The sequence below is a fragment of the Myxococcales bacterium genome (genome assembly GCA_012513515.1).
Lineage (GTDB): Bacteria > UBA10199 > UBA10199 > 2-02-FULL-44-16 > JAAZCA01 > JAAZCA01.
Map to the genome: position 1 here is coordinate 115,343 of JAAZCA010000019.1, position 57,671 is coordinate 173,013.

At 48.8% G+C, this 57,671-nt stretch carries 49 protein-coding genes (2 of these 49 running past the window's edge); 30 read left to right on the forward strand and 19 right to left on the reverse strand.

What is annotated here, in order from left to right:
* The 4 genes from GX659_04275 to GX659_04290 form a co-directional block, all read right to left on the reverse strand.
* On the reverse strand, positions 1 to 247 hold the 5' portion of the coding sequence (locus GX659_04275) for a deoxyhypusine synthase (GenBank protein ID NLD28005.1). It extends 938 nt beyond the left edge of the window; only the first 247 of its 1,185 coding nucleotides appear in the window; the start codon lies at positions 245 to 247; the stop codon falls past the left edge of the window.
* A 189-nt stretch (positions 248 to 436) separates the two neighbouring features.
* Positions 437 to 3,151: a hypothetical protein gene (locus GX659_04280; protein NLD28006.1), complete on the reverse strand. Its 2,715-nt coding sequence runs from the start codon at positions 3,149 to 3,151 to the stop codon at positions 437 to 439.
* 424 nt (positions 3,152 to 3,575) lie between these two features.
* Positions 3,576 to 5,828, reverse strand: a complete 2,253-nt coding sequence (locus tag GX659_04285; GenBank protein ID NLD28007.1) for a hypothetical protein — start codon at positions 5,826 to 5,828, stop codon at positions 3,576 to 3,578.
* A gap of 2 nt (positions 5,829 to 5,830) precedes the next feature.
* Positions 5,831 to 7,810, reverse strand: coding sequence for a hypothetical protein (locus tag GX659_04290; GenBank protein NLD28008.1), 1,980 nt, complete (start codon positions 7,808 to 7,810; stop codon positions 5,831 to 5,833).
* Between the two features lie 134 nt (positions 7,811 to 7,944).
* On the opposite strand from GX659_04290, the gene GX659_04295 reads away from it, so the two are divergent.
* On the forward strand, positions 7,945 to 8,517 hold the full coding sequence (locus tag GX659_04295; GenBank protein ID NLD28009.1) for a hypothetical protein: 573 nt from the start codon (positions 7,945 to 7,947) through the stop codon (positions 8,515 to 8,517).
* 89 nt (positions 8,518 to 8,606) lie between these two features.
* Positions 8,607 to 9,752 carry a HAMP domain-containing protein gene (locus tag GX659_04300; GenBank protein ID NLD28010.1) on the forward strand — a complete coding sequence of 382 codons (1,146 nt, stop codon included), beginning with the start codon at positions 8,607 to 8,609 and terminating at the stop codon, positions 9,750 to 9,752.
* A gap of 20 nt (positions 9,753 to 9,772) precedes the next feature.
* Here the strand turns inward: GX659_04300 and GX659_04305 are convergent, their stop codons facing one another.
* Complete coding sequence (locus tag GX659_04305) at positions 9,773 to 12,196, reverse strand: hypothetical protein (GenBank protein NLD28011.1); 2,424 nt, start codon at positions 12,194 to 12,196, stop codon at positions 9,773 to 9,775.
* 301 nt (positions 12,197 to 12,497) lie between these two features.
* Between GX659_04305 and GX659_04310 the strand changes: the two genes are divergently transcribed.
* The 3 genes from GX659_04310 to GX659_04320 all read left to right on the forward strand — a co-directional run bounded on the left by GX659_04310 (position 12,498) and on the right by GX659_04320 (position 18,797).
* Entirely contained in the window at positions 12,498 to 15,101 is a 2,604-nt protein-coding gene (locus GX659_04310; GenBank protein ID NLD28012.1) for a glycosyltransferase, read from the forward strand.
* 377 nt (positions 15,102 to 15,478) lie between these two features.
* Complete coding sequence (locus GX659_04315) at positions 15,479 to 17,146, forward strand: hypothetical protein (GenBank protein ID NLD28013.1); 1,668 nt, start codon at positions 15,479 to 15,481, stop codon at positions 17,144 to 17,146.
* Between the two features lie 106 nt (positions 17,147 to 17,252).
* Complete coding sequence (locus tag GX659_04320; GenBank protein ID NLD28014.1) at positions 17,253 to 18,797, forward strand: hypothetical protein; 1,545 nt, start codon at positions 17,253 to 17,255, stop codon at positions 18,795 to 18,797.
* A 15-nt stretch (positions 18,798 to 18,812) separates the two neighbouring features.
* Here GX659_04320 and GX659_04325 read toward each other — a convergent pair whose 3' ends face one another.
* The gene (locus tag GX659_04325) at positions 18,813 to 19,223 is read right to left on the reverse strand and encodes a TM2 domain-containing protein (protein NLD28015.1); all 411 of its coding nucleotides are present in this window, start codon (positions 19,221 to 19,223) and stop codon (positions 18,813 to 18,815) included.
* Between the two features lie 169 nt (positions 19,224 to 19,392).
* Here GX659_04325 and GX659_04330 point away from each other — a divergent pair, with 169 nt between their 5' ends.
* From GX659_04330 to GX659_04345, 4 genes are read left to right on the forward strand one after another with little or no spacing between them, the layout of a single operon-like run.
* Positions 19,393 to 19,974 carry a PadR family transcriptional regulator gene (locus GX659_04330; GenBank protein NLD28016.1) on the forward strand — a complete coding sequence of 194 codons (582 nt, stop codon included), beginning with the start codon at positions 19,393 to 19,395 and terminating at the stop codon, positions 19,972 to 19,974.
* A gap of 3 nt (positions 19,975 to 19,977) precedes the next feature.
* Entirely contained in the window at positions 19,978 to 21,366 is a 1,389-nt protein-coding gene (locus GX659_04335; protein ID NLD28017.1) for a TolC family protein, read from the forward strand.
* A complete protein-coding gene (locus GX659_04340; protein ID NLD28018.1) occupies positions 21,342 to 22,055 on the forward strand; it encodes a hypothetical protein in 714 nt (237 codons plus the stop codon). The genes GX659_04335 and GX659_04340 overlap by 25 nt, the downstream gene beginning before the upstream one ends.
* A 3-nt stretch (positions 22,056 to 22,058) precedes the next feature.
* On the forward strand, positions 22,059 to 25,097 hold the full coding sequence (locus tag GX659_04345) for an efflux RND transporter permease subunit (GenBank protein ID NLD28019.1): 3,039 nt from the start codon (positions 22,059 to 22,061) through the stop codon (positions 25,095 to 25,097).
* Here the strand turns inward: GX659_04345 and GX659_04350 are convergent.
* Positions 25,087 to 25,278, reverse strand: a complete 192-nt coding sequence (locus GX659_04350) for a hypothetical protein (protein NLD28020.1) — start codon at positions 25,276 to 25,278, stop codon at positions 25,087 to 25,089. The two genes, GX659_04345 and GX659_04350, sit on opposite strands and share 11 nt — an antisense overlap.
* A gap of 95 nt (positions 25,279 to 25,373) precedes the next feature.
* On the opposite strand from GX659_04350, the gene GX659_04355 reads away from it, so the two are divergent.
* From GX659_04355 to GX659_04380, 6 genes are all read left to right on the forward strand, one after another.
* Positions 25,374 to 26,612: a DEAD/DEAH box helicase gene (locus tag GX659_04355; GenBank protein NLD28021.1), complete on the forward strand. Its 1,239-nt coding sequence runs from the start codon at positions 25,374 to 25,376 to the stop codon at positions 26,610 to 26,612.
* 22 nt (positions 26,613 to 26,634) lie between these two features.
* Entirely contained in the window at positions 26,635 to 27,531 is an 897-nt protein-coding gene (locus tag GX659_04360; protein ID NLD28022.1) for a hypothetical protein, read from the forward strand.
* 255 nt (positions 27,532 to 27,786) lie between these two features.
* Positions 27,787 to 28,626, forward strand: coding sequence for a TIGR02147 family protein (locus GX659_04365; GenBank protein ID NLD28023.1), 840 nt, complete (start codon positions 27,787 to 27,789; stop codon positions 28,624 to 28,626).
* Positions 28,619 to 29,176, forward strand: a complete 558-nt coding sequence (locus GX659_04370; GenBank protein NLD28024.1) for a hypothetical protein — start codon at positions 28,619 to 28,621, stop codon at positions 29,174 to 29,176. Before GX659_04365 ends, GX659_04370 begins: the two co-directional genes overlap by 8 nt.
* 116 nt (positions 29,177 to 29,292) lie before the next feature.
* On the forward strand, positions 29,293 to 31,269 hold the full coding sequence (locus GX659_04375; protein NLD28025.1) for a hypothetical protein: 1,977 nt from the start codon (positions 29,293 to 29,295) through the stop codon (positions 31,267 to 31,269).
* Positions 31,270 to 31,466: 197 nt separating this feature from the next.
* The gene (locus GX659_04380; protein ID NLD28026.1) at positions 31,467 to 32,030 is read left to right on the forward strand and encodes a hypothetical protein; all 564 of its coding nucleotides are present in this window, start codon (positions 31,467 to 31,469) and stop codon (positions 32,028 to 32,030) included.
* 61 nt (positions 32,031 to 32,091) lie between these two features.
* On the opposite strand, the gene GX659_04385 is transcribed toward GX659_04380, so the two are convergent.
* Positions 32,092 to 33,990, reverse strand: coding sequence for an ATP-binding cassette domain-containing protein (locus GX659_04385; GenBank protein ID NLD28027.1), 1,899 nt, complete (start codon positions 33,988 to 33,990; stop codon positions 32,092 to 32,094).
* A gap of 96 nt (positions 33,991 to 34,086) precedes the next feature.
* Between GX659_04385 and GX659_04390 the strand changes: the two genes are divergently transcribed.
* Positions 34,087 to 34,359, forward strand: coding sequence for a hypothetical protein (locus GX659_04390; GenBank protein ID NLD28028.1), 273 nt, complete (start codon positions 34,087 to 34,089; stop codon positions 34,357 to 34,359).
* 110 nt (positions 34,360 to 34,469) lie between these two features.
* Here the strand turns inward: GX659_04390 and GX659_04395 are convergent, their stop codons facing one another.
* Positions 34,470 to 35,339 (reverse strand): IS3 family transposase, encoded by an 870-nt coding sequence (locus tag GX659_04395; protein NLD28029.1) that lies wholly within the window; start codon positions 35,337 to 35,339, stop codon positions 34,470 to 34,472.
* A complete protein-coding gene (locus tag GX659_04400; protein NLD28030.1) occupies positions 35,336 to 35,686 on the reverse strand; it encodes a transposase in 351 nt (116 codons plus the stop codon). Before GX659_04400 ends, GX659_04395 begins: the two co-directional genes overlap by 4 nt.
* A gap of 182 nt (positions 35,687 to 35,868) precedes the next feature.
* On the opposite strand from GX659_04400, the gene GX659_04405 reads away from it, so the two are divergent.
* On the forward strand, positions 35,869 to 36,459 hold the full coding sequence (locus GX659_04405; GenBank protein ID NLD28031.1) for a hypothetical protein: 591 nt from the start codon (positions 35,869 to 35,871) through the stop codon (positions 36,457 to 36,459).
* A gap of 419 nt (positions 36,460 to 36,878) precedes the next feature.
* On the opposite strand, the gene GX659_04410 is transcribed toward GX659_04405, so the two are convergent.
* Positions 36,879 to 37,949 carry a polyprenyl synthetase family protein gene (locus GX659_04410; GenBank protein NLD28032.1) on the reverse strand — a complete coding sequence of 357 codons (1,071 nt, stop codon included), beginning with the start codon at positions 37,947 to 37,949 and terminating at the stop codon, positions 36,879 to 36,881.
* A gap of 36 nt (positions 37,950 to 37,985) precedes the next feature.
* Here GX659_04410 and GX659_04415 point away from each other — a divergent pair, with 36 nt between their 5' ends.
* From GX659_04415 to GX659_04470, 12 genes are all read left to right on the forward strand, one after another.
* The gene (locus tag GX659_04415) at positions 37,986 to 38,882 is read left to right on the forward strand and encodes a prenyltransferase (GenBank protein NLD28033.1); all 897 of its coding nucleotides are present in this window, start codon (positions 37,986 to 37,988) and stop codon (positions 38,880 to 38,882) included.
* Entirely contained in the window at positions 38,879 to 40,000 is a 1,122-nt protein-coding gene (locus GX659_04420; GenBank protein NLD28034.1) for an FAD-dependent oxidoreductase, read from the forward strand. Before GX659_04415 ends, GX659_04420 begins: the two co-directional genes overlap by 4 nt.
* A complete protein-coding gene (locus GX659_04425; protein NLD28035.1) occupies positions 39,997 to 40,392 on the forward strand; it encodes a DoxX family protein in 396 nt (131 codons plus the stop codon). The genes GX659_04420 and GX659_04425 overlap by 4 nt, the downstream gene beginning before the upstream one ends.
* A 58-nt stretch (positions 40,393 to 40,450) precedes the next feature.
* On the forward strand, positions 40,451 to 41,233 hold the full coding sequence (locus GX659_04430; GenBank protein ID NLD28036.1) for a PHP domain-containing protein: 783 nt from the start codon (positions 40,451 to 40,453) through the stop codon (positions 41,231 to 41,233).
* Positions 41,234 to 41,364: 131 nt separating this feature from the next.
* Entirely contained in the window at positions 41,365 to 42,558 is a 1,194-nt protein-coding gene (locus GX659_04435; GenBank protein NLD28037.1) for a potassium/proton antiporter, read from the forward strand.
* Between the two features lie 126 nt (positions 42,559 to 42,684).
* Complete coding sequence (locus GX659_04440) at positions 42,685 to 44,184, forward strand: DUF4116 domain-containing protein (GenBank protein ID NLD28038.1); 1,500 nt, start codon at positions 42,685 to 42,687, stop codon at positions 44,182 to 44,184.
* A gap of 141 nt (positions 44,185 to 44,325) precedes the next feature.
* Positions 44,326 to 45,354, forward strand: a complete 1,029-nt coding sequence (locus GX659_04445; protein ID NLD28039.1) for a hypothetical protein — start codon at positions 44,326 to 44,328, stop codon at positions 45,352 to 45,354.
* Between the two features lie 328 nt (positions 45,355 to 45,682).
* Positions 45,683 to 46,105, forward strand: coding sequence for a hypothetical protein (locus GX659_04450; protein ID NLD28040.1), 423 nt, complete (start codon positions 45,683 to 45,685; stop codon positions 46,103 to 46,105).
* A 122-nt stretch (positions 46,106 to 46,227) separates the two neighbouring features.
* Complete coding sequence (locus tag GX659_04455; GenBank protein ID NLD28041.1) at positions 46,228 to 46,500, forward strand: hypothetical protein; 273 nt, start codon at positions 46,228 to 46,230, stop codon at positions 46,498 to 46,500.
* Between the two features lie 159 nt (positions 46,501 to 46,659).
* Positions 46,660 to 46,992: a hypothetical protein gene (locus tag GX659_04460; GenBank protein ID NLD28042.1), complete on the forward strand. Its 333-nt coding sequence runs from the start codon at positions 46,660 to 46,662 to the stop codon at positions 46,990 to 46,992.
* Between the two features lie 117 nt (positions 46,993 to 47,109).
* Positions 47,110 to 48,594 (forward strand): DUF2779 domain-containing protein, encoded by a 1,485-nt coding sequence (locus GX659_04465; protein NLD28043.1) that lies wholly within the window; start codon positions 47,110 to 47,112, stop codon positions 48,592 to 48,594.
* Positions 48,595 to 48,621: 27 nt separating this feature from the next.
* Positions 48,622 to 49,473, forward strand: a complete 852-nt coding sequence (locus GX659_04470; GenBank protein NLD28044.1) for a hypothetical protein — start codon at positions 48,622 to 48,624, stop codon at positions 49,471 to 49,473.
* A gap of 397 nt (positions 49,474 to 49,870) precedes the next feature.
* Here GX659_04470 and GX659_04475 read toward each other — a convergent pair whose 3' ends face one another.
* Genes GX659_04475 through GX659_04490 form a run of 4 tightly spaced genes read right to left on the reverse strand, consistent with a single transcriptional unit; the run spans position 49,871 to position 52,621 of the window.
* Positions 49,871 to 50,194 (reverse strand): hypothetical protein, encoded by a 324-nt coding sequence (locus GX659_04475; GenBank protein NLD28045.1) that lies wholly within the window; start codon positions 50,192 to 50,194, stop codon positions 49,871 to 49,873.
* Entirely contained in the window at positions 50,187 to 51,026 is an 840-nt protein-coding gene (locus tag GX659_04480; protein NLD28046.1) for a hypothetical protein, read from the reverse strand. Before GX659_04480 ends, GX659_04475 begins: the two co-directional genes overlap by 8 nt.
* 13 nt (positions 51,027 to 51,039) lie before the next feature.
* Positions 51,040 to 51,933 carry a hypothetical protein gene (locus GX659_04485; protein ID NLD28047.1) on the reverse strand — a complete coding sequence of 298 codons (894 nt, stop codon included), beginning with the start codon at positions 51,931 to 51,933 and terminating at the stop codon, positions 51,040 to 51,042.
* Positions 51,911 to 52,621 carry a hypothetical protein gene (locus tag GX659_04490; GenBank protein NLD28048.1) on the reverse strand — a complete coding sequence of 237 codons (711 nt, stop codon included), beginning with the start codon at positions 52,619 to 52,621 and terminating at the stop codon, positions 51,911 to 51,913. Before GX659_04490 ends, GX659_04485 begins: the two co-directional genes overlap by 23 nt.
* A gap of 331 nt (positions 52,622 to 52,952) precedes the next feature.
* Between GX659_04490 and GX659_04495 the strand changes: the two genes are divergently transcribed.
* Positions 52,953 to 53,876 carry a tetratricopeptide repeat protein gene (locus GX659_04495; GenBank protein ID NLD28049.1) on the forward strand — a complete coding sequence of 308 codons (924 nt, stop codon included), beginning with the start codon at positions 52,953 to 52,955 and terminating at the stop codon, positions 53,874 to 53,876.
* 61 nt (positions 53,877 to 53,937) lie between these two features.
* On the opposite strand, the gene GX659_04500 is transcribed toward GX659_04495, so the two are convergent.
* The 4 genes in view from GX659_04500 to GX659_04515 are tightly spaced (at most 39 nt apart) and all read right to left on the reverse strand, a layout consistent with a single transcriptional unit that may run on beyond the window.
* Complete coding sequence (locus tag GX659_04500; GenBank protein NLD28050.1) at positions 53,938 to 55,587, reverse strand: AAA family ATPase; 1,650 nt, start codon at positions 55,585 to 55,587, stop codon at positions 53,938 to 53,940.
* A 28-nt stretch (positions 55,588 to 55,615) separates the two neighbouring features.
* The gene (locus tag GX659_04505; GenBank protein NLD28051.1) at positions 55,616 to 57,022 is read right to left on the reverse strand and encodes a hypothetical protein; all 1,407 of its coding nucleotides are present in this window, start codon (positions 57,020 to 57,022) and stop codon (positions 55,616 to 55,618) included.
* Positions 57,023 to 57,029: 7 nt separating this feature from the next.
* The gene (locus GX659_04510) at positions 57,030 to 57,305 is read right to left on the reverse strand and encodes a hypothetical protein (protein NLD28052.1); all 276 of its coding nucleotides are present in this window, start codon (positions 57,303 to 57,305) and stop codon (positions 57,030 to 57,032) included.
* A 39-nt stretch (positions 57,306 to 57,344) separates the two neighbouring features.
* A protein-coding gene (locus GX659_04515) for an NYN domain-containing protein (GenBank protein NLD28053.1) crosses the window boundary here: on the reverse strand, positions 57,345 to 57,671 show its 3' portion. Its footprint extends 126 nt past the window's final position; 327 of the gene's 453 nt are visible here — the last part of the coding sequence; the start codon falls outside the window, past its right edge; its stop codon occupies positions 57,345 to 57,347.

Sequence of the window (57,671 nt, forward strand, 5' to 3'; positions counted from 1 at the left end):
TTACAGCAGATGGCCCGAGCCCTGCCGGCGTTAGCGCCCCGGCGAGGCTAAGACCCACCGTGACTTCATCCTTGGAATACCTGTCGCGCATCAGATGGCATGCGGCGCGTAACCTACCGCCATTGTAGGCGTCGAGATTGTCGATGACGCTTACTATGCTGCTGTTTTTCGAGATCGCCTCCGGCAAAATCCTCTTGCCGGAGAGATATTTGGCCTTGCCGGGACAGCATTTATTGTTGTGACCCATCGAAATTCTCCGATTCCTTGTAAAGTTTAGGGAGGGTGTATAGTGATACCCCGGCTGTAAAACAAGCTAAAATTTAGTTCCGGCCGAGGAGTTTTGAGGGTGAGATTCCTGCCTTTACGGAGGCGAAAGTCCGGCGCCTCCCTTCGACATGCGTGCATCGGTTGTTCGCATTGTAGTCAAGGCAGGCAATTACTTGGCGGAGGCCTTTCTGGTGCCAAGGTCGAGGACCTTATCCCCATTCGAAGAACCTTCGTATATGTCAAAGTTTAGGATGAGTTTCTCCTTCTCCCGCCCGCAAGGGGTTACCACTAATCCCGTCTGACCCCCCCTCCGCGACGAAGAAAGGTCGTCTGCGCCGTCTGACCAGATTGTCCCCCAACTGGGTCCGGCAAACTCTCTCTGGTCGTCGCTTAATGCGTGAAAGTGGAAAATAAATACCATCCCCGTCGGATCATGGCGAGATTTCAAATAGGAGCCATCAGAGAAGGAAGTGGAGGTGATATCCTTGAAGAGAAAACGCCTGCGCTGCGGGTCGTATATGATGACACCTCCATGCTCCGTCCTGGTATCTAGTATATCCCTTTCGACCATTGTATCGACCTCGCTTAGAACTGCGTCATCCGCCATCATCCTCAACATGATATAGGCCCTGATGAGGAATGCGTTATCGAAATTATCGATATCCGGACGCTCATTGTAGTATGGTGTTTTTTCGTAGCTTCTAAGGACCGCGGGATTTCCCACCATCGCACTCTTCACTTTGGAGACAAGCGCCTTTCTATCTCCCACAAGGCGCCCCAGCTCCTCGTCCTGTGCTATGGCGACAAGGAGGCCGATGTCATTTAATTTGACCTCCCTGCCCAATTGATCCGATATCTTATAGATATCATCCATAGGGACACCGCTCTGATAAAGATAGAGGGCGCTTGCCAGAAGTTCGCTGTTTCGAACTTTAAATTTTGACACTAATGACTCTACTATGCTGCTGAACTTTTCGCTTTCAAGGATACCTCTTATTTTCTCATCCAGCGCAGACCATTCGCTTCGGTCATCCTCTTTCAGACGCCTGACCACATCCTCCTTTTCACCGATGCCGCTGATAAATATCTCAGAAAGGTACATCAAGTCTGCCTTGTCAACGCGCTCATTGTGGAGCAACTCTTTTACCGCGTATTCTGCGAACCTCCCAAATACCTGACTGCGAAGGATATATTCTCTCTCCTTCAGCGGGACCATCAAGAGGGGGTTATCATATACCACCTCAAGCCCAGCCTTCGCAACGGAATCCAAAGTGGTAAGATCTCCTCCGAGCGCAACGAACTTCATATATCTGATAAAAAGTTGCGGAGAGAAAACATCCTTTTTGTTCATCACATCAACTATCCTTCGAATGGATGTGTCGTCCTTTAAGAGGTTGACCAGTATGTCGCTTTCAAAAATTTCACTCAGATGGAGATATTCGAATTGTATCCCGAGTTGAGAAAGCTTTTCGAAGGCATCTTTATTTCGGAATATCTTCACAAGGCATGCCATGTCCGACTTTATACTGTGCCATTTCGGTTTCGGCAGTATGCCATCGTCGGAAGCGGAGTTGTACCATTGCGCGAATTCTTCGCTTGCTACGACCCCTGTCTGCTCGTACGATTTGAGCGACGCTGACAGCAAGACGAGCATACCATTATGATCACTATTGTTTTGGGGCAAATTCATGCCAAGATGCCTAAGACTTCTAGCGAACATCTCCGGTAGTTTTTCATCCTCATTAAGCATGGCGGCTATGGCATATATAAAACTGTTGATCGTGATTTTATCCCCATTTAAATCAACAATGGTGGTTGAATCTGCAAAGGCGCCATTATATTCCGAGTAGATCTTCAGTATGTCGGCGGGGAGTTTAGAAAATTTCCTGAAAAGGCCCTGCGATATACAATATATTCCGTAAAGATCGTGTACGTTGTCTGGCTTTCTGAAGTCACCGAGTTGGTCGCTCGCCGACAGGATCTTTTTTACGCCCTCTATGAACTCCTGCTCAAATGTATAGCTCCATGACGATGATGAGGGAAATGCCGTACACACTACATCGTCAGGTTTAATGGACGTCACCCTGAACTCTCTGAGCATGATCCTGCAATATTCACCCTTCACGAACTTGTTCAGCGGCGCGATGGATCTACTGTAACCCTTGTCTAAAATCACTTTTAGAAGCTTGAAGCTGGCCAGTGCCCGATATTCCTTGAAAAACTCAAGCACCTTCTTTCCGTCTCTTGTCCCCGCAATCTTCACAACGAGATCAAACGGTACATCATCCGATACACTGTAACCAATCCCGGACTCCCCCAACTTGTTGCCATCAGGAATGAGGGCCGCGAATTCCTCGAGCCATGACGTAGCATCGACATTGCCGTCCACCATTGCAATCCTTTCAAGGTCGGAGAAATAGAGGGTTCCTACGCCCGGATGGTGTTTTTTGATCGTTCCAAGGACCCTTCCCACCTCTTCAGAAGAGGCGATGACGCGCAGGAGATTTCTATCGATTTTTTGGAGATCCTCTGCGCTGATGGTGGAGAGAGAAAATCCGAGCTCTTTCAACCTTGACTGCGCGTGCGCAAATAGTTCGGCATTATCGGGGAGCTGCTGCGCCACCCCGTCGGCGTTAGGCAAACCGTCATTTTCAACGGAGTTGGGCGCGGCGGCCATGGAATCAGCCAGCTTTCTCAATACCTTATCCTTGTCGCTCAGCGGATGAGTAGAAACCCTCCCCGCATCCCCTTTCGGGACAAACTGTCGGGGAGGGACGAGGGAACTGTCGAGTTCTTCGACATCCAACCTATCTCCGCTTGAACTCCTAGGGTCCAAGGCTTCGAGCGATTTTCTTGTATCGATCTTACGAACGGATAGGCTCATGCTATGCCCCCTCCTATTTGTATTGTCGGCTGGAGAGAGGGTAAGAGTTGCTAGAAAAATATATAATAATTACAATAAGTTGCCTGGATTTAGCGGCTGCTGAACTGTCGGCAATGGATTTCCGTTTGCCCCGCAGTAGCGGCGGCTTAGTGCCGCGGGAATGACATTCATGGTGTCATCCCTGAATGGTGAGAAGGTCGTCATCCCCGAATGACGAGAAGGTTGTCATCCCCGAGTGCTTTAATCGGGGATCCCGTAACAACCGTGACTGGTGAGCGGTCGGAACGGGGATTCCGCTTAGTACCTTCTTCTTCTTAATCTTAATGATTTGTAAGGTTTTGGACGAATGGACCAAAGCGCGCCTTGCCCGATTACCGCGGGTTTTATAGCATTTTCATCTGCGCTCTTATCGGTATCGTCCGGGTCAGAAAATTTTTAAAAATGCTTCCGCCCCTTCGGCTGAATCAGCCCGATCGTTTACTTCGCAGACTCGGATGAAGAATTTGACGAAAGATTTCATTCTTCTCCCGAATTCCTTGTCTGCGAGCATCTCCTTAGGGAGTTTTTCGACCGTCTTCATCAGGAGCTCCAGCGGTTCGTACATGAAATCGGTAGGACTGCCTTTGCTAAGATCGAATGTTCTATCGTAGAATGCGAGTGCAGTCGTGATAAGCTCTTTGTCGCGGCTCGCCCATGCTGCATGAAGGGCCAAGAAATTATATTCGGGCATTTTCACCGAGAGGCAGAGATCGCGAAGAAGCGACCAATGTTCCTTTTTCTGCGGCAGCTCGGCCAGATCCCAATATAAATCGCGGTGCACGTAGGCGTTTTCGGTATTTTCGCCGTTCTCTTTTACTGCCGAACCCCGATGGTTTTTGATCAGCTCGACATAAGCCAATTTTATAAGCGATGTAAAAGTTAAATCCATTTGATCCGGCCCGTACTTTGTTTTACCGACGACGACCGTTCTTGCATATGCCAAAGGCAGGGAATTGCCGTTTCTATCGGCCAAGATATCAAGGCATTTGAGGAGGTATTCCCACATATCGAAGCGTTTTGCGAGTGCGATCAGATTTTTGGTATCTTCGAGTGATATCGTTTTTACCGTCAGCGCGGAAACAAGCAGGTAGCGTTTGAGATATTGCTCCGCCTCATCTTTACGCCCGGAATCCGCGTATAGATTAATTCCTGTGTTCATGATGTACAGATTAAAAGGGTTTGCCGATGTATAACGCCTGAGAAACTCTATTGTCTTATCTTTCTGGCCTTCACTCAAGTACAGGTTGAACAGGATGTCATAGGTCGAGAGTTCGTTGGGGTCTTCAGTTATAGCTAGTTCCAGAGATTCCAGCGCTTCGCCGGTCTTTCCTTCTTTGAAGTAGGATGAAGCGATATGTTGAAGAATCATGCCCTTTCCCTCTGCGCCGCCTGTGTATATTTTTCTGAGGATTTCCCTTTCTCCCTCGTAATTCCCCCTTTGGCTTGCCAGTGCAGCGCCCATAATCAACCTCTGTATGGAATCCTGAGGCATCTCATTTAGGCATTCCTCAGCTTCATTGAGTCTCGATTGCTGCAGGAGATGTTGGCAATACATAGCCCTCGCAGGAAACATATACGGATTTTTCGCCAGAACTTCGACGAGCTGTTCCTCCAGTGGTTCGTACTGGCTTGATGCGATTGCGTCGAGCATGTGTTTATAAAAAATCATATTTCCACTTGACCATGTGTCCCCCAACAAAAGCCCGCCATCAACCATCCTTCTGGCAGAATCCATATCTTTTGCTTCAATATAGTTTTGAATCAGATTGCCCATTTCGACTTGTAACATTTCGGTCAGGCTTATATTCTTTGCGTAGTCATCGAACATGTCGCCCATGTGACTAGGTACGTTGGGCTCGAAGTAGAGCATCTTCCGGCCTGTCGGTATACCTACGATGATGTGACCCTCGGTATAATCTCTTTCGCTATACGGAGGTTCAATGGGGGTTCCCAAAGCACTGAAGTGATCCAACGTGCTCTTTTCGACATCTCTTCCGGTCATGCGAGCAAATACCGGATTGAGTCCTGCTCGTTCGAAGAGGGCGAATATTACCTTGCTTCGCTCCGTGCAGAGTCCTCTGCCTTTCTGTATGGTCTCCAATGCGGTCGCTTCCAGCTCGGCATCTATGGGGACGATGGGAAGACCGAGGCCTCCACTCGTGATCATGTCGTCGTAGATCGTAGGCATGCCCATGTAGTAAAATTCATCGCGGAACAGATTGTAACCGCCTCTGTCTTCGCCGTATGCTTTTTCGAACTGTTCCTTAGTCGGTGTGTACACATAGGCATAGATGGCGTTGGCAAGCGAGGTTTTGTACAGATCATCGGAAGGTTTCAGACCTTGTTGCGTCAACCTGGCCTTCACCTTTGCCATAAAGGCATCGGCGTCTTCTCTTATTTTTTTGTCGGCGATTGTGGATGGGTCATAGTCGTCCAAAAGCCATGGGATGGATCTGCCAGCTATGGAGCTTATCTGGCGATGATATTTCTGGGGATATCTTAGCGCGGTTTCCATGATTTCAAAATTGGAGATGCTTCCGTCCCCATCGAGATCGATTTCGGTTTTCTTGATGCCGTCTTTGATCATCGTGTCCAGCAAAGCGCCTACGGCCGCATTTTCTATTCTTGTAGTAATCATATTCACTCCTCGAACATCATGTGGTCGATTTCGGTCCAGAGAGCCTTTGCCTCCGCAATTTTGCCCTGCTGAAGCAATATCTCGTGTTTGACTATCATGTGCGCCAACCAGTCTAAATCGTCGCTGATCGTTATGGCTTTTTCCACTCCGGGAAGAGCCCGTTCCGGTTTTCCGTATTTAAGAAAGAACCTCGAAAGAAGGGCTAACGTATTCATAAATTCCAAGCGGAATTCAGGATTTTCATTTATTACCTTGGAATATCTTTCGTTCGAGGAGAGCTTTACGGCATATTTTAACACGGCCTCCATATCTTTCAGATCATCCAAGCCCGGGCGTTTCTTTTCAATGAATTCCATCAATTCTTTGAGCTGCCTGATTCCACCGTTTCCATCGGATGCCTCGATAAATGCCCAAAGAAGGCAAGCATTCCCTTTCCAGCAAAGATCATTTTTGTCTGCCCTGAGAATGGAGAGAAGTATTTCCTTGGCTTCTTCCGTGCGACCAGAGTCCTGATAGTGCTCAGCTCTGCGGAACTGAAGCTTCAAATATAAACTGTCTGAAGAAGGGACGCCATTCAATGCCTTTTTATAGTAATCTTCCTTTGTTGCGGCATCCAGTGTTATGGTTCCTTCGTAATCCGCATCGAGATATGCGTCGTAGGCCGAGTTGCATGATGGATCGGCATCGATGAGTCTGTCGAGATGGGTTCTTATGACATCCTCCGGGAGTTTAGAAAACGAAGAACTTATCATGTAGACATAGCTTAGAAACGCGTTATCGGGGATGCCGGTATGTCCCTCCAGCTTTTTCATTGACTCCATAGCGGATACGTCGTCTTTGGATGTTGCCATCAAAATTATAGGGTAAAAAATCGGATGGTGTTTTTTAGGGTCCGAACTCAAGGTTCTTGCCAGGGCTTTTTTCCCATCATCACTATCATCCTTGATGGCGAGGATGTTTCTGAAAATATAGAACATGGACTTTATGCCATCGGCGCTGGTCTCGGTTTCTGCTAGGACAGTTTTATTGAACGGGTCTTCGGTTTTGACTATCTTTTTCGCAAGGTCGCCCATGTTGTTTGTATTCTCAAGGGCCTGCCTATGGCTAAGTGGATAGAAGATCTCTCTTTCAGGATTGTCCCTTCCCATGATGGGATCGAACACCTTCCAATCTCCGGCAGAGCTTTTTAGCGCGATCCCTGTCCTTGTGATATAGGTCTCATTGCATATCAGACGGTCTTTCCTCATGCCCGTGAGTTCGACAAAGATCGGTTCGAGGCCGGCTGTATCCATCATGTTATAGAGGAGAAAGATTCCCGTAATGCAAACTAATTGAATCTGACAGGAACGTATGGAACTTTGGTAGCTGTTGTCAGGTGCGGGTCTTTCACCATAGCCCCCATTTTCCAAAAGGAAGGCGCAAAGGGTCGGCATTCCGAGGTCGTCGAATTTAAGCTGCTTTTTAAAATCTTCTATCTGTTTTTTCTCAAAGCGCTCCATCATATTCTTGTTGGGGAATCGGAAGATAGTGTTTAAGGCGTCGGCGAATTTAAAGCGGTATTCATCCGAGCCCTTGGCAATGCCAAGTCGCTGCAAATCGGATTCTATTATAGAGATTGCCTCGGTAAGGCGCTCATTCCATAGGTGTTTGTCGCTGAGTGATACCTCCCTCTCTTCTGCGGTTTTCGGGTCGATGTGAAAGGTCTCCAGGGACCAGTACGTTTTCATCCCGAGAGTTTTTTCTATGACGGGGGCGTATTTTTTCCAGTTTGCCGCAGCGTATTCCAAAACCTCGCGCTTATCTATCCTGAAGTCCTGCGCCCCTTCGACCGGTCCCCACTCGCCGGGCCTGTAGTAATCGATCTGGCAGAAACCCCGATCTATCTCTTCGTCAGTTACCCCGTCGGCATGCAGATGTTCAAGCAACCTGTGGTATGGATCATTTCCGTCAAACAAGTATCTGTACGAAGTCAGATCGCTCATCTTTCCCCCCCTGTGATCAAGACTATCCATCTTGACACTTTTGTAAATTAATGCGCCTTATATGACTCAGCTGGATTGTTGGCAAGCGTCTTGCTGGCATTATTATAGAGAATGGCAATTTAACGGAGGTTGGCATGGCTGATGAGTCCAACGGGGTCATAAAGGCTTACAATCCAAGATACCTGTCGTGTGGTTGTCTGATCTGGGATAACGGAATCTTGAAAAACTCGAAGCTGGATAGCGATGCCTCACTCGAGCTAGGGGTGGCCGCGAATCATGAATTTTTCGATACCCACCGCGGGCTTTCCATGGACTATTCATCCACTCAATTTTTTCTCTCCTTTCTATGGCGTTCCAGGGAGGTCGGCCGAGGGGTGAGATTCACCGGAGGAAGCACCATCGACGCGTCGATTGATAATCACAGGCTTGCCGCATTTAGAGCTGATTCCATAGTTTCGATTTCGCCATTCGTGGGGATAGAAGCGGCAAACGGCCTGAGCGTGCGTTTCTATCCTCAAAACCTCAATTTAAGCCGACTGCTTCACGGAGTCGTGCCGAGTTCCGGCGTTGGTGTGGAACTGGGCGCCTGCCTCGATAAAACGTGCGCTGCCTGGGCTGGGGTTGGGGCATACATATTCCCGAAGGGCTCATTCGATGGGGAATCAGACCATGCCAGCAGTGTATTTTTCAGAATAGGCGCCAGGTAGAAATTTTTTCCACGCGCCATCACTGCATCCTCCGTTTCATCAGATGAATTCTTGTGTAATCTCCTGCCATGTAATAGTATCCCGCCACTATGAAAATAAGAGATCAGCTTTTGGTGTCGGTGCTTCTCCTTTCCGCCTTCGTGATAAGCTTCCTGATAGCGATCGGGATCATGACCATGAAGGGGCTTCTGGTAAGTCAGGTTGGGGAAAGTGCCAAAAATATGCAAAAATCATACGCTTGGAAGCTCAACGCCAACATCAAGGCGGCCGAAATGATAGCGGAGGAGATAGCGGTCGCGGTTGAAACTCTAAGGCCTGCGAACGAGGCCGAAATAGCGTCCCTTATTCAGGCCACCCTCACGGCTCATCCCGAGCTCTGTGGTTCCGCTGTCGCGTTCGAGCCGGGAGAGTTCAGCCAGGAAGAGTTTTTGGTTGCCCAGTACTATTATCGTTCCAAAGATGGATACAAACAGTCCGACCTTACGGCTCCGGGTTATAACTATGCCCGCTGGGAATGGTTTACCGTTCCGAGGAAGACCGGCAGGGGATCATGGGGGATTCCATATGTCGACGAGGGGGGTGGCGGCACGGCCATGGTGACTTTTTCACAGCCCTTCAACAAGGATGGAAAATTTTGGGGGGTTGCCACAGTGGATTTGGCGATATCCGATCTTACCGATGAGATAGACTCCATATCGGTCGGGGAAGGGGGATATGCGTTTTTGCTGAGCAGTTCCGGCTCCTTCCTTTCTATGAAAGGGGATGACTGGAATATAGACAGGACGATTTTCGATTTAGCCGCACAAAAAAATGACCAGCAGATCAAGAAGCTTGGCTTGCACATGGTTGGCGGGCTTTCCGATTTCATAGCGCTGGTCGATCCCATAACGCTAGAAAAATCCTGGATAGCTTACGGTCCCATACCGCAAACCGGATGGTCGCTGGGGATCGTCTTCCCTGCCAGTCTTGTGGGGGATCCACTTGAAAGCCTTCACGCTCGCATGATTCTTGTCGGAGTGGTTGGTCTGGCGCTTATGGGCGTGCTCCTTATTTTTGCCGCCAGGTATATGGTTCGCCCCATAAAGCTTCTTTCATCCAGTGCGCAGAAAATAGCCTCCGGCGACTTCAGCCTTCCTCCTGTGGGGACCGCACGCAAAGATGAGATAGGAGATCTCGCCCGCGCCTTCATGCAGATGGAGGCCTCACTATCTGACAAAAAGGGCGATTCGGTTTAGATTGAATCTCCGCCTTTGACCTATCGAGATGTCCTGACCGTCCGCAGTCCGTATCCGGAAGGAAATAGCGGATCGGGGATTCTCGGTATGCCGGGGGCGCCGGCGTCATAGTCAGGAAAACCCTTTAGCTGTTCCATCCCCCTCATCCAATCGACGGGCAATGTGTTGGCCGAATTTTTTCTGCAGGTGATTCCATCCTCCACTGACATTCCATCGCAGAAAAGATATTCGCCGAAGATTGCGTCGGCTATCGCATCCCCTCCGGTGGGCCCGGGGAGAAATGCCGCCAAAAATGCCCCGCTCTTTTCGAGCGCAGAGTCTATCAGCATCGGCCTTCCGGAAAATAGGACTGTTATCACGGGAATTTCCGGCGCTTTGTTTTTTACCGCGAGCATCACAAGTTCGTCGAATTCGCTGAAGCCGATTTCAAGCGTGGAGCTCTGCTGATACGGTGCGTACCAGTTGAAGTGCAGGTTATAAAGACATCCGCTTTCGAAGTCTCCATCGTTATTCCGACAATATGGTACATCTATATCTCCCATAAATTCCGCGTATGGATGCTCCGCTATAGCGGCTACGACAACGGTGTTTTGCGCCGTCATGTCCGGGATCGAGTTGAGTTTTTCGATGAAGGCGGAGCGCGCCGCCTGTACCTCATCCAAGTCCCCGATCTTCGCATATTGCGGGCGAAGTATCTGGGCCGTATCTCCGTTTTTCGATATTATTTTAGAGATTCCATCGAAGAGACTGGCTGCTCCGGAGCTCTTCTTGTTTTCACCGCTCCACAGAACATTCCCCTCTGCTCCCTGCCAGGTGAGGGTCCATCCGCCGTTTTGGACTCCGATGTTGTCGTAGTTCGTGTAGAGCATCTGCTTCTTGCCGGTTTTGGAAGTCTGGGTCGCTATGATTCTTTCGCCTGTGAGGATCACGTACTTGATCTGGGCTGGATCGATAGGAAGCAGGTCGTCGGTGTTTTTCAAAAGTACCAAAGATTTTCGGGCGGCCTCGAGCGCGGCCGACTTTGCCGCATCCTCAATGGATGAAACCCCATCCGCCGGATAGACTTCTCTAAATTCGGGAAGAGGAGGGCGCACGGCGCTTTTCCATTTTCCGTCGGATTTATCGATCAGTCCCATGGCGTATTTTACTGCGAGTATCCGCGTCACCGCCTCGTCTATGCGTTGCATGGATATGGCCCCGCCTTCGATATTCTTTTTGACTATCGCCATGAATGTGGGGAGATCTTTGTATACGGTCCACGGGGTCGTCGTCATGATCATGTCCATTCCGTCCATGATGCTTTTAGAGAGGGCATCGTCGTACGACATTTTTTTAGGCACTGTCGGAAGCCCCTGCGTGGCGATCTTGTTTATGGCCGCCTGGTCCGAAACGAGAAACCCTCCGAAAGGCTTGCCGAGGGATCCGTCAAAGAGTTTTGATAGATACTGCGAGTTGACGCTCATCCAGTCGGAAGCCACTGCATTATAGCTTATCATAATGCTTCCGGCAGATGCTTCTATTGCGCCGATGTATCCTGAAGCATTGACCTGAAAAAAATTGTTTGCGGCGCTCTCGGTTGTCAACGGGACGTCGCCCTCATCTATGCCGTCGAAGGTGGCGCCATCGCCTAGATAATGTTTTGGTGTGGATAGTATGCCCGATATCTTTCCGCTGGATGGATCGGTCATCTGCATTCCAGCGATGTTGTTGAAGGCCATCTGCATTATAAACGAAGGATTATCCCCCATGCTTTCATAGAAGCGGCCCCATTTGGGGTTGTGGGATACCGCGAGCGTCGGGGAAAAACCCCAGTTGAATCCGGAATCCATAACGTCCGCCGCCGTGAAATATCCCGCCGCGCACATCAGTTTTGGGTCGTGGGTAGCGGCCATTCCTATGTTCTGTGGAAAGAGAACCGCGCCGAGGACGTGCTGGTTGCCATGCGGCGTGTCGGTTCCTATAAGCGGCGGGATGGATATCTTGCTGCCATCCTGCAGCTTCACTTCCACCGGGATGTTGGATTTAGCCGCGTATTCGCGCCAATTTTCACGCGTGGCGAAGAGAAGATCCTCCTGCAGATAGCCGCAGGTTTTGCCTTTGTCGATCAACCCCCCTTTGCCGTCCGGTATCTCATTCCCCCCCACATATATGGCGCCGACTTGGTATTTTCCGATCAGGCTGAAATCTATCTTTTCGGTGTTTTCATCGATTATGGACTGCATATCGGCCAGCGTTATCTGTCCGATTTTTTGTTCGAGCGTCATCGCCGAGACTATCTCGCTCACCACGCCTCTGTATTTATCGTAGTCGACATCTGGAAGAGCTTTCCCCGCGGAGAGCTCTTCGCAAAAGGGAGTTGAAGGAGTTTTGTCGAACTTCATCACGATCATGGCTGTAATTGCCAGCAGTGCTGCCAGTGACATTATGGTTGCTATTTTTTTCATATTTTCTCCGTTGATGTGCCTTTAGGGCCACAGAATGTTTGATTTCATCGGTTACTGCGACCGGTTCTCGCCCGGTATATCACAGGGATATTTTGATATAAAGCTGTTTTAGCCGATAAGAAAATATCATCTAGGAACAATCATCTTTTCGGGGCTGTCTATATCTGCTATACCTCGCCGGGGAGAAATAAAAAGGGGGAAAGGAAATATGAAGAGAGCTGCGTCGGCTTTGCTGTGGTCGTCGTGCTCCTCTACTGCTCAATCAAATAAAATTTAGATAAAGGATCGGATCACCGAGGGTATGTTCAAAAAACTTTTTAACAAAACCAATCTGCTGGTAGGTATTTCCATCGCCGTCCTGAATATAAGCTTTTGGGCTTACATCAACAGACCTGAGATAGAGCCACCCTGGCCGGACAACGTCCAGGGCTTTTCATATTCTCCCATGAGGGCCGACGATGATCCCTTCCAAGGTGAATTTCCGACCGACGAGGAGATAGAGGGGGATCTCAAGAAGCTATCATCGATGGCCCATGCGGTGAGAATCTACGCGATGGACTCTCTGCACAGTAACGTTCCGAAACTGGCCAGAAAATATAAGCTCAACGTAACACTTGGGGCTTGGATAGACGAAAGGCGCGACAACAACGAGATAGAAATTAACGAACTTGTGAAAGCCGCCGAGGCCAATAGAAATGTGGTGAGGCTCGTGGTCGGCAATGAGGCGCTGCTGAGAGGCAACGTAACCGTGGAGGAGATGATTTCATACCTCGACCGCGTAAGGGCGCAGACCAAGAAGCCGGTCAGCACCGCAGAGCCTTGGCACGTCTGGATCAAGCATCCGGAGCTTGCAGACCATGTGGACTATCTCGGCGTCCATATGCTTCCATACTGGGAAGGTGTGCACGTAGAGGTTGCGGTCGACTACATCGTAAACAGGATGAACGAACTTAAATCCCATTTCCCCGGAAAACCGATAGTCATTTCCGAGGTGGGATGGCCAAGCGAAGGTCGAACCAGGGAGGCATCGGTAGCCTCCCTCGCCAATGAGGCTACCTTTTTAAGGAGATTTTTGCGCAAGGCCGAGGAAGAAGGATACATCTATTATATAATGGAGGCCTTCGACCAGCCGTGGAAGAGAAACACCGAGGGTGCGGTTGGTGCGTACTGGGGAGTTTACGATGTCTATCGTCAGCCGAAATTCCCTTTTACCGAACCTATAGTTTCAATTCCCAACTGGTATATACTCGCCGGCGCATCGGTGGTGATAGGCATCATAATTCTCAGCATAGTGCTGATCGACAGCAAGACCCTCAAGACCAGAGGTAAGAGCTTTCTCGCGATAATAGTATATGCGGCTACGACTGTTGTCGTATGGAATGTCTATAACTATACCCTGCAATACATGACCATAGGTTCCATGCTGGTCGGGGTGCTGATGTTTATGGGTATGGTCGGGGTTGTTGTGATAATACTTTCTGAGGCACATGAATGGGCCGAATTGCTTTGGGTGCGCGAGCGCAAGCGCTTTCTGAAGAGGATAGAGATACCGGACGATCAACTTCCCATGGTTTCCATTCATGTTCCAACCTACAATGAACCTCCGGAGATGATGAAGGAAACTCTCGACGCCCTGGCTGCGCTCGATTATCCGAATTTTGAAGTGATAGTGATGGACAATAACACCAAAGACCCGGCTGTGTGGCAACCTGTTCGTGATTATTGCAAAGAGCTTGGCGATAAATTCCGTTTTTATCACGAGGATTCCCTTGAAGGCTTTAAGGCGGGAGCGCTTAACTATGCACTTCGCAAGACGGATATGAGGGCGCAGGTTATAGGCGTGATAGACAGCGATTACATCGTGAAACCTAACTGGCTCAGGGATCTGGTCCCGCAGTTCGTCGATGAAAAGGTCGCTATAGTTCAGGCACCTCAGGATTATCGCGATGACGGCGAAAATGCCTTCAAGGCGATGTGCTACTCCGAGTATCGTGGATTTTTCTTCATAGGCATGATCACCAGGAACGAGCGCAATGCGATAATTCAGCATGGAACGATGACATTGATAAGAAAGAAGGTGCTTAGCAGCGTCGGCGGGTGGGCGGAGTGGTGCATCACGGAGGATGCCGAACTCGGCCTGCGTATTTTTGAGCAGGGGCATGAGGCGCATTATGTTCCTAAGTGCTACGGCAAGGGAGTGATGCCGGACACCTTCACCGACTACAAAAAGCAGCGTTTTCGCTGGTCCTACGGATCCATACAGATTCTGAAAAGACACGCTTCAAAACTGTTCAAGTCCGGGAATTCCCTGACGCTGGGACAAAAATATCATTTTATCGCAGGATGGCTCCCGTGGATAGCCGATGCTGCAAACATGATCTTTAATTTTGCCGCTCTGTTCTGGACGATAGCGATGCTGCTTGCGCCAAGGAGCGTAGACGCCCCGATGGTGGAGTTTGCGCTTTTTCCGCTTGTTCTATTCTCGTTCAAGATCGGCAAGATGATCTACATCTACAGGTTCCGTGCGCGGGCCTCCGCTCTCAGCATACTGGGTGCGGCCCTTGCCGGTGTCGCGTTGTCGCATACCATAGCCTGCGCTATCGTGCAGGGAATTGTAACCTCCGACAAACCTTTCTTCAGGACGCCCAAGAAGGCCAACGTGCACGCCCTAGCTCGTGCGATGCTGGAATGCCGCGAAGAGCTTCTCTTCGCCACAGCGCTTCTTCTTTCGGCCTATGTTCTTTCCAGCATGAAGGGTATGATGACGCTGGATATGCATCTTTGGATAATAGTCCTGATGATTCAATCCATACCATACCTGGCTACGGTGCTGGTCGCGGTTATAAGCGCCATGCCAAAGCTGTCAGCAAAGTATGTGGGGATCACTCCCTCGATGCACTTCTAGGCTGATGCGATGCGCCTTTATCTTATTCTTCTTGAATTGAGGAATGGGGAAAAGTGATATAAATCAGTTGATTGCTAATGATCGTCACCTTTTGGCTCTAGATTGGGAAGATATATCTTAGTAACCTCTGAAAAATCAGCAAATTCAGGGCCCCTCTAAAAGCTATGCGCTTGCCATCCCCGAATGGCGAAAAGGTTGTCATCCCCGAATGACGAGATGGTCAATTGTCTATGGTTGAAGTTGTTGTTACAGCTAGCTTTTCAGAGGTTCCTTTATATATCCCCTATCCTCCCATTCTGGGTCGAATAAGTTCATCTTGATTCCTAGTTCGGATAATGATTAAAATCCACGGCACACGATCCAACAAAGGAGACTTTATGTCGACGCTGCCGCTGGTAAGCAAGGATGACAGAACTTTTGCTCTTGCACAGGTTTGGGAACGGGAAAATCGCGTTTCCAGCGAAGAGAAGGTCATAAAGGTCTTTCTGGGTGGTCTGCCGGAAACCCCCGATGGCCTCGTCGGTGAGTGGGCGAAGGTCGATGGACAAACAAGACTCCACAATAATTTTTTCTGCGCAGTTTTTAAGCCATTTTCGAAAGTGACAACCGACTGCTTTGATCAGGTGCAAGCCTACTACACCCTGACTCAGATTCAGCGCTATCTTCAAAGCCTGGGCATAGACGTGAAGGGTGCGATCGGAAGCGCGCACGATGGGAAAGATCATCCTATCGTTGCTCATGTCAATGCTGTCGAGGATATGAATGCCTGGTTCTCATTTCAGAGCGATGACCTTACGTTCGGCACTAGCAAGGATAAATGGCACCTGGCTTCCGATGGCGACATCGTGGGTCACGAGGCACACCATCTCATACTCCATCACAGGAATAAAAATCTCGGCAAGTGGTATGCCGGAGAGGGGCGCAGCATACATGAGGGTTTTTCCGATGCCGGCCCGGCATTCTTCATGGATGATCCGGAGATGAGCGAGGATTTTCCTCCGGCGCGCGGCATGCCGGAGAACAAGAACGTCGGCCTAAGGACTGTTGACAACAGTCTGAATCTCGATGAGGTGGGACACGAAGAGCATAGCCGAGGTAGGGTTTACGGCGGATTTTTCTGGGGTCTGAAGAAGAGGCTTCAGTCCGCGATCGAAGCTGGGATGAGATCAGAAGTCTGCGGTGAGCTGAACGACTTCGATATCGCAGTCGCCAGTTGCAAAGCGGCCGACGTAATTGCTTTCATAATGCACGAGCACGCCATTTATTACCTGAGCAAATCGCCGGATTCCGTCGAATTTATCAACGCCGTCTATAGAAGCGCGTATGCATTCTTGAAGAAGTTTCCGGAGGACGCAAAATATTGCGCTTCAATACTTGATGACATAATCATCGAGGGGAAGGCGCGCAGGATGCTTAGGACGGAGGAGACTCCGAAGGAACCGGCGAATATGGCGAGTTTCGCGCCGATCGATCTATCCCAATACCTCCATGATTTGGAGGTTCGTAACGGTCCGAGCGATTTCGTCCTCGATCAGGAGGTTCTTTCTATCACCGGCGGCAGAAAGAGCTACCAGCAGTATTTCACCCTCCCGGATGGCAGGAGTGTGAAGGTGCTGGGCGCGGGCATATCTGCTATAACCGACGAAAATGGCGCGATAGTGGAAATTTCAGATATGGATGTAGTCCCTTTTCTGAGCCGCGATTTTAACAGGAACACTTCGGTAACTCCGCAGAAGGCCGTTCAGAGGGCCGCCGATGTCGCCAGACAGAATTATCTGCAGGCGGATTCGGCAAGAAGAAAATTCGATAAACTCGTCACCTTCGACAAAAAGAGCAGTGAGGAATTCAAGGCCGTCCAGATGGAGTACAGGATCGCGCTCGAGGCATCCGAGTCGGCCAAATCCCTCAATCTTGAGGATGCCAACCTCGTCCTCATCCCGGGCTCTGATGACCTCCACTATGAGTTTGAGATGGGGCTTTCCCTCTATTATGTGAATGCCCGCACGGGTGAAACTATGGTCAAGCCAGACGCCCTCTGGGACTGACTGTAAGTAATTGAAATTATTGCCTTAAATTTTATCACATCGGTAGCAACTTTACTCCCTCCTTTGCCGATAACTTCCTACGACTGTTAAAAATACGGAGGTGTCTGTGAGCACCAAGGAAGGCATGATCAGTGTAGCAAAGGCTGCGCAGAGCACGGCTGACATGTACTTTATGTACGACACCAATCTGGACGGCGAGCTCTCTTCGTATGAGATCGACTCGCACGATCCATATAACCTGGAGTTGTTTCTTAGGTTCATTCAATTCGGTCACGATGGAGTCGGTAGAGATGAAATTCAAAGGCTTATTACAGATCCGAAGTGGTCGGCGATGTTTTTCACGGGCTTGAATACCTTCGTGAAAAAATGGCGCCTCTTGGGGGGTAAACTCGAACGAGATCGAGATGACGACAGGCAGCTAGTTACCTCCCTCCTCCCCCATCTAGAAAAATTTTCGGATGAAGTCGTGCTGAAAGCCATATCGGATTCTAGAGATCTTCTTATCGCACTCGACGCATTGGCAAAGGGCGAGATGGCAAGCGGTGAGCTCACTGAGATGGAGTATTCGGCGTATATGAGATCCATAACTCTGTATCTCAAGCAAAAGGCGGCGGAGCTTCCGGAAAAAAAATTTCTCGAGCTTATGGAGAGGATGCAGACCGAAGTTAGGAGGTGCGGAGACGTTGCGACTTTCTGCCGCGAGCTTTTGAAACCGGAGCAGGTGCAGAGACTCTATAGAAGACTAAAAGGGATGAGCGTGAGAAAAGGGGAAAAGGCTCTTCTCGTGTACGATATCAATAGTGGCGATTATAAAATCATGGTTCGCCCTAAATCGTTTAAGATAGATGTTAAAAAAGACCCCTATCGTCTGCTTGCTATAAACAGGGGCAAGGGTGGTAAGGGCAAAGAAAATATCTTTGAGATGTTTTCAGGAAATTTAAGAGAATATTGTGGGTGGCTGGCCCCGTTCGGGCGCCTGAGGATGCTTCAGGCGGTAAAAGAGGCGAGGGCAAAAATAGAGGAGGCAGGCGCTGAATCATTGGTTGTTGGCTCGGGCAAGGCTCCTCTGAGCCACTCAATTTCCGATGCCCAGGCTCTGGGAATTATCTATGTTGAGAAGCGCTGGTCCAGTATACAAAAGGCAAAAGGTAGCGATGAAGATATAAGAAATGTCTTCGATGGTGTGGATATGGTGGTGGCCCTTGAAGGCTCCAAGGCATACTGCAATGTAAAAAGTCCAGTGGGTGCCCAAGGGATCGCTCAGATTATGTCTATAGCCTATGATGATATAGCGAGGGAGTATCCCACTCTCATTAGGGAAGACTTCATGAAGATTGCCTGCGATTTGGACAATTCCATTCTCGCGGTTTTTTTGCTCATAGATAGAAAGAAACAGACTATAAGTGCGATGTTGAGAAAAGACGGATTTTCTGTGTCTGATGCGATAAAAGGACTTTCCGACAGCGCCATTGCCATTGCATACAACCACAGCGCATACAGCGCGAAACATTTTGTGCAAACTGGGTCTACGAAGGATGTCCCGAGGAAGAGTGCAGAAAATGGAAAGACGCATTACGATATTCCCGAGAATACGGTACGGTATGCCGAATCCTATAAAATCACCGTCGATCTTCTCTCAGCGGGGCTCTAACTCGTCGGTTTGGAATCAAAAACCGATGCGCTGCGATCCGTTAATTACACTGAGCTGATCATTGAGCGTCCAGAGGTCGTATAGGTATCCGATTCCGAAGAGCCCGCCGGTTAGCAGGTAGAGTATTCCCGTTGCCCATTTTTCCATGTAAATCCTGTGGGCCCCAAAGAGGCCGAGAAATGTCAGAAGTATCCATGCCACGGTGTAATTTTTCGGACCTTCCACAAAACGCAAGTCGGCCTCCCTGTCCATCGATGGAATCAGGAAAAGGTCGACTATCCATCCTATCCCCAGAAGTCCAAAGGTGAAGAAATAGAGTGTTCCTGTAAGCGGTCTGCCGTAGTAAAACCTGTGCGCCCCCATGAATCCGAAAATCCAGTAGATGTATCCCATCGGTATGTCATGCGTTCCCCTATTTGAATTCATATATTTTCTCCTCAGTTGTGCTCTTTTCTACACCCTAAATACGATGAGGTCAAACTCCGCGATTTTCCGCCAACTGCGCCTTGACAAGGGGTGTTGAGTCTTGCATAAATTCGCACCTAATATGCCTAATAGATATATAGCGTAGATATATACATACGGGAAATGTCTAATGCCATCCAAGGGAAGGAACAAGACCCGCTATGCCATACTGGGGATGCTCTCGGTGAGGCCTAAATCCGGCTATGATATCAAAAAGGACATCGATAGCGGTTTTGCTTCCCTGTGGAATGAGAGCTTTGGTCAGATATACAAAACTTTGGGAAACCTCGAAGATGGCGGATTCGTGACGAGAAAAAAGTACAGGCAGGGAGGGAGGCCTGACAAGTCGGTGTTTACGATAACCGCGAAGGGCATGAAGGAACTGAGATCATACCTGATGGACCCTGCCGACAAGCTTGTGGTGCGCGATGAATCGATGCTCAAGTTCGCTTTGGGATTCAACGTCGAGCCCGAATATACCGTTCGGCTTCTCGAGAGGGAAATAACCAAAATCAGGGGTACGCTTGAGATGATGAAGGCGAAGCATTGCGAGATGATAAAGGAGCTGGACGGTTTGGACAGCAAGCGGATTCATTTGGAACTCCTGTTTGAAATGGGGGAGGTCTTCTTCACCGATAAAATTCGTTGGTGTCGAAGGGCTGCAGGCGTTTTTCGCAAAAAAACCGCGATGGAAAACAATCATGAGGGATGAAATATGTCTTTAGCTTTCGCAAGAAAAATTCGCGTTGTAACTGTGTTGTTCGTGACCTCTCTGTTTCTCGTCTCCGCGTTATTGGGGACTTCCGAATCCTCGGAACAAAATGTCCTTCGTTTGAGTTTGGAAGAGGCGATAGAGTTGGCCATCGCCGAGAGCGAGACCGTCATGCAGAGCGGCAACGATATAACCAAGAGCGGCTATCGCCGTTCGGAGGCGATATCTGCCGCGCTTCCTCATGTAAACGCAGATGTAGGATACAACTATTATCCCAAAGTTCAGACTGTAGATATGGTCATGCCTGGCGCCGGGCCGATATCGGTGGAGCTCAAGGATGATTTCGATATGACGACATCGGTCACCCTTGAACAACCCATATATACGTTCGGGAAGATACATAATGCGATTCGCGCCGCGACTATAGCTCGCGAGGTCAGCAGATTTAGCAAAGATGCCGTCGAGCGGGAAGTTTCGTATGAAACCGCGAAGGCTTACATAACAGTGCTCCTGGCTCAGGAAGCGCTGAAGATAGCCAGGGAATCTTATAACAATGCCGAAAGTACGCGGGCCATACTGGATGAGCGTTTCGCTATGGGCAGAGTGCCCAAAAGCGACGGGATAAAGGCTCAAGCCGATGTTGCGGCAAGGGTGCCTGTTCTGAAAGAATCTGAATCAGATCTGGATCTGGCGATGCGCCACCTCAAGAGGCTGGTCGGCGCGCAAGAATCACAGAAGGTTATTCTCACCGACGCTCTGGCGAGAAGATTTCCTCGCTACGATGCCGATGCAGCGCTGGCCGATATGTTTGAGATAGAGCCGAGGCTGAAACTCCTGGACCGCACCATAGACCTCAATGCTGCCATAGCCAAGAAGGAGAAAGCGCAGTATTTCCCAACCATCGGCGCGTTTGCCAACTATACGCTCTTCGGTCAGTCGAACAATGCGTGGATCGGTTCGAAAAATTTGCAAAATCTCGGCGCCATCGGCCTCAACATAAGGGTCCCAATCTGGAATGGAAATAAGACGTGGGCGGTGTATCAGCAGGCGCTGATTGACAAGGCCAATGCCGAACTTTCCCTGCGAAGGGCGAACAGGGATCTTGAACTCGAGCTTCGTAATGCAATATCGGAGTATGATTCTATGCTTGCCACATACAGGGCGAACCAAGAGGCTGTCAGACTTTCTAGGGAATCCTTTCAGGCGCAGCAGGACAGCTTCAGGGCCGGGAGTAAGACTCTTACGGATCTGAACGATGCTGAAATGCAGCTTACGCGTAATCGCCTTAACGAGGCTGTGACTCTCTACAAGATCAATAGCAGCATAGCCAGCATAGAGAGGCTTATATCGGGAGGTGGAGAAAAATCATGGAAGAGCAGAGTAGCACAGTGAAGACTGGAAAGTTGGTAAAAACCACATTGATATTTCTGGCCGTCTTGCTTGTGGCTGTCGTCGCCCAGATAATCCGCATCAATATGTCGGAAAAAAAAGAGATGCTCAGTTTTTATTCCGAATGGAATTCAAATGGAGTGCCTGTTGATGTCTGTGTGATGAAGCCATCTGAATACAAGGTCTGGAACAGAGTAACAGCGACTAAGGTTCCCGGCGGCGAAATGCGAAGCTACGTGCCGCGGCAGATGTGGGAATCGATAAGCGTGGGGCAGAACGCTGAAGTAAAAATCAATGGCTATCAGTGTGCTGCCCGGATTTCGTTTATTTCGCAGGTCAGGGATATCGACACCGGGCTGTATGAAGTCAGACTTACCGTATTGGACCCGTCATTATTACCTGACTCCTCTTTCTATCATGCGAGGGTTAATACTCACACATATAGCGGAGTGATAACTCTTCCTGTCGATGCCATTTCGTATGAAGGCGATCTTAAGTCGGCCTGGATTGCGGAAGAGGGTTTGGCTAGAAAGATAGTTCTCGATGACGTGTATTCCGATGGGCTGTTTGTTGTCCTCGATAAAACTGATCTTGCCGGCAAGTTGTTCGTTATAAGAGGCGAAGAAAATTTGGAGGAAGGTCAAAAGGTTTTTATTCACAAAAATATGTCTGATTGCCCAAATGCGGAGTAGAAAATGATAGAATTTTTTGTAAGGCGTCCCGTTACAACCATCGTCTTTGTTCTGTTTTTTATGATTTTGGGAATAGTTTCCTATTTCAATCTCTTTATAGAGAATATGCCGAGGATAGACTTTCCCACGGTGACCATATCCGTCGAGTTTCCAGGTGCGACTCCTTCTGAGGTAGAGACCCAGGTCGTCAAAAAAATCGAAGATGCGGTGGCTGAGCTGTCGGAGATAGATAAGATTACTAGCAAATCCTACGAGAGTTTCGGGATGGTCATAGTGGAGTTCAATCTGGGGACGGATTCTAACGTCAAAGCGATGGAGGCGAAGGATAAGGTGGAGGCGATATTAAACGACCTCCCGGCTGAAATAGAGAAACCTCTTGTTGAAAAATTCGACCCCCTTGCCCTTCCTGTGATGGACCTTATTCTCTCGAGCGATTCGATAGGCAGCAGGGACTTGTACGAATATGCCGACAAGACTCTCAAGAACAAGTTTTCACCCATAGAGGGCGTGGCATCTGTGGATATCTTCGGAGGTAAGGAGAGACAGATAAACATACTTCTCGATCCCGTCCTTGCGCGTGAAAACTTCATAGGCATTACCGACATCATCGGTGCTATTAAGATGAGAAACATGAACGTCCCGGGCGGGAATATAGAGAAAGAGGAACACTCGATCAGCGTAAGGTTTATGGGGGAATTTCTTACCCTAGATGACATTCGGCAGATGGAGCTGGTCTCGCATGACGGAAAAACTATACGCCTCGGTGATGTTGCGATTGTGGAGGATGGTCACAAAGATATAACTTCAATGGCGAGGCTGGATGGCAGGGACGCAGTCGGTCTTTCAATCATCAAGACCAACGATGGCAATACAGTGTCGATAGCCGAGGGGGTTGAACTGGCTCTGCCTGCGATAAAGGCCACACTTCCGGAGGGGATGGAGCTCAGCGTTGGGACCGACAACGCTGCGCAGATCGTCAGGGAGACCAAGGATACGCTGATAAATATTCTAGCCGGAGTTCTTCTCACGGTCGTCGTGCTTTATCTCTTCACGGGAAATTCCCGCACCACCCTGATTGCAGCCCTTGTCATCCCATCCTCCATCGTGTCAGGAATGTTTTTGGCCGACCTATCCGGTTTTACGATCAACATGATGACGCTGATAGCAACGGCCATGGCGCTTGGAACCCTTATCGCCAATGCGATCGTCGTCATAGAGGGAGTCCTTTCGCATCTTGAGAAGGGAGAGGATCCTCTCGATGCGGCGATATTGGGCGCCAAGGAGGTTACGGGTGCCGTCATCGCCTCGGCCGGAACGAACCTGGTCGTTTTTACCCCTATGGCCTTCGTCGGAGGAATCGCCGGGCCTTTCATGAAACAATTTGGTTTGATGGTCGTGTATCTGACTTTATTTTCGCTTCTGGCGTCATTTACCCTGACGCCGATGCTTTGCGGAATGATTCTAAAGAAGAGGGCGGTAGGCGCCGATGGCAAGCCGCTTCCTTCCAGAAGAAGGCTCGTGAGGATCGCCCATCGTTTTATGGATTTTATGCTGCATCAGTATAGGGCCGTTTTCGAAGCCATATTCAGATGGCCGAAGCTGACAGTCGCAGCGGTTCTTATGTCGCTTGTTTTCTCCCTGTTTTTTGTCAGATATATCGGATCTGAATTCGTTCCCGAATCTGACGCCGACAGGATAGTGGTAAAACTCAATGTCCCGCCCGGTTCCACGATAGACAATACGCTTTTGGTTGTGGAACAGGTTGAAAAGCTGGCGACGGGGCAGCCGGAGGTCGTCTCTGTGCTTTCCAACATAGGCGAGAACGGAGTCGAAAACGCGCGCGTCGTTGCTAACCTGCTTCCTGTTGCGGAGAGAAAACGCAGTGACATGGATATAATAAATGCGCTTCTCCCTAGCATCGCGAAGATTCCAGGGGCCGAATTTCATCTTGAACGCGGCGACTCTGTCGGCTCTGGTCACGCGGATCTTACGCTGGATTTGACTGGCGTAGATTATGACAGGATGATCGTCCTTTCCAATGAGGTGATGGAAAGGTTCAACCAAAGCGGAATGTTCAGATCGGTATCGTCGAGCTATAAGAGCCCTAAACCGGAAATAAAGTTTATTCCCGATCAGGAAGCGATGACTACCCAGGGGGTTTCTTACGCCTCTCTTGCGAATTCTATCCGTGCCTCCATATACGGCGACAACTCCAACGTCTATAAGGAGGATGGAGAGGAGTACGATATAAATGTGGAGATGGATCCCTATTATAAAACTACCTTCGATGATCTCGATCAGATCAACATAATTACGACCAAGGGCCTGCTTCCAATAACTATGCTCGGAAAAGTGGAAAGGGAGAGGGCTTTACCTGCGATATGGCACCGTGACAAGGAAAGAATAATAGAGCTTGATGGGTATCTATCAAAAGGCACCGCCGGTGAGGTTATGGCAAAAATGGATGCCATTCTTGCCGATTTTCCCTTTGAAAAGGGCGAGGGGTACAGGTGGGTAGGCGATGTCGAGTTTCAGGAAGAATCGAATCGCGAGTTGGGCAAGGCCTTTATTCTTGCGAGCATACTTACCTTCATGATTCTCGCCGCGCTTCTCAACTCCTGGTATCATCCTTTTACGATAGGGTTGTCGATCATAACGTCATTCACGGGCGTTTTTATGTTCATGTTCTTCGCGAGGTCTTCGTTTAACATAGCGTCTATGCTCGCCATAGTCATGCTCGTGGGTCTTGTCGTGAATAACGCTATTCTCATGCTCGATGCTACGATGCGCAATCGTGAAGCTGGGATGCCTATAAAGGAGGCCCTTTGGAAGGGGATAGAGAGGGAGTTCCGTGCGATATTGATGACCTCTATAACAATCGTATTTGGGGTGTTCCCGCAGATTTTTTCAAACGATGAAGTCAAGGTTTCGATGGGGGTAGTGCTAATAGGAGGAATGCTGGCATCGATTCTTTACACCTTCGTACTGACTCCCGTCATGTTCTGGTATGTCGAACGCCTTCGCGCCAGAATCAGCAACTGACCGATTTCGACTGTATCGCCGGTATTCTTCGCGGGAGCATTTTCATTTCGTTAGCTTCTGACTTCAGCCTTTTCCGTGCTTCGTCGGCCTCGCAGAATGTTAGATGGCGGTCAACGCAGGCTATGCCGACAGCACATGCCGCAGCTTCGTAGCGCATCAAAATTTCGATGATCGATATCATGACTAAGCGCGATCAGCATGCATGATCGGTCTGGCGGGGACGAACGATCTTAAAATATCTTGTTCTTTCCACCTCCTTCAATTAAAAATCCGGTCATGATTGAGAAGAAAAAAGAAATTCTGGAAGCTGTACCTCCGATGGGGAATCATCCCGTTGAAACGGTTGATGTAGGTTTCGATTCGCTCGGTGTTGCGAAGGGTATCCTTGCATCCATAAAGGCCGTGGGTTTTGTAAACCCAACCCCGATACAATCCGCCGTGATACCGGTAGCCTGCTTAGGCAGGGATATAATAGCTCTGGCACAGACAGGTTCTGGGAAAACCGCCGCATTCGCGATCCCCATGACTGAGCGCCTGCTTCACGGCAAGGGGCTGCGTGGTTTGGTTATCTGCCCTACGCGTGAGATAGCCCTTCAGACGAAGGCTTTCCTCGAACTTTTCGGGAAAGATCATGGTCTTGTCAGCCTCTGCCTGATAGGCGGAGTGCGAATGGGGCCGCAGATCAAGGATCTCAAAAGCGGTCCGGATATAGTAGTCGCTACGCCGGGACGCTTGGTGGATCATATGGAAAGAAAAAATCTGAGCCTCAGGAAGGTAGAGGAGCTCGTAATCGACGAGGCCGACCACATGCTCGACCTCGGTTTTCTTCCGCAACTCAGAAAAATTCTGAAAGGGGTTCCTGAAAAGCGCCATACCATGATGTTTTCGGCTACGATGCCGAAGTCGATAGAGAGGCTGGCGAGACAGCATCTCAGGGATCCTGTAATGATAGACATCCTTCCTGATGGAAGGGCTGCAGAGGGAATTGAGCATCGCCTATATCTGGTCGATGAGGCGCATAAAAAGAAATGTTTGATCGCGCTCTTGAATCAGGAGCTTGGGAGCACGCTGGTATTTACCAGAAGGAAGGTAGATGCCGACTGGCTTTGCGGAGTTCTGGAAAAAAATGGCCATCCCGTTGTCAGCATGCATTCCGATCGTTCGCAGAGTGAAAGGACGAGCGCTCTGTCGGGTTTTCGAAAGGGAAGTCATAGGATACTGGTTGCAACCGATATCGCATCGCGCGGCATAGATGTCCCCGGCATCGAGCACATAATAAATTTCGATATACCGCAGACAGTCGAAGAATATATACATCGCGCCGGAAGGACTGCTAGGATGAATGCAAAGGGTATGGTTTCAACGATAGCCTCATGGCTGGATAAGGAGATGGTTTCTAAAATAGAATCGACGCTTGGTAAGGAAATCCCCAGATGTTCGGTTCCCGGGGTCGAGCCTTATGTGGAAACCAAACCGGCACAGAAGGGTGGTCGTCGCAGGCCATCGAGGTGGTGACTTTTAAAAAAAGGGGAAGATGATGAAATCTATAAAGATGATTCTTTTTCTTTTGGCTGTAATTTCCGCAACCCTATTTTTTTCCGGTACCGCCTCAGCACAAGTCGGTTTCCTTCCCGAATTCATGGGCAATGCGGCCGGCGTTGACAGGCCCGGTTTCTGTCTCAAATTTTTTCCCAGCTATTACTATCAGCATTCGATAGCCGCCCATGATGCGGAGGCCGCCTTCGAGCCGCAGTATTTCATTCCAGGGTTTACCGGTGATATAAATAAGGACCAGTTTCAGTTCGCGGTTCATGTGCCGGTTGGATACAGGAGACAGAAGGATGTCGCCGGTTCTGTGGAGTCGGTAACGGGAATCGGGACGATCACTACGACGATAGAATATTACTGGCGCATGATCGATACTGAAGATCTCGATTTCTGGTTCGACAATGGAATTACGGTTGGCTATCCGACTGCAACCGACAATAAGGGGATAAGTTTTGCAGGCAATCCCTATTCGATGCGCATAGGGGGGAACGCGTTTACATTCGGATGGTATCAGGAGTCGATGATCAGGTATAAAAAATTTCTATTGTCGATAATGCCCATAGGGATGACATGGGGATTTTACGACAGGGAGACGGACACCCGCGGAGGGCTTTCTTTGTCCATCATGAACGCTTCCGCAGGATATGCCATCAATGACTACATAAGCCTTGGCGTCAATTTCGGCCTGCTCCTTGGAAACGTCGCAGGAAGCCAGGATGTCTTGAAAAATTCAGTCCCCGTTTCTGTCAGGTTCTACACAGGTCCGGCGGCGCTGATCTCCTTTCTCAAGGATTACGCGATGCAGGTGGGCGTGATAATAGATACCTATACGAAGGACGTGCCCAGGGGGCAGGGGATAGCCATCGCCCTCTGGCATCATTTTTAAGAGGATCATGATTTGGTCCCGCGCCTCGCTTTATCGCTCGGGTTGTCTTTTATGTACTAAATAAATTCAGTTAATATTATTCGTGATTATATTGAATACGTATTTAATTGCTTAACTATATGAAATTTAATTGAATATCTGATTTATTATCCTTTAAAATTTTATTAAATCGTTTACCAATAGAACACGATATTATTTATTTTTTGTGGACTTTGCCCCTCCTTCTGCCGATAATATATCTGAAAGGGATGAGAGATGGCAGATATCTTCACATACATGGATTACAGAAATTATCTCAAGGATGTGTTCGAGGAGTTAAAGCGCGAACGCAGCTCATTTTCCCATAGGCAATTTGCGAGCGCCGCCGGCTTTCGTTCCAGCAATTTCGTTTTGCTCGTCATGCAGGGGAAGCGAAATCTTTCCATCGAGGCTACTATAAAGATATCGAAGGCCCTCAAGCTCAAAAAGAAAGAATCGGAATTTTTTGAAAATCTCGTTCGTTTCAACCAGGCAAAAACAGACGATGAAAGAAACTTTTACTATGGTCGCATTCTTGAAAATCGCGAGTACTTGCTTTCGAGGCCTTTGGAAAAAGGCCAGTATGAATATTATTCAAATTGGTATGTGCCGGTTATTAGAGAGATGCTGCTGATGTCGGATTTTCAGGAGGACCCTGCCTGGATAGCTGATCACGTGGACCCCAAAATTACTGAGAGCGAAGCGAAAGCCGCGCTTGATCTGCTTGTCGGACTCGGCCTCGTCGTTCGCGACGAATCCGGGCGGCTTAAACAGAGTTCGCCACATCTGTTCAGCGGCGATGATATCGCTTCTTTGGCTATAGCCAACTTTCAGCGCGACATGATCAACATGGCCGCTAAATCTATAGATTCCCATAGGATGCTCGAACGTGAAATCGGATCTCTTACATTTGCCGTTTCCAAGAAAAAACTCGATGCGGCGAAAAAAATGATAAGGGAGTTCCGCTCAAAGATGGCAGGTTTTCTAGCCGAAAGCGATGGGGCTGATGCCGTCTATCAGTTTAACTTTCAGCTTTTTAACGTAAGCAAAGAGAACAAAGGAGGGGCTAGTGTATAAAAATATTTCTAAGGTTTTGTTTCTAGTCGGTCTTCTTCTAGTAGTATCTCTATCGGTTTCATGCAACTGGCTCACCGAAACCGGGAACCCCGGCGAGATAGTGGAACATATCAACGATCCCGAAAGCCCATCTCCTGAACCAGGTTATCAAGGTGGGTTAGAAAATTATTTCAATCAGGAGTTTGGAGTAAAAATAGCATATGACGACGAAGTGTGGAGTTTTTCGGAGCGTACGGCATCGACCGCAAAGTTTCTTAGTGAGGCCGATCTCAAAACGAGCGTCATTTTTTCATTTTCCAGAGTAGAAGTCGACTCCTTGCTATCGCATCTTCAAGCCCAATATCCAGACAGGGTGTTTGTGGCATATGATGCCAAGCATGTCAGCGGCTTTAAGTGTAATAAATCTGGCGATGTTGATTCAGAATTTCAGCTCGTCGATTATTACTTCATGTCGGGAAATGTCTTGATTTCAGCTGAGACGATGCTTTTGCCGGAGAGATCCAGCGATGTCGCAGGCTTGATAGATGGAGTCGTGTTCGCTGAGGAATAGCATACTATGAAAAATGGGGGGGAGTGACTTTGAAAGGAGTCGTTCCCATGAAAAACAGGTTTTTTTCGTTATTGTCGCTCTTGATGTGTTTGGGTTTTATGGCGGGCTGTAGCTTTATGGGATCTGCTGGTTTCGACGGCCAGCGAAACAAGGCGCCCAAAATTAACGGCGTCAATCTAGTGAGGTATGATGATTGCTCGCAGCTCAATGTGGAGTTGAAGGAGTTGCTGTTTCAGCAGGTCGAGGCGGAGATAAATCACCGTAAGAACGCGTGTGAGGGGGAGTTCGTTGCTTTTATGCCAGAGGATGAGGGTGGATCGACCAATGGCGCTTCTTACACCGATACAAATATTCAGGAAACCGGAGTTGACGAGGCCGATCTCATAAAGACTGACGGGGAATACACCTTTGCCGTAATCGGCGACGTCGTTATGATAACCTCGGTGTGGCCGGTATCCGGATTTAAAAAGATTTCCGAGATAACACCTGCTCGTGGCAAGGCAAGGGCCCTCTTTCTTGATGGGTCGAAGTTGGTCGTGATCTCAACTTTGAATGGCGCCCACAGCGGCGGCAGTGCTTTCTATCAAAACGGCGATCCCATGTCTGAATTTACCGCTTTGGAATATTACGATGTAACTACTCCTTCCTCGCCGAGGCTCATAAAGAAAGAGGAGTTTGATGGAGAGTTTGTCAGCGCAAGGATGATAGCTTCCAATCTCTATCTGGTGTTGAATTTAGTCATCGAGATGCCGCAGCTTCAATATTCCTTCCCCCATATTATTCCGGAGTGCGACGAAAATGGAATGCCGAAACCCTTGGATGGATATCTTGAATCGCTTGAAAATCTTAAGAATGACCTGATCCGCCAGATAAATTCTCTCAATTTGGACGCCACCGTAGAGAAAATAGAGAAAGCAGGCGGCGGCAAATGCGATCTTATATCCAGAAGTCATGTGGCATTTGGACGCGAGCTTATGACCCTAGTTTCAAGGGATCTTAATTCCGAGAATATTTCTGGAAGCAGTGAGGCGATTCTGGGCAATGGCGGCACGCTATATGCTTCGAGGGATAATTTTTTTATAGGCTCGAAGTTCAGGGACTTTCACGCGCTGTTTAGCTACGATGCTAGCGAGAATACCGTGGTTCATCGGATGAAAATAGGTGGGGAGGGTATGATTTATGGCGGCAGCGCAGCTCTAGAGGGGTATCTTCTCGACAATGCTTTCGAGGGATCCAGATGGTCTTCCCGATATTCAATGTCGCAGTTTGCGATGAGCGAATATGACGGTCATTTCAGAGTAGCCATGACGCGCGGTTGGTGGTCTGGCAACTCCGATGTAAACGACACATATGTCGCGGTTTTCAAAATAAACGATGATTCCTTCGATGAAGTTGGCAGGGTGGAAGGTATTGCTGAAGGCGAACGCCTGTATGCAGTTAGGTTCATAAACGATCGCGCCTACCTTGTTACCTTTCTTCAGATGGATCCGTTTTTCGTCATGGATCTCTCAGACCCGGCAAACCCGAAAGTCCAGGGTGAGCTGAAGATCCCCGGTTTCTCAACGTACCTGCATCCGCTAGACAGGAACAGGATTATAGGCATCGGCTTTGACACCATCGATGAAGGCGATTTCAGATGGAGGCAGGGTATAAAACTTGCCCTTTTCGATGTTTCCGATCCTTCAAATCCAGTCGAGGTCGGAAGTAGGGTTTTTGGCAGCAGAGGGAGCTACTCATCCACGGTAGAGGAACATCACGCCTTTACGTTCGATGTGAAGAATAGGATCCTAGCTCTTCCGCTCGAAATGTACGAGGGTGGAGATGTCTCGATTTTGGGGGATTATAAGACTTCCGGTCTCTCGCTTATCGATATAGATGATGCAAAAAAATTCAATGCGATAGGACGCATAGAAACCTTTTCAGGTGGGTCATCATACTATTATGATGGCGAAGATTCCGATCAAAATAAAGTTTTAAGAAGCGTTATTTTGGATGATGGCAATGGTTCGCGCTTTGTTCTTTCGCTTACCAGCGATTTCATGCTGCTGAATAAGATAGATAAAAAGATGACTCAGATAGGTAAAATTCAGTAAATAGGTAATCGATCGAAATTTGTTGAAGGGGCTGCGCATTAGCGCGGCCCTTCGTGTTTAGCGGTGCGGCGAGGTATTTATTTAACTATTTGTTATCATTAGCAAATAAAGATTTCTGCTTTAAATTAATTTGTCCCTTGTAGTTTGTTTCTTTGAGGATAGAATGCCCCGCTCAAAACCCAAACAGGAGGGGAGCTATGAGAAAGGTGTTTTTGGCTGTTCTGGCGATTGCGGTGGCAGTATCCTTTTCAGCGGTTTCTTTTGCCGATGAAGTCATCGAGCTAAAAGAGAAGACCACGGTTCGCGAAGGAAAGGTAGTGACGAAGGTCGAGGCTAAGGCTCTCGAAACGGGTGCGAAGGTAAAGGCTGAGGAACGTACGACAGATGCCGGCACGACGATGAAGGGCGAGGCGAAAGGTAAGGAGTTCGATGTGAAGACCAAGAGGCATATCACCGATGCCGAGGTCGCAGGCAAGACGAAGGTGAAGATCAAGAACGGCGCGATCAAGAAACTTTCCTTGAATTATGAGTATTATCAGGAAGGCCCTGACTATGTCCTTGAGTACAACATAAAGGATAAAACAGATCCGGATCTCGTCGCTCTGCTCGATTTGACGCCGGAGCAGTTAGAGGCTCTCACCCCTGGGCATCACAAAGTCGTAAGCACAAGCCCCTATACAGCAGATGAGATGAAGGCCAATTTTCAGAATATAATATTGCAGGATATAAAGCAGACCGTAGCTTCCAAAAAGAAGAAATAAGAAATAAGTTTTTGTAGATTTAGAGAGGCGCCCTTTGCGGCGCCTCTTTTTTTGTCAGTGGCTAAATTTTCGGATCGCTTTTATTTTCAAGTTCCACCCATAAATCATAGGAGTGCGCGATTTGCTCGTCTAGCTTGGCGAGTTTTTTTTGGGTCGCTTCTACCCTTTCTCTGCTTTGATATGTTTCAGGATCGGACATAGAAGTGAGCAAATTTTGCCTTTCGCTCTCCATCTCCTCTATTTTTTTGGGGAGGGCTTCGAGCTCTCTTTTTTCGTTGAAAGAGATTTTTTTAGGCTGCTTCGATTTTGTTTTTTTAGTTCCGGCATCTTTGGTTTCTTCGATCTCTGTTTTCGCATCAGGTTGACTGCGCTGTCTCAGCCAGTCATCGTATCCGCCGACATATTCGGCAGCCACGCCGTTTCCCTCCAGCGCGATGGTGCTGGTTACAACGTTATTCAAAAAAGACCTGTCGTGGCTGACCAAGAGCACCGTCCCGCTGTAGTTGATGAGCATTTCTTCGAGTATATCCAGAGAATCGGCGTCGAGGTCGTTTGTAGGCTCATCCAGTACGAGCAGGTTGGATGCTATCGTAAAAAGTTTGGCGAGCATCAGGCGGTTTTTCTCTCCGCCTGAGAGAATTCTGACGGGAGATCTCGACCGCTCTGGCGAAAAAAGGAAATCCTCGAGATATCCAATCACGTGTTTTCTGTTTCCATTTATGGTTAGAAAAGGATTGCCGCCACATATATTTTCCTGAACGCTCTTTTCGCCGTCGAGGCTGTCTCTCAACTGGTCGAAATAGGCGATCTGCAGGTTGGTGCCTTTTCTTACGTTGCCTGAATCAAGGGGGAGATCTTCCAGCAGCATTCGAAGTAGCGTCGTTTTTCCAGACCCATTCGGGCCTATGATGCCTATCTTGTCACCGCGCATTATCGTGGTGGAAAAATTTCTTATTACGGTTTTTGAGCCATACGAAAATGAAGCGTTTTCAACCTCTATTACAAGCCTGCCGGAGCGCTCCGCTTCCTCGGCTTCTAGATGGATTGATCCCATCCTCTGGCGCAACGAACGTTTGAACTCGCGCATGCGATAGAGGGCCTTCACCCGGCCTTCATTGCGCGTTCTTCTTGCGCGAACTCCCTGTCTCAGCCAGGCTTCCTCCTCGGCCAGCTTCTTTTCGAAGAGAGCCTTCTGATTTTCTTCGGCATCGAGGGCTGCCTCCTTGCGCTGAAGATAGGTGTCGTAGCCGCACGCCCAGCTGGTGATTTTGCCGCGATCGATCTCGATTATTCTGGTGGCCAGATTTTTCAAAAACATCCTGTCGTGCGTGACGAAGAGAATCGTACCGGAGTAGTTTTTCAGGTGATCCTCGAGCCAGCTTATGGATTCTATGTCGAGATGATTTGTCGGCTCATCGAGGAGCAGCAGGTCCGGTTTCAATACCAAGGCCCTTGCCATAAGCACTCGGCGCTTCATCCCGGCGGAAAGTTCGCTGCATTCCAGGTCTGGATCGAGTTTCATGTGTGAAATTGCAGAGTTTATCTCTCCGGCCAGGTCCCAGGCGCTTAGCCGTTCCAAACCGAGCTGTACCGCGTCGAGCTGGGCAAGCAGCTGTTCATCGCCGTGATGTTTTTCGAGCTTTGCGCTTATTTCGTGGTATTTTGAAAGGAGTTTACCTTTCTCCTTCAAACCTTCCGCCACGACATCGAAAATTTTGCCGCTTAGTTTTTCGGGGACCTCCTGTGGGAGGTAGGAGAAACTCGCGCCTTTTTCACGCGCGATCTCCCCGGCATCGGGAATGAAATCGCCGACGATGATTTTCATCAGGGTCGACTTCCCCGTCCCGTTTCTTCCGACTAGGCAGACCTTTTCACCTCGTTGGATGCTTAGCGTCGCATCGTCTATCAGGGGCTTGTCGCCGAAGGCTACGCGAAGTCCGCTTATGCTGAGCAGTGCCATATCAAAAACCTTTCAGACGTAACCAGCTATTTTAAATTGTAAGGGGATACGAAATGCTGCCTCATATCAATCATACAACCATTTTTAAAGGGTTAAATTTTTGCAGCGATTGGCGCCTATCTTGACGTCTTGGAAAATTCGGTGGTGGTTTCCATCTCCGATACCGGCATCGGAATCGCCAAGGAGGACCTGCCGAGGCTCTTTCACAAGTTCGAACAGTTTTCTCATTCCAAGAAGGTCGCTGGTGGGACCGGACTCGGGCTGGCGATTTGCAAGGAGATAGTGGAACAACACGGTGGAAGGATATGGGCCGAATCCGAGCATGGGGCGGGGAGCCGATTTTATTTTACCATTCCGATTATAAAATAACTCGGTGGGTGGTTACCCCTTGCAGTTTTTGCCAGCAGTGATAGTTGTAGCCGGTGAAGTTTATAACCATGGAGGTCGATATGAAGATCGTAAAGGTTTGAACCGCGCCCTTATAGTTGGACAGTTTGGGGCTGATTATTAGAAGAGCCTGACTGACCGTTGTTTCGGTTGATTGCATTTTCTCTATTCTTAATCAAGTCCTCAAATTCCGCAGGCGGCAAGTAACCAATGCCGGAGTGCACGCGTTTCTTGTTGTAAACCTCATCTATGAAGTACGATATCCGCTCTATCACGTCGTTGAAGGTCTCGTATTCCCACAGACGAACTTCTTCGTGTTTCAGCGTTTTCATAAAGCTCTCGGCAAACGCGTTGTCGTAAGGATTCCCGCTGCGCGACATGCTGATCTGGAACTTGTGTTGCTTCAGTATGTTCACATAGTCATGGCTTGCGTATTGAACGCCTCTGTCCGAATGATGAATGCAGCCCTCGGGCGGGTTTCGCTGTTCGATCGCGGAATTTAAGGCCGCTATCGTGAGTTCGTTATTGATGCGCTTTGACAATGCCCAACCGACCACCTTGCGCGAATATAGGTCGATCACAACCGCCAGAAAAACAAATCCCGTCTGTATTCTGATATACGTGATGTCTGATACCCAGACTTGGTTTATGCCCGTAACCAACTTTCCCTTCAGGAGATTGGGATATATCGCAAAGCCGTGTTCCGAATCGGTCGTCCTTACGAATGCCCGCTTGATCTCCGCCATAAGCCCATATTTGCGCATGATGCGCCTTATCTTCTTGTGATTGACCGTGATCTCATAGTCCCTTGCCAAATACTCTTTCATCGTTCTGTAACCGGACTTGGGAAAAGTGCTCTGGACATTCTCCATCTTGCCGCGCAAGTCTGCATCGGCTTTATCCCGCTCAGCTCGACTTTTCTTGGGCTTGTAATAATAAGTTGATGTTGAGGTCTCAATCATTTCGCAGGCTCCTTTGACCGAGCCAACGGCTTTGGCGTGACGACGCACGAATTCAACTTTTTCATGCGTAGTGAGCGTTCCTCTATTTTTTTTAGATAATCGACCAGCAAGGTGAGCTCGCCTATCTTCTTCTTGCTCTGCTCCAGCTCGCGCTCCAGCTTCTTCTCTCGGGCCGTTGGCTTGTCGATCAGGCTGCCTTCGTGAACCTGGTTCATCCACCTTGAGATAAGTGACGGCGAGATGTCATTCTCTCTAGCGGCTTGTCCCTGACTGATCATGCCCGCGTCTATCTGTGCTACAAGTTCTCTCTTAAACTGCTGACTAAACGACCGATACTTCTTTCCCATAACTGGCTCCTTTTCCGTGGCTATAGTCCCTATACCACGTTCTTTGGGCCAGTCAGCTATGTTCTAATTTTTACCCCTTATGTGTCCAATCTACGGGGCGCAGTCCAGTTTCTACTGTACTGGCCGCTGTTTTGTTACTTGCTTCCTGTGGGGGTGGAGGCAGCAGTGCCGAGCCAACCTCAATGGAGACAAAAATCGCATCGGGCGCTGCCATTGATAAGTCCGTTTCGGCATGTGGGGATGCTTTAATAGGCGCCCTAAGGCCTGATGGCTCAGCCATGGTAGTTGGTTTACCTAAGTCGCAGATAGATGTGAATGTAGATGAAACTTATGGTTGTAGGACATCCGGTGACATGCGCGTCACTGGAAACCTAAAGGCTAACTGTGAAACGGCAGGTGGCGCAATAATATGCACAGATTTGGATGTCGATTTCGATGTCGATTTCAACGATTGCGTTACGACTACAAGCCCCGAGGAAGACCAGCCCAGCTATGAAGTGACCATAAACGAAGTAGCTAACGTGACATTCGAAGGCGAGATATCCGGTAATGAAGAGGACGGGATAACCTCATCGAGTTTCTCCGGTAACGTGAATGGCACCGTCCAGGTGGCCGGTTCCGATTTCAACTCTGAAGTCGAGCTGAACAACGTCTATTTTTCAGGAAGCGGGGCTGATCCTCAGACTCAGTGCAGCGGAACGACCGATGTGACGATAGATGAAGAGACCGAGGAGTGCACCGTTTCCTCGAATTGTCGGAGCTGCCAGCAGTAGTCCTTTTCTAGAATGTTCAAAAGGGGCGTGGATTTTTTCCGCGCCCCTTTTATTTTGCGCTATGTAAATCGTTCATTCGATACGTGGAGAGATCTTATCTGTAGAAATCAAGATCCGATCAAACATATCTGAAAACCAATTATAAGAGGTTCTGCATTTACTTCTATGTCGACGGGGTTCCCCCGGAGAAGACGTTGGCGCGTCTACGAGACCGACCGTATCCGGAAGTCAAAAATCAGATCGCTTTCCTGATTTGGAGGCCGACAGCGGAGGACATCCAAATCAGCTGAAAGCGACTGATTTATGACGACGGATAGGGAGGCGAAGTGCGCCTTGTCGACGAAGGGGGAAGCCCGTCAAAAGAGAAGTGAATGTTAGGCGGTATTGTAACTCATCTTCAGATCTGTTTGATCGGATTTTTATTTGTACATCTTAGGCTGGGTGGGGAAGGGCATGGCGAGCAGGCTCTCCGAATAAATTTCTATTTCAGCCGCCAGCTTTTTTTGCATTCCAGATTTTTTTAGAATTGTTGTTGCCTTGGTATGCAGTTTTTCAATGTCCTTACCGGCTTTTTCAACGGCTCCAGAAGATATTATCACGGAGCGGATCTTTTCTATTTCGCTTTTGCCTCTCTTTTTTACTGATAGGAACTTTTCTATAGCAGCGCGCGATAAGTGTGGTGAATTTTTGTGAGCGTACCAAAGAAGTAGCGTCTTTTTCGCTTCTTGCAGGTCGCTGGGGTCGTAGTCGTCGGCGCCCTTATCCCCTGGAAGAATCTCCAGGATATCGTCCTTGATCTGAAAAGCCGTACCGAGCAGCAGTCCCGCGTCGAAAAGCTTCTTTACGTCGCTTTCACTTGCGCCGGCGAGCCTTGCCCCCGCGGCCATCGGGAAGGCGAATGTGTACCTTGCGGTCTTGTAGGAGTAGATCCGAAGGATCTTTTCTCTGCTTATCTTTGCAATAGGGGTCCCCTGAACGAGAATCTCTGATATCTGTCCGCATCCGGTATCGCAGGCCGATGCCGCTAGATCCCTCAGCACCATCTCTTTGCTATTCCACTTTTCATCTATTGCGAGCAGGGCCTCCACCCCCATCGAGTAGAGCATGTCTCCGATGACTATCGCCAAATCCTCTCCGGCGATGCTTTTATTTCCCCTCGATTTTAGATGCAGGTTTAGCGCTGCATGCATCGAAGGATTTCCTCTTCTGCTTTCGGAATGGTCGATGATGTCGTCATGAATCAGCGCAAAGTTGTGAAACAGCTCCAGCGACGCGGCGCTTTTGTAAAGTCCGCCTGCTTTATTCTTTGCGAATCCGAGATAGGAGAGAACGAACAGCGTCGGCCTGATTCGCTTGCCGTCGCGAAGAAGGAATTTGGCGATTTCGCGCCTTATGAAGGGAGATATATTTTTCAAAGCGCCGTTTTTAGAAGCACGGCGCAGGCAGGAGGCGAGTTCCCTCTCGACCCGTTTTTTTATTTTAAAAATCATTGGGTTATGTTAGCCTGCGCGGCGTCTCTTATGCAAATGAAAAACTTGTCTCATATCGTTCGGGCTCTGCGTCTCCCCTTTATAACGGCGAGCATACTTCCCTTCACATTTGGTTCTTTGATAGTCGGTAGGGTATTTTATTCGAGACGATTTCTCACCGGCCTCATAGCTGTTATCGCGACGCATCTTGCCGCCAATCTCATGAATGACTATGCCGATTCAAAAAGCGGCGTCGATTCCATAGACCCGGAATTCTACGGCCTCTTCGGAGGTTCAAAGCTCATACAAAGGGGCGTTTTCAGCGAGCGTTTCTATCTCATGCTTTCACTTTTCTTCGCTTCTGTAGCGGTAGCGGCGGTTGTGTTTCTTTCAATCACGATGGGAAGGATAGACCCTGTCATATACTATTCGATTATAATTGCGATGAGCTACGCCTATTCCATAGGGCCGCTGAGCTTCTCATACAGGATGGCCGGAGAAATCGCGATCTTCATCCTCTTCGGGCCCGTGCTGGTCATGGGCGGTTATTTCATACAAAGCGGGATATTTCCCGACCTGCGGGCGTTTGCCTTGTCGCTGCCCTTCGGCTTCATGATAGCGGCCCTTCTTTTCGCCAATGAGGTCCCGGATTTCAGCGATGACTTAAGCGTCGGCAAGCACAACCTGGTAAAATTGGTTTCTCCGGAGAGGGCCTATCTTCTCTATATTGCCATAGTCGCGGCAGGGTATATATCCATACTTTTTTGCGTGAACGCAGGATATATGCCGGTCTTCGCCCTGGCCACATTTCTTTTTATTCCCCTTCCCATGGCTGCGGCTTCGATAATCAAGCGTCATTTTCGCAACAAGAAGATGCTCCTCAACTCATCCAGGCTTACGATAGCCATGAATATTTTTCTAAACTTAACTTTGATAGGATCCGCTTTTATATGAAAAAGATATGCGTGATAGGTGCCGGGTTTGCGGGGCTTGCGGCTGCGAAAAAGTTTTCCGGATCGGGAAATGAAATCTTTCTTTTCGACAAAAAGTCGTCGTCGGACTTTTTGCCGATGCTGCCCGATGTAATCGGCAGGGGGATCGATCCAAAACTTCTCACCGCTAATATATCGGAGCTCTCTCGAAAGCTGAAATGTCATTTCATCAATGCCGAAGTGAACTCTGTAGATATCCCTGCACGCAGGATCGAGGCGGGAGGCAGGCATTTCGATTACGACTATCTGCTTATCTGCGCCGGTAGCGAAAGCGCTTACTATGGCAGACAGGATCTGATGGCAGCCTCCAGGAAGTTAGACAGTGCCGCTGATGCGGATGTCATACGCAAAGCTCTCGATGAAAAGCGCTTTGCAAATTACGTCGTATGCGGAGGAGGTTACACCGGAATCGAAGTGGCTACAAACCTCAGGCGTCTGCTGGATTTAAGAAAAGAGAAGGGGGACGTCACTATAGTCGAGCGCGCCCCGTCCATACTCGGCCCTCTGCCGGCCTGGATGAAGGAGTATGCCGCCAAAAATCTGCGCGATATGCGCATAGAGGTCGCAACCGAAACCTTCATCGATGCCGTCGATGGCGAATCGTTGAAGCTAAGTTCAGGGAAAGTTCTTGAAAATTCGCTTTTCATCTGGACCGCCGGAGTCAAAACCCCCTCCTTTGTGGATTTGCTTTCGGTTGAAAAAAGTCCTCAGGGGAGGCTGAAGGTCGATGAATTTCTTAGGCTTTTTGAAAATGTCTTCGTTGCGGGGGATTGCGCCTGTTTTTCCGCAGGGGGCTTATGCTTGCGCATGGGGATTCAGTTTTCGATATCGCAGGGAAGCTTGGCTGCAGCCAATATTCTGAGGGCGATCTGCGGGCGCAGGCTCAGGGCGTGGAAACCGTATGATCCCGGGTACGTGATACCTATGGCCAACAACATCTCATGCGGCAATGTCATGGGCGTGAATATGAGGGGCGTAGCCCCTACGTTCTTGCACTATTTTATGTGTTTGTATAGAACGGCCGGGTTTAGGAACAGGGCGGCGATAGCCATGAAACTTTTAAAAGGGGGAAGGCCATGATGGATATTTCTCTGCTGGTGCTTCGATTGGGGATAGGGATCATGTTCGCCGCTCACGGTTTGCAGAAGGCCTTCGGGATGTTCGGCGGCAGCGGGGTGCAGGAGTTTTCTAAAATGCTCGGCGGAATGGGATTTCCGGCGCCGATCATGTGGGCGTATCTTGCGGCGTACGTGGAGCTGCTGGGCGGAATCGCTCTGGTGTTTGGTATTTTTCCGCGGCTGTCCTCTGGTCTTCTTTTGATTCTCATCGTTGTTGCGGCGGTGAAGGTCCATATGAAGAACGGGTTTTTTATGATGTCGGGCGGGTTCGAGTACAATTTTGTCATAGCGTCGGTCTGCATCGCACTTCTCGTTGCCGGCGCCGGCAAGTTCAGCATCTACAATAAATATTGAGTCCATTTTGGAATATGGGTCCGATTCGGGGCTATATTTCGCTGAAAGGAATGTTGGAATGATAGCCTTCGACCTGCACATCCATACGAATTTTTCCCCATGCAGCAATATGTCGCCGATGGTCGTTTTACAGACCGCCCATGCAGCCGGCCTAAATGCGATAGCGATAACCGATCACAATACGACCGCAGGAGCGATCGCGGCGCACGGGTTTCTCAATTCCAACCGCAATATGTTCGGAAACTTCCAGCTTTTTACGGGGATAGAGTTCAAGACGAAATACGGGGAGTTCAACGCGGTTTTTCTGAATCCCTACGAGTGCGCAACATTTGAATCCATGCCGCGGGATGAAAGAGGGCGTTTTTATTTGCCGGAACTTATCTCCGTCATTTCCGCGATGAAGGCGTCGGGCAGCGAAATTATGACCGGCCTAAATCATCCGATATCTCTCTCTTCATTCAACAAAAGAGGTGGCTTCGATTTCGACGGCGTCTTTCGCGATGGCGTTTTTCCCGGGATGCGGTCGCTGATGGTCTTTTTCGACTGGGTTGAGATCAACGGAATGAATATGAAAAAAGCCGAGAGCGACAAAGCCCTGGAGATGGCGAGAAGCTGGGAGAGGCCTGCGGTCTTCGGTTCCGACTCGCACTGGAAAAGAAACTTAGGCCGCTACGGCAGTATAGGATCGTATTCGACTCCGCGCGAATCGGTTCTCGCGGCCCAGGCAGGCGATCCCAATGCGATCACGCTTCCGAGCGATGTGGTCTACTGGAAGAACGGCTACTATCGGGCGAAGAGCGCGATCCTGCGCGACCTGAAAAATGCAGTCCGCAGGAAATAGGCGGGTGCGATCATGAAACAATGGTACGAATCCCTCTTTGAAAATTATGCGGTCAAGCTGACTGCTGAAGATTTCGAAATGTTGGTGGTGGCGGAAAAATAGCGTCGGCATTTTTCAATGGAGACCCAAACGTGTCTACCGAACACATACTACTTATTGCGGCAGCGATAATCGTCCTCAGCGTTTTCGCAAGCAAGGCGGTGAGCAGGTTGGCCCTCCCGGCGCTGGCGGTATTTCTGGCGATAGGTATGCTCGCCGGGTCTGAAGGGTTAGGCGGAATAGCTTTTGACGATGCAATGGTCGCGCAGTTCATAGGAGTCGTGGCTCTCGTCTTTATAATCTTTGCGGGCGGGCTTCATTCGGACGTTTCATCTATAAGGCCGGTGCTTCGCGCTGGCGCGGTCCTTTCCACCGCGGGCGTTTTGATCACAGCCGCGATGGTCGCATTTCTGACTTACTGTTTTCTCGGTATTCCGCTGAAGTTCTCTTTTTTGATCGGCGCCATAGTATCCTCCACCGATGCCGCGGCGGTATTTTCCGTCCTCGGCTCAAGGAACATCAAGCTCAAGGGAAACCTCGGGCCCTTGCTGGAATTCGAATCGGCTAGCAACGATCCGATCGCGGTGCTGCTCACGATAGGCGTGATACACGTCATCATGGGCGCGGAGGTCTCCAGCGCGAAATTCATACTTTATTTTTTGGAACAGATAGGCATTGGAGTCGCATCCGGATATTTTCTGGGGAAGCTGACGCTCTTCATGCTTCGCAAATTCAAGCTCGATTATAAAGGGCTCTACGCTCCGCTTCTGGCCTCGGTGGTACTGCTAATATACGCTGCGACCGCCCTTGTCGGAGGAAGCGGATTTCTTGCGATCTACATCGTGGGGTTGATCCTCGCGCACAACGATTTCCCGCGGAAAGAGGGGCTCAAGGAGTTTCACGACGGCCTCGGATGGCTGATGCAGATAATCATGTTTGTCCTGCTGGGTTTGCTCGTTTTCCCGTCTCGACTGCTCGTCATCGCCTATCCAGCCATGGTTATTTCGGCTGTTTTGATCTTCATTGCGCGGCCGGTTGGCGTCTTTCTCCCCATGGCGTTCATCAAAGGTTTTAACACACGGGAAAAGATTTTCATCTCATGGGTCGGATTGAGGGGTTCGGTCCCCATCGTCCTTGCGACCTTTCCGATGCTGGCGGGAGTTCCGTATTCGAAGCTGGTTTTCAACGTCATATTCTTCATAGTTCTTACCTCCGTGCTCCTTCAGGCGACCTCGATAGGCCTCGTGGCCAGGCTGCTGAAGCTTCAGCAGCGCAGCCCCGATTAAATCCGACAGGCGCATTTCTTGCTTCTGGTTTTGCAAATGGTCGATTTGGCAAATTTCGCCAGAACATCCCTTTTTTAGCAACTTAATCGACGATTTAGCCGATGCTCAGGTCAAATGGGCCGATTTTTGATCAATGGGAACCTCGCGACCGAAGGGGATTTCAGAAGGCTGAGCTCCGCCTTCGAAGAGTTGTCCGGAGGCTCTTTCGAATTTCATGTCAGCTCGCATGACGACGAGCTGGCGTACGAAGAGATCGTCAGGCTGATCGACAGCGATGATGATGGCAAAGGCACCTATGCCGATCTTAGAAATATAAGCGCAGCCGGTTTTGGCGATTTGAATTCCATCCTGAAAAAGTATGGCCTCGATCCTTCCTTTGAAATAGCCCCCGCTTACGGCAAGGCAATATATGATGTCCCATGGGGCCTGTGGTCTTCGAAAGAATTCGCGTTGATGGTAGTCGAACGAGTTCCTGGCTATTTACAGTTTGTCGATCCGGTTCTTCAGGACGATCCCGATGTGGTTTTGGCCGCGGTCCGAAATTCTGGCACGGCCCTGAAATACGCCTCACTGAGGCTTAGAGACGATCCCTGCATTGTGAGAGCCGCGGTCGAGCAGGACGGCATGGCGCTTCAGTACGCCGGCCCAAAGTCTCGCGCGGACAGAGATATCGTTCTTATAGCGGTCAAAGAAGATTACGGGGCCTTCAAATACGCGGATCCTCTTCTCCAGAAGGACAGAGACTTCATGATCATGGGTGTGAAAAACGGGGTCTACCTCCCTGTCTTCGATGGCGCCCTTTTCGACAGGGAGATACTGGCTGAGTCGGCAGAAATCTGTATCGGGATACTTCTTCAGTCCCGCCTGGATGTTAAGGACGTCGCATATGCATGGGGCAAGATTAGAAACAAATATTCCAAAAGGCTCAGAAGGGTATTCAAGGGGAGGGTGCCTAAAAACTTCTCCGATTTTAACAAGGCGCTGAAGAGGATCTACGATATAGAATTCCTCGAAAGGTTCAGATCGATCGACACGCTGCTCGGTGTGCTCGAGCTGAGGCTGAATCCGGGCAGGGCCGTTGGCAAGACCGCGGTGGTCATCTCTCCAAAGGTCGACGGAAACGGGGCGTTCGATTCCTATCCGGTCGTTGATCGCCTCAGGGAGCTTGGCTTTACCGTTCTTTATTACGAGGTCGGAGATGAAGGGGCCGCAATCAGGGCGCTGAAACACGCTACCATGAAAGGAAAGAGGAAAGCCGATGTAGTCGTCATCGAGGGGCATGGTTCGGCTTCGACGCTTTCGCTAGGTGGAGAGGACCTTGGCGCCGGCGGAAAGATGAGCGACGAGTTCAAATACATCGACAGCTCCGATGTGGAAAACGGACGGGACGAGCTTCGCCTGAAAAGGTTCATAAAGCAGGGAGGGGATCTGGTGCTAAACAGCTGTTCCAACGGCGAAGGGTTTGACAGGAATAGAGGGAATCTCGCCAACAGGCTTGCCGAGGTTCTGCCCGGCATAAGGATCCAGTCTGCGACCGAGCCTATGAACGTAAAAGAAATATATATCGATCTGTACGGCAGGCCGATCTTTCAATGGACGGCCGGCACTCTCTATGTGAGAGGATAAATTCCGGAATTCCGGGGACGCGAGACTTAATTACTGCCCTTAGGCCCCCGGTCGTTATGACCATTCCCAAAAAACTCGGCCAAAACGAACCTTGCTAGTTATACGTTGACCCGTACATATATCCCATGGTAACGTATAACCATGGAAATCGATCTCGCGTCAAAAACGCTCTTCGCCGAATTCTATGAGGCTGCCCGTTCACGCGCCGCTATAGATGCGCAGCTTGCCGATGCAAAGACCTATGTCAGGAAGACCGTCAAGGGAAAGGTATACTGGTATGAGCAGCGCTATGAGGGCGGTCAGGCGCGGCAGACGTATTTCGGTCCATCGAATGACAAGAATGACAAAGTGATCGAGCTGCAGCGCCAAGCGATGCGCGCCGATAAAGCGACTTTAAAAAAACTACAGGGCATAGAGGCTCGGCAGGCTGCTATGCTCCGGAAAAGCGGTTTGCCGGTACTCGATCGCCGTATGGCACTCCTACTTGGTCGTTTTTCTGAGGTTGGGTTGATTCATCGGCGTGGTGTTTTGGTGGGAACGCTTGCCTATTCTGCCTACTCAGGGATGTTGGGATATGTCTTCGAGCGTACAACATTGATGACGCAGGATATCGATATCGCCCGCGATGATCGAATTGAGATAGTGAGCGAAATCGTCGATCTTAAAACGCTCTTTGCCGAGCGCGGAATGGATTGTCGGGAGGTGCCACCGCTTTCGAAGAAATCACTCCCTTCATCGTACATTACGTCGGATGGCATTCGAATCGACTTTCTCGTTCCGCTGCGCGGGAAAAGAAGGGAAGTTGTACACATGCCGCACGTAGCCGGCGCTGGTGCCACTGCCCTCCGTTTTCTCGATTTTTTGATCGAGGATCCTGTAGATGCGGTGTTGGTGGCTCCGACGGGTGGGGTCATGGTTACGGTTCCCCGTCCGGAGCGCTTTGCAATTCATAAACTCATCGTCGCGGCGTATCGCAGTGTAACGGAAACCGGAAAGAGGGAGAAGGACCTTGACCAGGCGAGTCAGTTAATATCGATCCTTGCCGAAGAACGGGGAAGGGAATTGAAGGCCGCATTGAGAACCGCAGTGAAAGCTGGGAGAAAATGGGAAAGGGCGGTACGTGCTTCTTTGGATCTTCTGCCTGAAGCTGTGCGGGGTTTTATGAAATAGGTTCATTTTAATTCCTGGGACGCGAGACTTAATTATTTTGGTGGTGCGCTCGAAAATGGCACTCGAAAGTTTTTGATAGAGTCGATGCCTTGAATAAAATCGATTATTTATGAATGATAACAATAACATGAGTCACTTTTCGGTGTTGGAGGAGAGACGAGTATTTTGGAGTATTTTGGAGTCGAGGGGGACAAAAAGGGGACTTTTTTTGTCACCGATTGATAGCTTGATAGTTTGTCAAAAATTTTGGAGCATTGATATTCATGAGGATGACCTTGGGTGACGCAAACCTTTGGTATGACGTGCCAATAACTATTTGGAGGTTCGTGTGGCGATTCATATTCAGTTCTATGGCGTAATTGTCCCTATAGATACGATAAATCGATGCAGCGCTATTGGTGGATTTGCCGGATATCTTGAAACGCAAAAGCTGTCTTTGGGCAAGAGCGTTTTGTATGACGAATATCTCTGCAGCATTGGCACAATGGGGCCTCTAGATAATGAGAAGCTCTTTGATTTCTGGATTGCACAAGGTCTTGAACCTTTCAAATCCGTTGATGGACAAGAATCTTGGAATGACTTTTGTATCGTAGATGTTTTTTCTGGCCCGACTCTGCCTTGTGATTGGATTGAATTTGAACAAAGAACCGATGAAGACGGCAAAGGTCTGCTGAGCCTGGTCAGAATGAAAGGAAAGCCGAAAGGAAAAATAGTCAGTTGCTTTGATCACCTTAATAAAACTGATTCATAGCTCTGATGCGAAGTTCCCTAAGAACAAGAAGTCTCAAAAAGTTGGGATCTCTTGAAGTCGGAGGGGATAAAAAGAGAGCAGATATTGTTCAATATAGAGGCAGTCAATAAAAGGAGGCGTCAGTGGCGCGTGGAGGTTACAGGAAAGGGGCTGGCCGTAAGAAGGGGGTTTCTAACCTTCTGACGTCGGAGCTTCGTAAGAAGATAAAGGCAAAGGAGATCATCGCGTTTCTTCAGGACCTGGCGCTTGGCAAGATAGAAGGGGCTTCCTTATCGGAACGCAAGGAGGCCGCGGTTGCCCTGCTCAAGAAGGTCATGCCGGATATGGGACATGTGAAAACAGAGATCGATACGACAGAATTTAAGCCGCTAAATATATCCGGCAAGTGGGATTGAAAATGATTTCAGAGCTATCAATGCCCCTAGTTTCCCGAGGGGATGAGGTCGGCTTGGGGAAATAAAGCTCTAATTGTCGTCGGGTGGATGTATAATTTTTAACTTCGCGACCCTTCCTGACACTACTCCATGATAAAGCCCAGCGCATGGAGGTGGACTATGGGTTCTAATAACAATGTTATTCAGTTTGAAAATTATTTTAGGCCTTCGGCCGCATATCGCAGGGTTCTGCTGGAATTTATGGATAAGGTGGCTGAATCAAGCGAAGATTTTTTCCAGATATCCCTGAATCTCGCTATAAATGGCAAATGGAGAGAGTGGAATGAATCCATGCCGATTGGATCCACTTTGAACTTTTCTGAAGATATGCTTTTAGATACCGGAGACGAATTTGTAACACATGCAATGGTTCTCAGCATTGAGCTTGGAGATCTGGCTGAAAAAATACGCTCTGGTTTGGCTTCTGGGGAAAGGTTTTTTCGACGTGATTAAATTTTTATACTTTAAGTACAGGCTGGTAAGGTTTGTTTGAGGTAGCGAATTGACAGTGGATTGGTATTGTGAAACTTTATCGGAAACTGTCATCTTTGGCGGTTGTGCGGGAGATTTATGTCAGAATCAAAAAGAGCGGGACTGGCGCTGTCAAAATCACGTTATCTTTGTGGGCTTCAATGTCCAAAGCTTCTTTGGTTGAGGTATAATGCCCCGGAAGAAGTACCGCCTCCCGACAAGTCCAGCCTCGACATTTTTGAACAGGGACATCTTGTTGGTGATTTTGCGAAAAAGATTTTTCCAGATGGAGTCGAAGTTGATCATAGCCGATCATTTGAATATGGATTAACTCAAACGGAAGATCTTCTAAAAAAGAGAGTTCCTATTTTTGAGGCCGCATTTAAGGCCGAGAATTGTTATTTCAGGGCCGATATTCTCGTTCCCTCCGATCAAAACCGATGGGACATTATCGAGGTCAAAAGTTCAGGAGATTTAAAGGATGTAAATAATTTAGACGTAGGTTTTCAGCTCCATGCCGCTAAAAAAGCTGGGCTCGATGTTCGCAGGTGTTATCTGGCATTAATAAATAAAAACTATGTTAGAAATGGCGATATAGAGCCGAGCAAATTGTTCAATATGATTGACCTTACCTCAAGCATAGAAGAGTTTGCCAAGGTAGCCGAAGAACAAATCCCCAAGATGCTTGAAACTATCGCCTCGAATTGCTGCCCGGATCCGGGAATTGGAAACCACTGTAAAAAACCGTTTCGCTGCCCCATGTTTGATAAGTGCAGGTCATTTCTTCCGGAGAGAAACGTATTTTTTCTTTATCGAGGCAAAGAGCTCCCTTTTCAGCTTGTAAATGCCGGGATTTATGAGCTGGCCAAAGTAGATGTGAGCGGCCTCACAAAACACCAAAGCATTCAAGTCGAATGCGAAAAAACAGGGCAGCCTCATATAGATGAGGGCGAAATTTATTCTTTTTTGAAAAATATTGAATATCCTGCTTTCTACATGGACTTTGAAACATGGATGTCGGCTATACCTATGTTTGATGGAGGCAGTCCCTATGAGATAATACCGTTCCAGTTTTCCGTGCACGAGATCGCGAAAGAAGGCTCTGAGCCTAAGCATACTTCCTTTTTGTATGACGGCGTCGATGACCCAAGGCCAGCTTTTATGAGAGCTCTTATGAAATGCATAGGTCCGAAGGGGTCAATAGTGTCGTACAATGCATCTTTTGAAAGAAATATATTGCAGAAATCTTCTGAGATATATCCGGAATTCGCCGAATGGTTTAAGTCGCTTAAAAATCGTTTTGTTGATCCGTTGCTTATGTTCAGGTCCTTTGCATATTATCATCCGCAGCAGAACGGGAGCTGCTCTATTAAAAAGGTTTTGCCAGTTATTACCGGGCAATCCTACGACAGTATGAGCATCGGTCAAGGCATGGATGCAAGTCGGGAATATTTTCGCGTTACATTCACAGAGGATAATTCAGATAAGGAAAAAATTCGTAAAGCTCTGGAGGAATATTGCTGCCTCGACACAATGGCCATGGTGGATATTGTGGGAAAATTGAGGGAGATGTGTATCGAATAGGTTTTCCAACCACGAAAGGTAAAAGCCATGAAGGTTATGCAGAGAAGTTTTTGGAATGGGAAACTCGACTGTGAAAAGCTGGGTGGGTTTGTCTATGCTTTAATTGATCCTCGCACTAATAATGTATTTTATGTTGGGCTTGGAGGAGGGATAGAAGCGCAGGGAAATCAGCGCCCAGAAAATCATTTGGTAGCAACCCTCACTAAAATAAGTACCAATGAGCTTTTGTCAGATAAAGAAAAAATTATAAGAGATATTTGGAATGATGGTCTTGAAGTTAAACTTGCGGTAGTTAGAAGGAATTTAACGCGCAAAGAAGCAATTCATGTCGAAGCCGCATTGATCGATATATTTCAAAAAGTTCAAGAGGGACCCATTCTGACAAATATGCAAAGTGGTCATGGCAAAAAAGAACATTCCATAATAACAGAAGATAACTTAGTCGAACTTGTCGCTGAGCCCGTCAATCCATCTGTTAGTATTGAAAATGTTTGGCTTTTTAATATACGAAGCGAGATGGATAAGGGGCGTACCGCATATGAATCTACGCTTGGTAATTGGGTAATCGCTGACAGGGAATGCGGAGTCGGATATGCTGTTGGTCTAAAAAACGGAATTTCAAGGACTGTAATTAAAATTGAAAGTTGGCAAACAATGTTTGAGAATAAGAATGGCAAAAAAATCCTCAAGAAAAAAATAACCGGCATTGAGATAAATAAAAATGAAATAGGTCTAGAATTGCTTGAAAAAGATTACTCTGCAATCATCAATGGAAATGGTTTTTGGTTAAGGGGTAGGCCTTTGAGGGTAAACTTTTATGAGCGCAAAGCGCTTGTTACATACGGCCAAAAAAATGGTAAACCAGTAAATCTGTGTTAAAAAAACGCCGGGTTTGTAATCCAAACCCGGCGTTTTTATTTCGATTAATTTTAGTAATTTGTACAAATCAAGATCTGATAAAACAGGTCTGAAAATTAGTTGCAATAACGCCTTATATTCACTTCTCATTTAATGGGTTTCCCCCGGAGGAGACGTTTGCGCGTCTACGAGACCGACCGTATTCGGAAGTCAAAAATCAGATCGCTTTCCTGATTTGGAGGCCGACAGCGGAGGACATCCAAATCAGATGAAAGGGACTGATTTTTGACGACGGATAGGGAGGCGAAGTGCGCCTGGTCGACGAAGGGGGAACCCCATTAAAACAGAAGCCAACTCAAAGTCTTATTGTAACTCGTTTTTAGAATTGTTTGATCGAATGTTTATTTATAAAAAATCTTCAATCCCACAGATATAACAGCTCGCCTCGCTTCATCATTCCGCCGCAGCGGGGGCATATGCGCGTTTTATGCTCCCACTTTTCGAGGGCATCGCTTCCACACCTAGGACATGGATCCGGGTGTTCGACCGGCTTGTACCCTTTGCCGTCATTTGTTGCAATAAGCTGATCGAAGAGGTTGCCGCAGGAGGTGCACCTCATCGGCTTTGTTGCATATTCAAATCCGCTATCCGAGCCGCTCGGTGCCTCGATCTCACACTTGCATTTAGTACATATGAATCTGTAGCACTGTCCCATAAGCTTTCCTTTATTCTGATCAGTCATACCGAGATGTGCAACTAAGTCCATCTCTGGTGCATTCCAGATCGAGGTCATGTGAGCCGTAATTACTTTCCAGTGCGCCCGTGCAAACCATCCCGTCATCCATAACGAAGTGTATGGGCGTTTTATAATTGATAAAATTTCGGTATGGCGCCCTGACTATCTCTTCGCCACTTGCATCTACGAAGAGCCACTCCGACTCTTCTGTTGTGAAGATGTCATTTCCCGTCTTATAGGCTTCGGTTATATACAGAGTGACTATGCTCGTCCTAAGTGGATTTGGGAGACCATTGTGGATATTGCCGCAATACTCATCATGGTACTCTGAGTTCATGTATGACTGACCATAGTAGTTTTCCAGGTTTGCAAATGCCGTATCCTGATAGCTAACAGCTGTGAATGGATCGGAGCCTACTAGCAGCTCATCGAGATTTGATATCCCGTCTCCATCATCGTCAGGATAGAAGATGTCTTCTTCGTTGAAGGTGGCATCTATGTAGCATCCGCTGCAGACATCCACAGAAACTGACGCGCTAAGAACTTTCACCCAGCTGTCGTAGTCGTATGTCTTTCCCTCCAGATAGACGCCGATAGTGTGCATGCCAACGGGAACTCCGTAAATCTCTCCGTAGATTTCTCCAGAATAGAAATCCTGTGAGAGGTCATGCCTGTATGGATCTCCGTCGATGGTGGCATAGGCCTGGGAATAGCTAAGCCCCAGCGCCTTGTCTGGAAGCTTTAAGGCAAAGGGGCGCCTCGGGGCGGATATATCATCTCCGTATTGTCCGCCGCAGCTTGCGAGAAGCATAAGTATGATAAGTATGTTTTTTTTCATAAAAAACTCCCGCTCACGGCATGGGGCCCGATATGTAGATGTCCCCGGTATTTCCGCCTCCTCCGCCTGGTGCGCTGTTCTTCTTGTTGCTGTAGTGGTCGTATATATAATATGTCCCAACGCTCAATCCGGCGAGAATGGCGATCGTTACTAGCGCCTTTATGAGTACGCTCTTGGAGTGTGCGCTCATTCCTCCCGCTCTCGGATGATATTGAGGCTCTTGCATATCATACGAACTGTGAGAACTGACTGAAGGGGGGCGCTCCATCGCCTTTGCGTACTTGTTGCCGCGTGAAGGAAACTCGACCTTAGGTATAAGAGGGGACTGGCTTCTTGCCGATTCCGTTTTCTGAATTCCCTTGAGGTATTCCAGTGCTTTCTGTTTTTCTATCGTCACCGCTTCCTTTGGCATCTTTATCAGCGCATAGACATCGTAATGATATTTCGGTCGGCAGTTTTTGTAGGCGGCTACCTTTTCAAAATACCATTCCTCCAGCTGCATTTCGCTGATTAAGGTTGGCGCCTTAAGGCTTCCCCAGAGATTTTGCCAATCGGTCTCCGTGAGGGTCATAACGCCCTGTTCCTTCTGCTGGATCAGCTCCCCCATGTGCTGCATGAAGGAGGTTTTCGCTTCGAGGATGGCCATGTGTTTGCCATCTTCAGGGCGCCTGTTTTGCGTCGAGATACCGATGAAGTAATCGTAGCGCCCCTTTGTGAAGTGCACCTTGTTGGTCACCCAGTCCGGTTTGATCGCAGGGGTGGTTTCGATGATCACCTCCCCATCGGGGCCGCATTTATTTTTTTTGCGGCAGAGCCCTTCGCTTGAGACGAGCAATAAAAACGAAGCGCACGTCACGCAGGCAACGATCTTTTTGAAAAGCGTTCTACCTGTCGAGAGTTGTTTCATCTACGGATCCTCCGGCCTCTGCAGATGCATTCCCTGCAGGTCCATCAGGGGCGGGTGTTTCAGCCTCGGCGTTTACCCCGGTAAGGTCGTCGAAGAAGGCGCGTTGCCTGGCATCGACCTTTGCACGAAATTCCTCCGTCACGCCGGGCTTGCCGTTTTGGCCCTTGATGACTTTGTCGAGCATCGCGAGGTAGGCCGCCTGCGGCATTTCGATAAGTGTGAAACAGTCGTAGCGATATGCGATACCCGAAAGGGTCTGGACCTGCTTTTTTTCGTAATGCTGGCTGTTCTGAAAAATTCCATTTAAGACTATTTCATCTGTCGAAGAGGTGAGGATGCGTTCGAGGACGGTGTTTTCGACTTCTAGCCCCTCGCTGGCGTAGGTGAGGTCGTCGCGCAACCTCTCACGAAGGCTTTTTGCGATCTTCGCTCTGGCCAGCGCGTCTGATAGGTGCAGCCCCTTGCCTAGGTTGGGGGCGTCGGTGAACATACCGCTTACGTAGAGGACGCCGTTTTTCACGAACATCGGCTTGTCGAATGCCCAGTCGGGAATGCTGCCGCTCGTCTTGACTACCTTCTCCTTCCCCAGGTTTTTTACCGCCATGCTTCGCGAGACGCTCCCGCCGCTGCATGAAACAATGCAGAGCATCAGCGCCACAGAGGAGACCAGCAACCGCTTTCCACGCATAAAACCTCCCTTTTAGTTGGCCCTTTTCGGGCAGGGGGAATTTAGACCCGCGGTGTGTCAGGCAAGGTCGCGGGGGTATTTTTTTATTGGAGGTTTAAACTGCCGGTGGTTATGACCTTGGATGACGCTGGTATGGCGTGGAAGGGCCTCTAAAGCGAAAAGGAGGTTCGTAATGACGGTTTATCCATACAAGGCTTTCGGCTTTCGACAGAAATAGGCTTAGGGAACGGGGGCTCTTCATACAAATATATAAAAAATGATATAATATTTCTAGCAACTGTTTTTACACACCCCCGATAAACTGTACGGGTATGTGCATTTCAAAATAATTATGAATACAACTGCAAATAAATCTATTAATGCAAAAAAAGCATCAGCAGAGCATCTTTTCAACCAAGGGCTTGCTGTATTAAAATTAGGAAACCTTACCGCATCTATTAAGTTACTAACATCTGCCGTAGAACTCAGCCCTAAATATTCAAAGGCTTACTTATATCGTGGAATAGCCAAAGCTAAGATTGACTACAGTGAAGCTATTAAGGATTTTACAATAGCAATAGAGTTGTATCCGGAATATGCAATGGCATACAACTGCCGAGCAGCTGCTAGATCAAAATTAGGTGACCACAAGGGCGCTATCGAGGACGTCACAAAGGCGATAGAGCTAAAACCAAGATATGCAAGCGCTTACTATGGCTTCGGTATGATAAAGATGAAATTGAAATATTATATTGACGCAATTGAATATTTCACAAAAGCAATAGAACTAAAGCCTCGACATGCAAGCTCTTATTGCCAACGCGGATTAGCCAGAATGGGTTTAGAGAAACACCTCGATGCAATTGACGATTTCACCAAGGCACTAGACATTAATTCTGGATGCGTTGAAGCATATTACAATCGTGCAATTGCTAGAGAAAAGGCAGGTTACTTCATGGGGGCACTTGAAGACTACAAGAAAGCAAGTAAATTGAACCCTTGGAAATATGCTGATGCTTATCAAAATGCACAACGTATGTATACAAGTGATAGCTTAACCAATGAATTACTGACGGATAGCGAAAGTGTTGTAAGACCATGTCGACCTCTTGATAATAGTGACGTCGGCATTGAGCCCAGAAATACTTATCGTAATAATGACAATTTAGATGGAGGAAGGAACTGCTACGTAATTCGGGATAGCGGAAGTCAATTCGGTTCAATGCCTTCCTATGACGATTATGGAGAGGAATCCGGACCTGATGGGTCAGACTAGAACCGATTTACGCGTTGAGCTTACAAACGGATATCAGGAGTATAATCATTGTCATTGCCTACTATGCGGCGAAATTCGCACTGCTCACAATGTAAGCCTTATACTTCCCTCTAGATAAAGCTACGTTCCACCTTCGTGGGTCCAGAACCCATGACGGGTTTCTGCCTGCCGTCTCTGCGCTTTTTGCGCCCACACACAAAATGGCCACAGATGCGGTCTGCCCCTGGTTCCGTTCAACGGTGTCGACGTGCCACAGATGATGTGGAATACGAAGCTGCCTTATGGCCTGCCTGACGAGTGAGGCCTGTTTCCTGAACAGACACGAAATCATGTAGCGCGTATCGTAAGGTTTATTCTCTTCAGGCATAACATCGGGGTCCAGACCATCATATCCCTTGAACCACGCTCCATGGGTACATTCAAGATCCGAAATCAATTTTGCAACCGTTTCGGCCTCCGTGCTGGAAACGCTATTATCGGGCCTATCCCCAGATACCACTATGTGGCAAATCCCTGGCATCGGTTTCAACATTTCAGGATAATTGCCGACGGGCCAGGCAATTTCGGCCTTTTCTGGTCGGCTCTGCAGCTTTCCATCGTAATAGCGGTTACTGATATATTCACAGACATGGCGGTTAAGTCTGAACGTTTCACGGAGCATGAAATGCGCTCTTCTTTTTTCAAGATATTCAAAGGCCGAACACCTGTATTCGTCGATCTCTTTACGCCTGGCCTCATCCTGAACGATAACTGGCGGTAGCTGTTTATGGTCCCCTACGACGACTACCCTTTTTGCAAGCATTGCGACCGCGAAAAGCGATGGTATTTTCACCTGGCTCGCCTCGTCTATGACGGCCACATCAAACCGGTCTGCCGGGTTCTTCACTGCCGCTGTAGCGCACTTGAAAAGGGTGGTTCCCAGCACACCCGATGGATAAGGAATGACCTCTTTGCTCTTTCTTACCGATGATAGTTCCTCGCATATTTTATCCCTGCCAGCCCTGAAGAGTGGTGCGGGTTTTTCGGTAGCAACCTCTACGGCCTTTCGAAGCATGACATCCACTGCCCGGTTGGTGAAGGCCGTAAGAAGTACCGATTTCCCCTGATAAGACCACTCGTTCACAAACTTGCCGATGAGATGGGTTTTCCCCGTCCCTGGCGGGCCTTGTATCAATTCAAGAAGGGAATCATCGTCCCGCATGATTTTGAGTTTTTCGAAAAGTGAATCGCTATCTACCGGGATGTCGCGTTCTTCTGAACCGGCAAGCAACTGCGTCCATTCAGGAAGTGCGCCGTCGATACACTGATCCAGCACATATTCCAGCGCATCATATTCCTCCTCGAGGGGCTTCCCCGGACACAGGAGCGCATCACCGTCGTTCACACAATGGCCTCGCCTTGACAATTTAAAGACGTTATCCTCGGCAGATGCAATTATCTCGACTAGCTCCCTTCGTTCCTTGAAGGCGAGCAAGGCCTCGCCAAGCGTTCCGGCTTCACAAGGAGGGATGAGTTGAGGCCGGTCATCATCGCGAAAACGAATTGATGCATTACAATCCTTCGCGAAGAACGTATTTCCAGACACGCTGCCCGGCACGACATGTCCTTCCGCTACGAGACTGGCAATAGGGCTGCCCTTCATCTTTTCCCATTTCTTGAGTTCGGCTGCGCGTTCGCGCGCGAGATATTCCTTAATCCAGAACCAGTCCATCAATCCCCCTAAAACAAACAGGAATAATTTATACACTATCCTTGAAGGATAAATCCCAGGCAGTACGGATTCGCCTGAAGCGTTCCTTCCACGCGTCATGCCACAGCCATGAAGCCGGAAGCAGAAACGAACCATGCCTGTCGGACCCTAACACCGATGCACATCCTGAAAAGGCCAGTGCCCCGCTCAGAGCGGAGATATATGCTGCTGTGACGTCCTTGTTACTGAAAATATATTCTATTCCTAGCGCATCTGTGGGCACATGCAGCCTGATATCACTCAGGCGCTTCATTGGATTTTCAATAGTTCCCCGGAATCCTTCCGGAAGCCCCTGGAACAACCACGATGCCATCGCCCAGTCAGCGGCAAATCGCTCCGTGCCGAATCTATTGAGGTTGGAATCGATGTGAGTCGGATCGAACATGGTTGCAAGAAAAACCTTCGGAAATGCCTCTAGCACAGCCCCTTTCTTGCCGGACTCAATACTAGAAAAAGGCTGGTATGAAAATCCATGCCTCTCGCAGACACGTCGCAATCGGCTTGTTGCTTCCGTTAGGGCGTTACCGATACCACTTGAACACGCCTGCGCCCTGATCCTCGTTGGGAATACTCCCTGCAGCATAACCCGTTCCTGTGGTCGATAGAAATCGTCGCCTCCAAGCTCTCGAGGCATCATCGGGCCATCAAGCGCTATCGTGGCGAGATTTTTTGCATCCGGGTGTGAGAGTATTTCAGGCAACGTCCGTTCTTCAAATTCAACTAGTGTCTTAAGGCCTTGTCCCCTGACATTGCCAAGCTTCATAAGCGGTTGCAGCCCCTCCGGCCCCACATGAAGCAGGCAATAACCTAGCGACTCTCGCTTTCTTGCGTATCCCACGTCTACACCTAGAAATAAAGTTTCCTGCCTGGGTAACTTAACGTCGTCTTTATTCTCGGAATATTTGATCTGGCTGCCAAATTCGGACACGAGTCCTGTGACAGATTTCCTTGCCCCTTGAACAGCCGATAAATCGAGAGATGATGGATCGAACAACTGAAGTGCATTACGGCTCTTTTGCGCGAAACGTTTTCCAAGAAGCCCTGCCAGTTCTTCATTACCGCCAGTTTCGACCATAAACCCGGTGAACTTTCCGAGATGGGCGTCTGGTTGATAGTTCATACTTCTCATATACCCATCAAACGCATCAGGAAAGATGCCGGCGGCAGGGAAGTCCGCTATTCGGGATTTCCCGGGATGGAGAACCCGTAATATCTCGATTCCTACACTCTGATACAAAAGAACAATATCGTCGCCTGGCACAACATTTCTTGTATTGGCTATTGCCAGCCCGACGCTGTTATAAACAGACCTCCACAAATAGCCCGAACGCACAAGGTCCAGAGTATCTCTTTCCGATGCCCTTGCGATTGTCGCAAAGTATAACCAGGTGGACATGAGAGGGTTATCCCATTCCTAGGAGCTTTTTTAGTTCACTTGCCGAGCGGACAAGTTGGGCATGTGAAACAATGTCCCTGACCGCTTGATATTTTGGTGCGCTCCATCGCCTGGTCGTTGCGCCATCCGACATCGTCAGGTGTGCCTGCGCCGTTTCCGTGGCACCGCAGGTGCTGACCTCATCCCACTGATACTCCTTACCAACCACGGTGTTTAAAGTGTTGAGGGTACATTTGACTTTCCTTGCCTGCATTTGTTCCAGCGCATCCTTAAGTTTTTTCATAGTTCCTCCCTATTGAGACAGCATACTAACGAAATATCATTATCCCCATACCTTCCGCAATTCCTCCGTAATCCTTTCCTTCTGCTCAAGCGTCAGGCTTTCGTTGTCATCACGCACGGAGCGGAGTTCTTTAAGAAAATCGGCGTTGCGCATGGTTGCGACGCGCGATTCCTTGGCCACAAGCAGGACTTCACGGTCATCGGAAATAACGACAAGGCGGTCGCGGTTTTTTTTCGACTCCCTTTCGACGATCTTCCTGATTACATCGTCGGCCTTTTTCTGGTCGCTATAGATGACCTTGATGAATGGTACAGAACCTGCGGTGTGCGATTCGTCGGCGCTGCCGTCAAAGACGACGGTCGCCTT

Bases quoted from the DNA above. Each gene is read 5' to 3' on its own strand.
- GX659_04355 (NLD28021.1), top strand. From the start codon at position 25,374: ATGATTGAGAAGAAAAAAGAAATTCTGGAAGCTGTACCTCCGATGGGG.
- GX659_04380 (NLD28026.1), top strand. From the start codon at position 31,467: ATGAGAAAGGTGTTTTTGGCTGTTCTGGCGATTGCGGTGGCAGTATCC.
- GX659_04350 (NLD28020.1), bottom strand. From the start codon at position 25,278: ATGATATCGATCATCGAAATTTTGATGCGCTACGAAGCTGCGGCATGT.
- GX659_04465 (NLD28043.1), top strand. From the start codon at position 47,110: ATGTCAGAATCAAAAAGAGCGGGACTGGCGCTGTCAAAATCACGTTAT.
- GX659_04405 (NLD28031.1), top strand. From the start codon at position 35,869: ATGGAGACAAAAATCGCATCGGGCGCTGCCATTGATAAGTCCGTTTCG.
- GX659_04430 (NLD28036.1), top strand. From the start codon at position 40,451: ATGATAGCCTTCGACCTGCACATCCATACGAATTTTTCCCCATGCAGC.
- GX659_04360 (NLD28022.1), top strand. From the start codon at position 26,635: ATGAAATCTATAAAGATGATTCTTTTTCTTTTGGCTGTAATTTCCGCA.
- GX659_04300 (NLD28010.1), top strand. From the start codon at position 8,607: ATGAAAATAAGAGATCAGCTTTTGGTGTCGGTGCTTCTCCTTTCCGCC.
- GX659_04385 (NLD28027.1), bottom strand. From the start codon at position 33,990: ATGGCACTGCTCAGCATAAGCGGACTTCGCGTAGCCTTCGGCGACAAG.
- GX659_04280 (NLD28006.1), bottom strand. From the start codon at position 3,151: ATGAGCCTATCCGTTCGTAAGATCGATACAAGAAAATCGCTCGAAGCC.
- GX659_04500 (NLD28050.1), bottom strand. From the start codon at position 55,587: ATGGACTGGTTCTGGATTAAGGAATATCTCGCGCGCGAACGCGCAGCC.
- GX659_04285 (NLD28007.1), bottom strand. From the start codon at position 5,828: ATGATTACTACAAGAATAGAAAATGCGGCCGTAGGCGCTTTGCTGGAC.
- GX659_04415 (NLD28033.1), top strand. From the start codon at position 37,986: ATGAAAAACTTGTCTCATATCGTTCGGGCTCTGCGTCTCCCCTTTATA.
- GX659_04395 (NLD28029.1), bottom strand. From the start codon at position 35,339: ATGATTGAGACCTCAACATCAACTTATTATTACAAGCCCAAGAAAAGT.
- GX659_04475 (NLD28045.1), bottom strand. From the start codon at position 50,194: ATGACTGATCAGAATAAAGGAAAGCTTATGGGACAGTGCTACAGATTC.
- GX659_04340 (NLD28018.1), top strand. From the start codon at position 21,342: ATGGAAGAGCAGAGTAGCACAGTGAAGACTGGAAAGTTGGTAAAAACC.
- GX659_04480 (NLD28046.1), bottom strand. From the start codon at position 51,026: ATGAAAAAAAACATACTTATCATACTTATGCTTCTCGCAAGCTGCGGC.
- GX659_04425 (NLD28035.1), top strand. From the start codon at position 39,997: ATGATGGATATTTCTCTGCTGGTGCTTCGATTGGGGATAGGGATCATG.
- GX659_04290 (NLD28008.1), bottom strand. From the start codon at position 7,810: ATGAGCGATCTGACTTCGTACAGATACTTGTTTGACGGAAATGATCCA.
- GX659_04505 (NLD28051.1), bottom strand. From the start codon at position 57,022: ATGTCCACCTGGTTATACTTTGCGACAATCGCAAGGGCATCGGAAAGA.
- GX659_04330 (NLD28016.1), top strand. From the start codon at position 19,393: ATGCCATCCAAGGGAAGGAACAAGACCCGCTATGCCATACTGGGGATG.
- GX659_04490 (NLD28048.1), bottom strand. From the start codon at position 52,621: ATGCGTGGAAAGCGGTTGCTGGTCTCCTCTGTGGCGCTGATGCTCTGC.
- GX659_04470 (NLD28044.1), top strand. From the start codon at position 48,622: ATGAAGGTTATGCAGAGAAGTTTTTGGAATGGGAAACTCGACTGTGAA.
- GX659_04420 (NLD28034.1), top strand. From the start codon at position 38,879: ATGAAAAAGATATGCGTGATAGGTGCCGGGTTTGCGGGGCTTGCGGCT.
- GX659_04365 (NLD28023.1), top strand. From the start codon at position 27,787: ATGGCAGATATCTTCACATACATGGATTACAGAAATTATCTCAAGGAT.
- GX659_04295 (NLD28009.1), top strand. From the start codon at position 7,945: ATGGCTGATGAGTCCAACGGGGTCATAAAGGCTTACAATCCAAGATAC.
- GX659_04310 (NLD28012.1), top strand. From the start codon at position 12,498: ATGTTCAAAAAACTTTTTAACAAAACCAATCTGCTGGTAGGTATTTCC.
- GX659_04485 (NLD28047.1), bottom strand. From the start codon at position 51,933: ATGAAACAACTCTCGACAGGTAGAACGCTTTTCAAAAAGATCGTTGCC.
- GX659_04345 (NLD28019.1), top strand. From the start codon at position 22,059: ATGATAGAATTTTTTGTAAGGCGTCCCGTTACAACCATCGTCTTTGTT.
- GX659_04400 (NLD28030.1), bottom strand. From the start codon at position 35,686: ATGGGAAAGAAGTATCGGTCGTTTAGTCAGCAGTTTAAGAGAGAACTT.
- GX659_04510 (NLD28052.1), bottom strand. From the start codon at position 57,305: ATGAAAAAACTTAAGGATGCGCTGGAACAAATGCAGGCAAGGAAAGTC.
- GX659_04495 (NLD28049.1), top strand. From the start codon at position 52,953: ATGAATACAACTGCAAATAAATCTATTAATGCAAAAAAAGCATCAGCA.
- GX659_04305 (NLD28011.1), bottom strand. From the start codon at position 12,196: ATGAAAAAAATAGCAACCATAATGTCACTGGCAGCACTGCTGGCAATT.
- GX659_04325 (NLD28015.1), bottom strand. From the start codon at position 19,223: ATGAATTCAAATAGGGGAACGCATGACATACCGATGGGATACATCTAC.
- GX659_04315 (NLD28013.1), top strand. From the start codon at position 15,479: ATGTCGACGCTGCCGCTGGTAAGCAAGGATGACAGAACTTTTGCTCTT.
- GX659_04335 (NLD28017.1), top strand. From the start codon at position 19,978: ATGTCTTTAGCTTTCGCAAGAAAAATTCGCGTTGTAACTGTGTTGTTC.
- GX659_04445 (NLD28039.1), top strand. From the start codon at position 44,326: ATGGAAATCGATCTCGCGTCAAAAACGCTCTTCGCCGAATTCTATGAG.
- GX659_04460 (NLD28042.1), top strand. From the start codon at position 46,660: ATGGGTTCTAATAACAATGTTATTCAGTTTGAAAATTATTTTAGGCCT.
- GX659_04410 (NLD28032.1), bottom strand. From the start codon at position 37,949: ATGATTTTTAAAATAAAAAAACGGGTCGAGAGGGAACTCGCCTCCTGC.
- GX659_04375 (NLD28025.1), top strand. From the start codon at position 29,293: ATGGGATCTGCTGGTTTCGACGGCCAGCGAAACAAGGCGCCCAAAATT.